The organism is Streptomyces sp. NPDC002790 (genome assembly GCF_040295505.1).
Taxonomy (GTDB): domain Bacteria; phylum Actinomycetota; class Actinomycetes; order Streptomycetales; family Streptomycetaceae; genus Streptomyces.
The window spans coordinates 57,672-115,342 of sequence record NZ_JBEOVM010000008.1; the positions used below are offsets into that span (position 1 = coordinate 57,672).

Genomic DNA, 57,671 nt, shown 5'->3' on the forward strand with positions numbered 1-57,671 from the left:
TGGGCACCCCAGTTGACGCGCCGCGTGCTGCCCGCCAAGCACTGGGTTCCGCGCACCCGCCCCGATCAACTCGCCTCCTGGATCACCGAGTTCGTCACCACGCACGAGGGGCAGGAGGCGGGGGTGCCCGCGCACCGCCCGGCGGCCGACGGGAAGCACGCGGACCGGTTCGCCGGTCAGCTCGTCCTGGTGACCGGTGCGGGCAGCGGCATCGGCCGGGCCACCGCGTTCGCCTTCGCGGAGGCCGGCGCGCGCGTGGTCGCCGTCGACCGGGACGCCGAGAGCGTCGCGCGGACCGCCGAGCTCGCCCGGCTCATCGGCGCCCCCGAGGCTTGGGGCGAGACCGTGGACGTCACCGACGGGCAGGCCATGGAGAAGCTGGCCGAGAAGGTCGCCGCCGAGTACGGCGTGGTCGACGTCCTGGTGAACAACGCGGGGATCGGCCTGTCCGGCTCGTTCTTCGACACCACTCCGGAGGACTGGAAGAAGGTCCTCGACGTCAATCTGTGGGGCGTCATCCACGGTTGCCGCCTGTTCGGCAAGCAGATGGCCGAGCGCGGGCAGGGCGGCCACATCGTGAACACCGCGTCCGCGGCGGCGTACCAGCCCTCGAAGGCGCTCCCCGCGTACTCGACCTCCAAGGCCGCCGTCCTGATGCTCAGCGAGTGCCTGCGCGCCGAGCTGGCCGGGCAGGGCATCGGCGTCTCCGCGATCTGCCCCGGCCTGGTGAACACGAACATCACGGCGACGGCCCGCTTCGCCGGGGTGGACGCCGAGGAGGAGAAGCGCCGCCAGAAGAAGTCCTCGCGCCTGTACGGCCTGCGCAACTACCCGCCGGAGAAGGTCGCCGCGGCGATCCTGGGCGCCGTCGTGCACGACAAGGCGGTCGTCCCGGTCACCCCGGAGGCCCGCGGCGCCCACCTCATGTCCCGCTTCACCCCCAAGGCCCTGCGCGCGGTCGCCCGGATGGAGCCACCGCTGTGAGTACCGGCGGCACGGAGCAGCCGGTCGCCGAGTACCGGATCGAGGACCTGGCCCGCCACAGCGGCGCCACGGTCCGCACGATCCGCGCCTATCAGGACCGCGGGCTGCTGCCCCGGCCCGAGCGCCGCGGGCGGGCCAACGTGTACACGGACACGCACCTGTCCAGGCTGCGGCAGATCGCCGACCTGCTGGACCGTGGCTACACCCTGGCGTCCATCAAGGAACTGCTTGAGGCCTGGGACGCGGGGCGCGGCCTGGGCGGCGTGCTGGGTCTGGTCGCGGAGGTGGACGGCCCGTGGACGGACGAGCGGGCGGGGCGCATCACGCGCGCGGAGCTGGACGAGAGGTTCGGCGGCGAACCCGACGACGCCGCCGTGCGGGACGCGCTCGAACTCGGCGTACTGGAGCGCGCGCCGGGGACGGAGGACGAGTTCCTCGTTCCGAGCCCTCAAGAGCTGGCGGTCGCCGTCGAGTTGCACGCGGCAGGCGTCCCACTGTCCGCAATTTCCGGTCATCTACGGGAGTTGAGGGGGCAGGTCGAACATATAGCGGCGCGCTTCCTGGAGTTCACCACCGAGCATGTCTTCGCCCGCTATCTCGGTCCGCAACCGCCGACGGATGCGGAAGCGGCCGAAGCGGCCTCGCTCGTGCGGCGGCTCCGCCCGCTCGCACAACAATCGGTGGACGCCGAACTCGCCCGAGCAATGCGGACGTTCGCCAACCGGCACCTCCATCACCACCTCGCCGAAGGGCCGGCGGCCGAGGTGGCGGATGAGCAGCAAACTGTGGCGATACCCGTGGAGACAATGCGGGTCGTGCGCAGGCTTGTTGCTCCGGAGGACGTTTCCGCGTTCATCGCGGCGGCGGCCGAACGTGAGGTACAGACAAGGACATTGGATGCATTGACATCAAACCCCAGCAATACTCCCATAGTTGACCAAAAGGACTCCCTGGCTTGAGAGTTGTCCACAGAATCGCCAACTGGCCTGTGGATAACTCGACTTGGCTGTGGATCAAACATCCGGGCCAAAATTTCTGGATTGACTCCAAGAGAATCCAAGAGGATCCGAGAGAACCTGAGGGAAACCACGAGAGTCCGAGAGGCGGTCGCAAGGAGACCGGGAGAGCCCCGGGCGAGTTGTGAGGGAAATCCGCATACGCTCACAGGCATGAACGAGAACGCTCCCGCCACGACCGCTCGTCCGCTGCGCCTGAGCACCGTGATCCTGCCCTACCGCCGCTGGCACGAGGGCGCTCGCGAGGCATGGCTGCGCGCCGAGGAGCTGGGCTTCCACACCGCGTACACGTACGACCACCTGTCCTGGCGCGTGCCGTTCCGGGACGGGCCGTGGTTCGGGGCGGTCCCGACGCTGACGGCCGCGGCCACCGCCACCGAGCGGATCCGCCTGGGCACGCTCGTGACCTCGCCGAACTTCCGGCACCCCGTCACCCTCGCCAAGGAACTGCTCTCGCTCGACGACATCTCCGGTGGCCGGATCACCCTCGGTATCGGCGCGGGCGGCACGGGCTTCGACGCGAGCGCCCTCGCGCACAGCGGGCAGGAGCCGTGGACGCCTCGGGAGCGCGCCGACCGTTTCGCGGAGTTCGTCCCGCTGCTCGACCGGCTGCTCACCGAGGACACGGTCTCGTACGACGGGACGTTCTACTCGGCGGGCGGCGACGTCGGCGCCCAGAACATCCCGGGCTGCGTGCAGCGCCCCCGGCTGCCGTTCGCCGTGGCCGCGACGGGCCCGCGCGGCCTGAAGCTCGCAGCGCGGCACGGGCAGGCGTGGGTGACCACCGGCGACCCGAAGCTGTACGCGACGGGCACCCCGGAGGAATCGATTCAGGCCATTCGCGGGCAGGTATCGAAACTGGCCTCCGCGTGCGAGGCCATCGGCCGCGACGCGGACGAACTGGACAAGGTCCTGCTCACCGGATTCACCCCGGACCGGTCCCGCCCCCTCACCTCCGTCGACGCCTTCGTGGACTTCGCGGGCAGGCACCGGGAGCTGGGCTTCACCGAGCTCGTCCTGCACTGGCCGATCCCGGACACCGATTTCGCGGCCGACCAGAAGACCTTCGAAGCGATCGCCACGCAGGTCCTGGCCCAACTCGACTGAATCGCACTCCGTCACGCCGGAATCCGGGTGGGGCGCATGAGCCAGGCGCGTACTCATCTGTGCGCCCCGCAGCACGCCCGTGCACGCATATGCGCGACCATGGGTCGGTGACCTCACCGACTCCCGGGCCCCGGACTCCGGCCCCCTCCGCCCCCACGCCCCGGCTGATCGCCACCGACCTCGACGGAACGTTGCTGCACGACGACAAGACCGTTTCGCCGCGTACGGTCGCCGCGCTCGCCGCCGCGGAGGAGGCCGGCATCGAGGTCTTTTTCGTGACGGGCCGCCCGGCCCGCTGGATGGATGTCGTCAGCGACCATGTGCACGGCCACGGCCTGGCGATCTGCGGGAACGGCGCCGCCGTCGTGGACCTGCACGGCGGGGCGGGCGAGCACCGCTTCGTCAAGATCCGCGAACTGACGGTCACGGACACGCTCGACGTCGTCCACATGCTGCGCGCGACCGCCCCCGGCACAACCTTCGCCGTCGAGCGCACCGGCGGCCTGCACCACGAGCCGGGGTACCCGCCGCTGCACCTGGACCCCGGCGAATGCGTGGCTCCCGCCGAGAAACTCCTCGCCCCGGATTTCGACGTCGCGGACCAGCCGGTGCTCAAGCTCCTCGCGTACCACCCCGAGCTCGACCCCGACGCCTTCCTGTCGCTGGCCCGCGCGGGGGTGGGCGACCGGGCGGCCATCACACGGTCTAGCCCGAGCGCGCTCCTGGAGATCAGCGGCCCCGGCGTCTCCAAGGCGAGCACGCTCGCCATGTGCTGCGCGGAGCGCGGCATCGCGCCCACCGAGGTCGTCGCCGTAGGGGACATGCCGAACGACATGGAGATGCTCGCCTGGGCGGGCACGTCCTACGCGATGGGGAACGCGCACCCCGAGGTGCTGGCCTCGGCGACCGGCCGCACCGCGACCAACAACGAGGACGGCGTGGCCCGCGTCATCGAGGACATCCTGGCCGCGCACGCCCCCGCCCGGTAGCTCCACGACGCCTACAGCTTCACGTGGCGCTCGGCGAACCACTTCACCGGATCCACCCCGGAGCCCAGATACGGCGTGAGCCGCACCTCGAAGTGGAGGTGCGGCCCCGTCGAGTTGCCGGTGGTGCCCGACTGGCCGACCCACTGCCCCGCGCGGAGCTTCTGCCCCTGGTCGACGGTGACCGCGGCGAGGTGCGCGTACTGCGTGCAGTAGCCGCCGGGATGGCGCACGATGACCTCGATGCCGAAGGCGCCGCCGCAGGACACGCTCACCACGCGGCCCGCGCCCGCCGCCCGTACCGGCGTCCCGATGTCGACCGCGAAGTCCTGCCCGGTGTGCCGGTGCGACCAGCGCTCGCCCGCGCTGTCGAAGCCCGCGGACAGCTGGTACTTCTCCACAGGAGGCAGCCACGCACGCGTGGTTGAGTTTTTCGGCTCCTTGAGGCGCACGGCGCCCCGGCACTTCCCCGCGGCGACCGACGAGTCCGCCTGGCCCTGGAGCTGCCAACGCGCCGCTTCGAGCTTGCTTTCGATGCTCTTCTTAAGGATGGCGAGCCGCGCGTTGCGCTCCTTCAGTGAGTGCCACGCGTCCGCCGCCCTGCGCTGTCCGTCCGCGAGCCTGCGCTCGGCGCGCCGACTCTTGTCCACGGCGTTGTTGAGGGCCAGATCGGCCTGCCAGACCGCCCGTTGACCGTGCATCAGTTTCTCGGGATTCCCGGCCAGCAGCATCTGCGCCGTGAGAGGGATGTCGCCGCCGCTGCGGTACTGGGCGCGGGCGATCCGGCCGAGGTCGTCGTGGAGCGCGGAGATCTGCCGCCGCTCGCGCACGAGCAGCCGCTCCATCGTGCGTACCTCCGCCTTCTGTACGAAGGCGGCTTTACGGCCCGCTTCGTAGCGCTGCGTCGCCGTGGACGCCTCCTCGAAAAGGCGCGCGACGTCCGCGCTCGCCTCGGGGCCCTCCGCGCCCCGGGACACCGTGGGCGGGCCGAGGGCCACGAGGGCGCACAGCAGCACCGGGAGGACGAGCGATGTGCGGGTTCGGCGCGGTCCATGACGCATGCATCGGATCGTCGACCGCCGCACGCCGGGCTTCCTGTGGGGCTGGTACGGCCGAGGGAACGGGTGCCCCGTACGGCGCAGGAACGTACCGCCAAACCGGGGCGCCGCCGACGGCCTCAGGGGGGCTCACCTCAGGAGGAGGCACGCCTCAGTGGGGCGCCTCCCACACCACCGTCGTACCGTCCCCGTCGAGCCCCGGCCCGTGCCAACTGGCGCCACCGAGCGATTCGGCCCGCTTCTGAAGGTTCTTCAGGCCGCTGCGCCGCCCGCCCTGCTTGATGCCCACGCCGTCGTCCGCGACTGTGAGGCGGACGCCCGGCCGCCCGTCGGGGAGGAACACGGTGGCGTCCACCACGACGTCTATGCGATCGGCCTCCGCGTGCCGGAACGCGTTCGAGAGGGCCTCCCGCAGCGCCGCGATGAGGTGCTTGCCCGTGAGCTCGCCGACGACCGTGTCGACGGGCCCGAGGAAGCGGTGCGAGGGCTTGAACCCGAGCGGCACGGCGGCCGTATTGATCTCCCGGAGCACCTTGGTGCGCAGGCTCGACGGCGCCTCGGCCGGCCCTTGCTGAAGCGCGAAGATCGCGGTGCGGATCTCCTGGATGGTGGTGTCGAGCTCGTCGACCGCCTTGCCGACGCCGGTCTGCACTTCGGGCACCACGGAGCGGCGCTGGGCGGTCTCCAGCATCATCCCGGTGGCGAAGAGGCGCTGGATGACGAGGTCGTGCAGGTCGCGCGCGATCCGGTCGCGGTCCTCCAGGACGGCGAGACGCTCCCGGTCGCGCTGCGCGTCGGCCGAGACCAGGGCGAGCGCCGCCTGCGACGCGAACTGGGTGGCCAGGATGCGCTCCGCCTCGGTGAAAGGACGCCCCCCACGCGCGCGGGTCATCACCAACGTCCCCAGGACCCGCCCGCCGCTCTGGAGGGGCAGCATCATGGACGGCCCGTAGTCCTGCGCGAGGCCGGTCAGCATCCGGGGATCGGTGGCCGCGTCGTCGACGAACACGGCCTGGCCGTCGAGCAGTTCGGAGATGACCTCGCTCTCCGACGGCACGATCACGCCGAGCGCGGCGGAGGGCCCGTCCGCGTCGACGGCGACGATCTCCATGCCGCCCTCCTCTGCGGGCAGCAGCACTATGCCGGCCGCCGAGTCCGAGAGGTGCCGGGACTGTTCGGCGACCACCTGGAGCGCGTCGTCGGCGTCGCCGCCCGAGAGGAGCGCGGTGGTCACCGCCACCGAGCCGTCGATCCACCGCTCGCGCTGCTTGGCCGCTTCGTAGAGGCGCGCGTTGCCGATGGCGATGCCCGCCTCCGTGGCGAGCACCCGGACCATGTTCAGGTCGTCGTCGTTGAACTCGCCGCCACCGTGCTTCTCCGTGAGGTACAGATTTCCGAAGATCTCGCCCTGTACGCGGATGGGGAGGCCGAGAAACGTGTGCATCGGCGGATGGTGCGCGGGAAAGCCACAGGAGCGCGGGTCGTCCGCGAGGTTCGCGAGGCGCAGCGTCACGGGGTCGTGGATGAGCGCGCCGAGCAGCCCCCTGTGCCCGTCGGGCAGCCGCCCGATGCGCCGCGCGGTCTCCTCGTCGACTCCGGAGTAGACGAAATCCGAGAGCGCGGTGCCGTCCTCGGCGACGACGCCGATCGCGGCGTACTTGGCGTCGGTCAGTTCGGCGGCCGTCTCGCAGATCCGGTCGAGCGTGGTGTGCAGCTCGAGGCCTGTGCCCACGGAACGCATCGCTTCCAGGAGCTGCGGCAACCGGGCGGTCAGCTCGGCCGACAGACCGTGGAGGCCGCGTGTCGCCTGAGTCGCCGCCTCCAGGGACGCCGCGGCGGGCTCTGCGGGAGGAGGGACGCCGGGGTCCGTGGGAGCTGCCATGCGACGAGCCTAATTAGTGCCGATTGGCGAGGAAAGTCGGGATCCGGATGGGCGGAGGGGCCCAGGCGGTTCCTCAGCTTCCCGCGCCGGCCAGCGCCTCCGCCGCGCCCTCCCGGCGCCGCAGCTCCCGGAGCGGGCCGTCGACCGCGACGAGCTCGGCGTACGGGCCGCGCTGGGCGACCCGGCCCCCGTCGAGCACGAGCACCTCGTCCACGGCCTCAAGACCGGCGAGCCTGTGCGTGATCAACACCGTCGTCCGCCCCCGCGTGGCATCCAGGAGATCCGCGGTGAGCGCGTCCGCCGTCTCCAGATCGAGGTGTTCGGCGGGCTCGTCGAGCACGAGGACGGGGAAGTCGGCGAGCAGCGCGCGGGCGAGCGCGAGCCGCTGCCGCTGGCCGCCCGAGAGACGTGCGGCGTGCTCACCCACCAGGGTGTCGAGCCCGTCCGGCAGCGCCTGCGCCCACTCCCGAAGACGTACGCGGCCGAGTACCGCCCACAGCTCGTCCTCGCTGGCGCCCTTCTTGGCAAGCAACAGGTTCTCGCGGAGGCTGCTGTCGAAGAGGTGCGCATCCTGGGCGCACAGCCCGACGACGCGCCGGACCTCGTCGCCGTCGAGAGCCACCGCCTCGACACCGCCGAGCGTGTACGTCCCGGCGTCCGCGTCGAGGAAGCGCAGCAACACCTGGGCGAGAGTGGTCTTGCCGGACCCCGACGGCCCGACGACGGCGACGCGGCGGCCGCGCTCCAGCGTCAGATCGAGGCCGGCGAGCGCGTCCCGCTCCTGGCCCTCGTAGCGGGCGCTGAGGCCGCGCACGGCGAGCGGGAAGGGGTCCTGCGGCGCTTGTGCGGGCCGCTCGGGCTCCCGTACGGGTTCCGGCGCGTCCAGGACCTCATACACCCGCTCAGCGCTCTTGTGGACGCGCTGGCGGTGCTGCACGGCGAGCGGCAGGCCGAGCACCGCCTCGAACGCGGCGAGCGGGGTCAGGACGACGACCGCGAGGGACACCCCGTGGAGCTGTCCGGTGCGTACGCCCTGGATGCCGACGAGCGCGGCCGCCGCCACGGTCAGGCCGGTGATCAGCGCGGTCAGTCCGTCGCCGAGCGCGGTCGCGGTGGCGGCGCGGGAGGCGATCCGCGTCAGCACGGAGTCGGCCTCCGCGGCCTCCTGCGTACGTCGTGGCAGCGCGCCGGAGACCGTCAGTTCGGCGGTACCGGTGAGCAGTTCGGTGGCTTTCGTGGCGAGCTCCCCCCGCGCGGGGGCCAGCCTCCGCTCCGCACGCCGGGACACCGCGCCCGCCAACAGCGGCACTCCGACCCCGGCGAGCAGCAGCCCCACGGTGAGCACGGCGCCGGCGGCGGGCAACAGCCACGCGGTGAACGCCACCGACCCCACGCCCACCAGCGCGGCGGCCGACGCGGGCAACAGCCAGCGCAGCCAGTAGTCCTGAAGGGCGTCGACATCGGCGACGAGCCGGGAGAGCAGGTCGCCGCGCCGCGTCGTACGCAGCCCCGCCGGGGCGAGCCGCTCCAGGCGCCGGTACACGGCGACCCGGGTGTCGGCCAGCATCCGCAGCACCGCGTCGTGCGACACGAGCCGCTCCAGGTACCGGAAGATCGCCCGCCCGATGCCGAACGCGCGCGTGGCCGTGACCGCGACCATCAGGTACAGCACCGGCGGCATCTGCGAGGCGCGCGAGATCAGCCAGCCGGACGTCGCCATCAGGCCGACCGCGCTGCCGAGCGCGAGCGCGCCGAGCAGCAGGGCGAGGATGAGCCGGGAGTGGCGCGGCCTGGCGGCGGCGCGCAGCCGTGCGAGCACATGACGCCGGTCCACAGGCGCGTCGCCGCTCACCTCCACCGGAGCGGCTTCGACGGCACCGGCGAGGGCCTGCGCGGACGGGCTGCCCTGCGCGGCGCCACGCAGCTGCGCCGGCACCGCGCCAGGTGCCTCGATCCGTACGACCCGGTCCGCGACGGCGAGCAGGGCGGGACGGTGCACGACGAGCAGCACGGTCCGCCCCACGGCGAGCCTGCGCACGGCGTCGACGATGCCCGCCTCGGTCTCCCCGTCGAGCGCGGCCGTGGGCTCGTCGAGCAGCACGAACGGCCGGTCCGCGAGGAAGGCCCGTGCGAGCGCGAGCCGCTGGCGCTGCCCGGCGGAGAGCCCGGCGCCGTCCTCCCCGAGCACGCTCGCCACGCCCTCGGACAGCGCCTCGACGAACTCCAGCGCCCCGGCCTCCCGCAGCGCGGCGAGCACCGCGGCGTCATCGGCCCCGGGCCGCGCGAGCCGTACGTTGTCCGCGATCGAACCGGCGTACAGCTGCGGCCGCTGCGGAACCCACGCCACGCGCGCGTGCCACGCCTCGCGCGACATCTCGGCGAGGTCGACACCGCCGACGACGATCCGCCCACTACAGGGGCGTACAAAACCCAACAGGGCGCCGACCAGCGTCGACTTGCCCGCGCCACTAGGACCGACAAGGGCTACCGTCTCGCCCTCGGCGACCTTGAAGGAGACATCGGAGACCGCCTCCGAAGACCGCCCTTCGTAGCGAACAGAAACGCTTTCAAACCCGATTCCACCGGCCGAAGGGACACCCCGCGTGCCGTCCTCGGGCAGCGGTGACTCCAGAACCGCGAAGATCTCCTCCGCCGCGGCGAGCCCCTCGGCCGCCGCGTGGTACTGCGCGCCCACCTGCCGAAGCGGCAGATACGCCTCGGGCGCGAGCACCAGAATCACGAGCCCGATGTACAGATCCATCTCACCGTGCACGAGCCGCATGCCGATGGTCACGGCGACGAGCGCCACCGAGAGCGTGGCCAGCAACTCCAGCGCGAACGACGAGAGGAAGGCGATCCGCAGGGTGCGCATCGTCGCCCTGCGGTACTCGCCGGTGATCTTGCGGATGGACTCGGCCTGGGCCTTGGCACGACCGAACACCTTCAGGGTCGGCAGGCCCGCGACGACGTCCAAAAAGTGGCCCGAAAGGCGGGAGAGCAGCCGCCACTGGCGGTCCATCCGGGACTGGGTCGCCCAGCCGATCAGCATCATGAAGATCGGGATGAGGGGCAACGTGCCGACGATGATCGCCGCCGACACCCAGTCCTCGGTGACGACGCGGGCGAGCACCGCCACCGGGACCACCACCGCGAGCCCCAACTGCGGCAGATAGCGGGAGAAGTAGTCGTCGAGGGCGTCCACCCCGCGCGTCGCGAGCGCCACGAGCGACCCGGTGCGCTGCCCGCTCAACCACCCCGGACCGAGCCGCGAGGCCCGCTCCAACAGCCGCCTGCGCAGCTCCGACTTGACCGCCGCACTCGCCCGGTGCGCGGCCAGCTCGGTCAGCCAGGCCACGAGCCCACGCCCTGCCGCGACCGCCGTCAACAGCAGCAGCGGCGTGCGCAGTTCGGCCACGTCGAGGCCGTGCTGGAACGCGCCCACCACGACCTCGGCGATGAGCATCGCCTGCGCGATGACCAGGCCCGCCCCGGCGGCGCCCAGCACCACCACCGCGATCAGGAAGAGGCGAGAGGCCCGGCCGTACCGGAACAGACGCTGGTCGATCGGTTTCACGTGAAACACACCCTCACGTAGACGGGTTGAAGGAGCTCACTGCGCCCCTGAAGACGCTCAGTGCGCCTCGGCAGGCATGTGATTCGTGCCGAGCCGCTTGCGGAAGACCCAGTAGGTCCAGCCCTGGTAGAGCAGAACCAGCGGCGTCATGATCCCGGCGACCCAGGTCATCACCTTCAGCGTGTACGGACCCGAGGACGTGTTGTCGATCGTCAGGTTCCACGCCTCGTTGAGCGAGGACGGCATGACGTTCGGCGCCAGGGACAGGAAGATCACCGCCACCACCGCCGCGATCGCGATCCCGTTGAAGCTGAAGGCCCAGCCCTCGCGCCCCTTGGCGTTCATCACGAGCGTCCCGAGCAGCCCGATGACCGCCACGGCGAACGCCACCGCGGTCCACACCGTTCCGCGCTCGACCTGGATCCAGGCGAGGAACCCGCCGCCAAGGAGCACGGTGGCCACACCGGCCTTCGTCGCGAGCGCACGCGCCCGTCCCCGGATGTCGCCCTGCGTCTTCAAAGCCGTGAACACGGCGCCGTGCAGCGTGCACACGGCGGTGAAGGCAAGGCCGCCGAGCAGTCCCCACCAGGTCAGCAGGTCGCCGAACGAACCGGCGAAATCCTGATGGGAGTTGATCGGCACACCGTGCACCATGTCGGCGAACATCACGCCCCACAGGAACGGCAGCAGCAGCGAGGTGACGAAGAGCACCAGCTCCCAGTTGCGCTGCCAGCTCTCCTCCGGCCGCTTGTGCCGGTACTCGAAGGACAGCACCCGCACGATCAACAGCAGCAGCGCGAGCACGAGCAGCATGTAGAAGGCGCTGAAGAACGTCGCGTACCAGACGGGGAACGCGGCGAACATCGCGCCGGCCGCGGTGAGCAGCCAGACCTCGTTGCCGTCCCACACCGGCCCGATGATGTTGATCAGCACGCGCCGCTCGGTCCTGTCGCGCGCGAGAAGCCGCGTCAGGATGCCCACCCCGAAGTCGAAGCCTTCGAGGAAGAAGTAGCCGGTCCACAGAACGGCGATCAGAAGGAACCAGAAGTCGTTGAGGCCCATGGCGTTTCTCCTCTCAGTACGCGAAGGTCATTGGCTTGTCGGCGTCGTCGTCATCGGAGTCGTCCCCCGAAGGACCACGCAGCTTCGGGTCCTTGGTGGGCGGTTCCTCGTCCGTGTCGGGACCCTTGACGGCGTACTTCTTCATCAGCCGTACGTTGATCCAGAACAGCACCGCGTACAGCAGGGTCAGAGCGGTCAGCGAGATCGCCATCTCGGTCTGACTGACGCCGGGGGAGACCGAGTCCGCGGTCTTGAACAGGCCGAAGACGGCCCAGGGCTGGCGGCCCATCTCGGTGAAGATCCAGCCGATGGAGTTGGCGATGAAGGGGAAAATCAGCGAGGCCATGCCGACCCGCCAGCCCCACTTGGTGACGGTCGGGCCGAGTTCCTTCTTGTTGGTGAGCATCAGCTTGGGGATTTCGTCCTCACCCCTTCGATGCTCGGGCAGCAGCCATCGCCTCTTGCGGGTCAGCCAGAATCCGGCGCCCGCGGCGACGGCGGCGGTGAGCCCGATGCCGATCATCAGGCGGAAGCCCCAGAAGGTGACGAAGATGTTGGGGACGTAGTCCTCGGGCTGGCCGCCGTACTTCTCGGCCTCGGCCTTGGCGGTCTCGTGGATGCCGGGGACACAGCTGGTGAAGTTGTCGTCGGCCAGGAAGGAGAGCAGGCCCGGAAGCTCTATCTCGGCGGAGTTGTGGCCCTTGTTCACGTTGCCGATGGCGAAGATGGAGAACGGCGCGGGGCATTCGGTGTCCCAGAGCGCCTCGGCCGAGGCCATCTTCATCGGCTGCTGCTTGAACATCACCTTGGCCAGCTGGTCGCCGGAGAGGGCGACCAGGACGCCCGCGATCATCGCGGTGACCAGGCCGATCCGGAGCGAGCTGCGCAGCGTGACGATCCGCTTCCGGTCGACCTGCTCACCGGCGTCCTTCTGCTTCTTGATCTTCCAGAGCAGGAAGCTGGCGATGCCGATCATGAAGGCTCCGCCGGTCAGGAAGGCGGAGGAGACCGTGTGCGAGAACTGGACGACCGCGGTGTTCTGGAAGAGCACGTGCCAGATGTCGTTGAGACGGGCCACGCCCGTCTTGCTGTCGATCTCGTAGCCGACCGGGTGCTGCATCCAGGAGTTGGCCGCCAGGATGAAGTAGGCCGAGGCGAGCGTGCCGATCGACACCATCCACATGCAGGCGCAGTGGATCTTCTTCGGCAGCTTGTCCCAGCCGAAGATCCACAGCCCGATGAAGGTGGACTCGAAGAAGAAGGCGATCAGCGCCTCCATCGCGAGCGGGGCGCCGAAGACGTCCCCGACGAACTTCGAGTAGTCCGACCAGTTCATGCCGAACTGGAACTCCTGCACGAGACCGGTGGCGACACCGATCGCGATATTGATCAGGAAAAGCTTCCCCCAGAACTTCGTGGCGTGGAAGTACTTCTCCTTGCCCGTGCGCACCCATGCCGTCTCCAGGCCCGCCGTGAGCGCGGCAAGAGAGATCGTCAGCGGGACGAACAGGAAGTGGTAGACGGTGGTGATGCCGAACTGCCATCGCGCCAGGGTCTCCGGTGCGAGGGCGATCGTTGTCGGGTCCACTGCGTCTTCTCCTTACCTCGCCGTGGTCACAGCGGCAGCTTGCCCCTTTAATCCCACAAATCCCGGGAGGAACCGGGACACGCTTGTGAACGCGTTCACATTCACAAGCATTATGTCGTACTGGTTGTCGGCATACGAAGGGGGGTCCCCCGTTATTTCGGGAGACCCCTGTCACTACGATCCACGCGCCAACGCGCGGTGCTCTACAGCTCCTTGCGGAACTCCTCGGCCGTCCGCAGGAAGATGTCGTTGGCCTCGGTCTCCGCGACCGTGGTCCGCACACCCTCACCCGCGAACGGCCGCACGACCACGCCCGCCCGCTCACAGGCCGCCGCGAAGTCCGTCGTCTTCTCCCCCAGGCGCAGCCACACGAAGTTGGCCTGCGTCTCGGGCACCGTCCAGCCCTGCGCCCGCAGCCCCTCGACGACCCGCGTGCGCTCGGTCACCAACGAGCCGACCCGGCCGAGCAGCTCGTCCTCGGCGCGCAGCGAGGCGACCGCCGCGTCCTGCGCGAGCTGGCTCACACCGAAGGGCACCGCCGTCTTGCGCAGCGCCGCGGCGACCGGATCGTGCGCGATGGCGAAACCCACGCGGAGCCCCGCGAGTCCGTACGCCTTCGAGAAGGTCCGCAGCACCGCCACGTTCGGCCGGTCCCGGTAGACCTCGACGCCGTCCGGCACCTCGGGATCGCGGATGAACTCGCGGTACGCCTCGTCGAGGACCACCAGGACATCGGAGGGCACCCGGTCGAGGAACCGTTCCAGCTCGGCCCGGCGGATGGCATTGCCCGTGGGGTTGTTGGGGTTGCAGACGAAGATGAGGCGCGTGCGGTCGGTGATCGCGTCGACCATGGCGTCCAGGTCGTGGTCCTCGCTCGCCGTGAGCGGCACCTGCACCGACTTCGCGCCGCTGATCTGCGTGATGATCGGGTACGCCTCGAAGGACCGCCACGGGTAGATGACCTCGTCGCCCGGCCCCGCGGTCGCCTGGAGCAGCTGCTGCGCGACACCGACCGAGCCGGTCCCCGTGGCCAGATGCGCGAGGGGCACACCGAAACGGTCGGAAAGCTCGTTCATCAGGCCGGTGCACGCCATGTCCGGGTAGCGGTTGAAGGTCCCGGCGGCCGCGATCGTCTGCTCCATCACTCCGGGCAGCGGAGGATACGGGTTCTCGTTGGAGGACAGCTTGTACGCCACTGGCCCCCCGGCAGCGGCCGGCTTGCCGGGCTTGTAGGCAGGGATCCCCGCCAGCTCCGCACGCAGCTTGGGGTTGATCTCGCTCACCGCAGTCCTCCTTGTGGGCACCGTTCCAATACTGCTCACCTTAAGAGGATTCGCCACGCTCCCCAACGGCCCGGGTCCCGCCCCTCCCCAAGGCGCGCGGAGAGGGGGGAGCGCTCCTCGCCCTGGCGCGCGCCGGTGGCTCGCGCCGTGGCGCGCATCACCCGTGAAGGTGAGTTGAGACCTACTCGCAACATCGCCGACTTGGCAGGCCCATGCGTGACGACAAGCGAAGTGCCATAGTGGAACCCTTCAACTCCCTTTTATTTAAAGGTTGATGATGGGTAATCACCTTGCAGAAACGTGCCTGTCAACGCCTGCATATGCACCCCCACCATGCAGCCGAATGAGCCCTACTATCGGCTCGCCATGACAGCAGCAGGGAAGCACCAGGTGAGCCGGGCAGAGACGCCCCGCAAGGGCACCCGGCCGAGCCGGGCAGGTATCAGAGATGTTGCCGCAGCCGCCGGGGTCTCGATCACGACTGTGTCCGATGCGCTCAACGGTAAGGGCCGGCTCCCGGACGCCACCCGAAGCCACGTCCGCGAGGTCGCCGAACGGTTGGGCTATCGCCCCTCCGCGGCCGCTCGCACGCTCCGTACCGGGAAATCGGGCCTCATCGGCCTGACCGTGACGACGTACGGGGATGAACCTTTCACCTTCACAGAATTCGCGTACTTCGCCGAGATGGCGCGCGCCGCCACCTCCGCCGCGCTCGCCCGCGGGTACGCCCTCGTCATCCTGCCCGCCACCTCACGCCATGACGTCTGGTCGAACGTCGCACTCGACGGCACCGTCGTCATCGACCCCTCCGACCACGATCCGGTCGTCACCGAGCTGGTCCGTCAGGGCCTGCCCGTCGTCTCCGACGGACGTCCCGCGGGCACCCTGCCCGTGACCGCCTGGGTCGACAACGACCACGAGGCCGCCGTGCTCGGCATCCTCGACCACCTGGCCGAGTCCGGCGCCCGCCGCATCGGCCTGCTGACCGGCACCACCACCGACACGTACACGCACCTCTCCACCTCGGCGTATCTGCGCTGGTGCGAGCGCATCGGACAGGAACCGGTCTACGAGTCGTACCCCGCGCACGACCCGTGCGCGGGCGCCGTCGCAGCCGACCGGCTGCTCGCCCGGCCCGACCGCCCCGACGCGGTCTACGGCCTCTTCGATCCCAACGGCACCGATCTGCTCGCGGCCGCGCGCCGCTACGGGCTACGCGTCCCGGACGATCTGCTGCTGGTGTGCTGCAGCGAGTCGACCGTCTACGCGAATACGGAACCGCCCATCACCACCCTCTCGCTCAAACCGCGGCGGATCGGGACGTCCGTCGTGCAGCTCCTCATCGACGCCATCGAGGGGCTCGACTCCGACCAGCCGGTCGAGCAGGTGATGCCGACGGAACTCATCGTGCGGACCTCGTCCCACCGACGCCCACACCGCACCACGGTCAGCCCTCCCCGCTCTCCGGGACAGGGCTGACCGCCCCCGACCGCCCCCTCCATCTGCTCCACCGAAGAGAAAAGTCCACACCAATTCGGGAGAAATGCACGGCGATCAGCCGCCCGTCACCGATTCACCACCCCTGGTGCATCACACAGCGCGAGCCGCATTCCTATGATGGGCGCACGACACCGCGGGCCGCTGCGACCAGGCAGTCCGATACGGTGCACAGGCGGCGCAATGGTGGTGGAGGGGTCGATGACTCAGGGGGCCGGTCTGGGATCCGCAGCGGACACGGAGACGCTGCGCGACTTCCGTGTTCCCGCGTACGTCCATGACGTACCGGCGAACGTGCAGCCGACGGACCCCGACGTCGCCCCGCCCGGCGCCGAGAATCCCGAGGATCATCCCGTCGGTTACACGCCGACCGAGCGCGATCTGCCGGTCATCGACCAGGGCGACACCGTCCGGATCGAGGCGGCGCAGCCCGCGCCCACGGGGGACGAGGGCCTCGGCCCGCTGTACGTCGTCGGCGATGTGCACGGCTACCTCGACGAGCTGCTCGCCGCGCTCCGCGAGCAGGGCCTGATCGACGCGGAGGGCGAGTGGGCGGCGGGCACCGCGCGCCTGTGGTTCCTCGGAGACTTCACCGACCGCGGGCCCGACGGGATCGGCGTCATCGACCTCGTCATGCGGCTGTCCGCGGAGGCGGCGGCAGCGGGCGGCTACTGCAAGGCGCTCATGGGCAACCACGAGCTGCTGCTGCTCGGCGCGAAGCGGTTCGGCGACACGCCCGTGAACTCGGGCGCGGGCACCGCCACGTTCCAGGCGGCCTGGTTGCTCAACGGCGGGCAGAAGGCCGACATGGACCGCCTCCAGGACGTGCACCTGCAGTGGATGTCCCGGCTCGACGCGATCGAGATCGAGGACGACCACCTGCTCACGCACTCGGACACCACCGCGTATCTCGACTACGGCGATTCCATCGAGGCCGTCAACGACACGGTGCGCGAGACCCTCACGCGCAATGACGCGGACGAGTGCTGGGACCTGTTCCGCAAGTTCACCAAGCGGTTCGCGTTCAAGGACGAGGAGTCGGGACCCGGCGCGGTGCGGCAGCTCCTCGACGCCTTTGGCGGCTCGCGCATCGTGCACGGCCACAGCCCGATCCCGTATCTGCTCGGCGAGGTCGGTGGTGAGGACGGCGACAGCGAGGCCGGCAGGCCCCCCGTCGAGGGCCCGCATGTGTACGCGAACGGCCTGGCCATCGCCATGGACGGCGGCGTAACCATGGCCGGAAAACTGCTCGTCCAGCAACTCCCCATGGATATCTGAGACTTCGCGGGGCAGACGCGAAAGCGGAGGATCCGACCGGCCGCCCGGCCAATTTCCGGAAACCCCCTGTCACCGCGTGCCGTGACAGCTCTACCATCGGCTTATCCGTAGCAGGCTCCCCTCCGTTTCTGCCCGACGGCTCGCACCCATGCGGGCCACCAAGCCCTACGGAGCATCGGGGGATGCACATGAACAGCGCTCCGCATTTGCTGAACGAGGACCGTCCAGAGTTCGAGCGGCTCCTCGATGACGCGCTGCGTACCGCACCGAATCGGCCTGAACTCGCCGCAGTGGGCCGGCGGCTCAACCCCGAACAGCTGCGCACCATGGCGCTCGGCGCCGCCGCCCTGATCAACACGGCGGCCGCCGACGAGTACCAGCGCTACGTCAAGGTCCGCGAGGAACTGCGCTCCACGCCGCGGCTCCTGCGTCCGCTACGCGAAGGAGGCAACTCCAGCGGGGAGAGCACGGGTCCGGGCGTCGCCGCGGTCGCCGTCGTGCTCGTCCCGGTCCTGGCCGGGACCGCGGCCCTGATCTTCCTGATCGTCGGCTACGTCCTGAGCATGCTCAACCCGGTTCCGGGCTTCGCCAGGACCCTGCGCACCTTCGGCTGGGTCTTCGGCGCGATCACCGCGGCGAGCATCCTCGTCGCGGCCGTCTGCCTGCTGATCGCGGCGCTGCGCAATGGCTCGACGTCGCTCCAGGCGAGCGCGCACGGCGAGGCGAGCGAGGAAGTGAAGCAGGCCAGGGAGGCCTGGCGCGTCGCGCTCCTGGACCGGGGCATCCTGCCGTTCCTGCGGGACGCCCTGGCGGATCCCTCGGCGGGCGGCGGCTCGCACCTCGGGGGCCGCGGCGGCTCCGGCGGGCGCATGCCGCAACTCGGCTACAACAGGCCGGGGTTCAGCAGCCCCGACGGCGGCGGCACGGCCACGGGCCAGCGCGCCGGCTATTCGAGCCCGGACTTCTCCAGCCCGGACTTCGGCGGCCCGGACCACCAGCCGGACTGACCCTCCGGTGGCCGCCTGGCCGCGACGGACACTGGGCCCCTCGCGCACGAGGGGCCCCACCGTCACGCGGTCATGCCGTCACGGCTTCACGCGGTCAGTCGGCGATCGGCAGATACACGCGGTTGCCGGCCTGCGCGAACTCCTTCGACTTCTGCTCCATGCCCTCCTCGATCTCCGAGGACGTGCTGCCGTGCTCGCGCCGGATGTCCTGCGAGATCTTCATCGAGCAGAACTTCGGCCCGCACATCGAGCAGAAGTGCGCCGTCTTCGCGGGCTCCGCCGGCAGCGTCTCGTCGTGGAACTCCCGCGCCGTGTCCGGGTCGAGGGCCAGGTTGAACTGGTCCTCCCACCGGAACTCGAACCGTGCGTCGGAGAGCGCGTCGTCCCAGGCCTGCGCGTCCGGGTGGCCCTTGGCGAGGTCCGCCGCATGCGCCGCGATCTTGTACGTGATGACGCCGGTCTTCACGTCGTCCCGGTTGGGCAGGCCCAGGTGCTCCTTCGGTGTGACGTAGCAGAGCATCGCCGTGCCCCACCAGGCGATCATCGCGGCGCCGATCCCGGACGTGATGTGGTCGTACGCCGGGGCGACATCGGTGGTCAGCGGGCCGAGCGTGTAGAACGGCGCCTCCTCGCAGATCTCCTGCTGGAGGTCGATGTTCTCCTTGATCTTGTGCATCGGGACGTGACCCGGGCCCTCGATCATCGTCTGCACATGGTGGCGCTTGGCGATGGAGTTCAGCTCACCGAGCGTCCGCAGCTCCGCGAACTGCGCCTCGTCGTTGGCGTCCGCGATGCAGCCGGGACGCAGGCCGTCGCCGAGCGAGTACGTGACGTCGTACGCCGCGAGGATCTCGCAGAGCTCCTCGAAGTGCTCGTAGAGGAAGCTCTCCCTGTGGTGCGCGAGGCACCACGCGGCCATGATCGAGCCACCGCGGGAGACGATGCCGGTCTTGCGGTCGGCGGTCATCGGGACGAACGGGAGGCGGACGCCCGCGTGGACCGTCATGTAGTCCACGCCCTGCTCGGCCTGCTCGATGACCGTGTCCTTGTAGATCTCCCAGGTCAGTTCCTCGGCCCTGCCGTCGACCTTTTCGAGCGCCTGGTAGAGCGGCACGGTGCCGATCGGGACGGGGGAGTTGCGCAGCACCCATTCACGCGTGGTGTGGATGTTGCGGCCGGTGGAGAGGTCCATGACCGTGTCGGCGCCCCACTTGCTCGCCCAGGTCATCTTGTCCACCTCCTCCTCGATGGAGCTCGTCACGGCCGAGTTGCCGATATTGGCGTTGACCTTCACCAGGAAACGCTTGCCGATGATCATCGGCTCGATCTCCGGGTGGTTGACGTTCGCGGGCAGCACGGCCCGGCCCGCCGCGATCTCCTCACGCACGACCTCCGGCGCGACGTTCTCCCGGATGGCCACGTACTCCATCTCCGGGGTGATCTCCCCCCGGCGTGCGTACGCGAGCTGGGTCACGGCCCGTCCGTCCCGGCCGCGGCGCGGCTGGCGCGGGCGGCCGGGGAAGACGGCGTCGAGATTCTTCAGCCCCCCGCCGCGCGGCGACGTGTGCTTGATGCCGTCGTCCTCGGGACGGGCGGGGCGACCCGCGTACTCCTCGGTGTCGCCGCGGGCGATGATCCAGTTCTCCCGCAGCGGCGCGAGACCGCGGCGGACATCGGTGTCGACGGTCGGGTCGGTGTACGGACCTGAGGTGTCGTACAACGTCACCGACTGCCCATTGGTGAGGTGCACTTGACGGACCGGCACCTGGAGGTCGGGGCGCGAGCCCCTGATGTACCCCTTGTGCCAGCCGATGGACTGGCCGGCCTCCGCGGTCGAGCTGGAGGCAGGCGTGTGCGCGTCCGTTGTGGTCATGAGACCTACTCCCTACGCCGGCATTACCCGGTAACAGGTTCAGCGGTCGACGCAGCGATATCCGTCCCCTGGTCGCGCAACTCCACGCTGTTTCACGTGAAACGCGCTGGGACGAAGGTCAGCGCCCTCTCAGCCCGGTGCTCCGAGCTCCCGCGATGGCAAAAGCGCCTCCACGCTAACGTGGCGTACGCCGCGTTGAACAGAGGGCCCCCTCCGTTCTTGCGATGATCTGGCGGTGACCACCAGCCAGCAGCCCCCAGCTCCGCCGTCCCACCCGCCGCATGGGCACTCCCACAGCCACGGTCCAGCGGCGCCTGTCTCGCGGCACCTGCGCAAAGTGATCGCGGCCGTCCTGATCCCGTTCTCGGTCGCGGTCGTGGTGGGTCTCGCGGTGCTCTGGCCGGGCGGCGCACCGCCGCACGAGCGCAGCGGTGTCGGCTTCGACCGGCAGACGCAGCAGGCCACGGTCACCCGGGTCGCACAGGTCGACTGCTCGTCCGTGCACGCCCAGGGGCAGAGCCCGACCGGGGACGCCACAGCGCAGCAGGGCACCACAGGCAAGCAGAATCCTGGTGGCACCTGTGAAAACGCGACGATCCGGATCGACGGCGGCAAGGACAAGGGCCGCACGTTCACCGAGGTCGTACAGCCGGATTCACCGCGGCAGTTGCACGAGGGCCAGAAGGTGATCGCCGCCTACGCGCCGGACGCGCCCAAGGACCTGCAGTACTCGGTCACCGATGTGAACCGCAAGGTTCCGATGGTCCTGCTGGCCGGAATCTTCGCCCTGGCCGTGGTCGTGGTGGGCCGGATGCGCGGCGTCATGGCCCTCGTCGCGCTCGCGGTCAGTTTTCTGGTGCTGACGCTCTTCATCCTCCCCGCGATTCTGCAGGGGTCGAACCCCCTGGTCGTCGCGGTGGTCGGAGCCAGCGCGATCATGCTGATCGCGCTCTACATGTGTCACGGCCTGACGGCCAGAACCTCCGTCGCCGTGCTCGGCACCCTCGTCTCTCTGCTGCTGATCGGCCTGTTGGGTTCGCTGTTCATCGGCTGGGCGGCCCTGACGGGCAATACCGACGACAACACGGGGCTGATCCACGGCCTGTACCCGGACATCGACATGAGCGGTCTACTGCTCGCCGGCGTCATCATCGGTTCGCTCGGCGTGCTCGACGATGTGACGGTCACACAGACCTCTGCCGTGTGGGAGCTGCACGAGGCGAACCCGACGCTGGGCCGACGCGCCCTGTACCGGGCGGCGATCCGCATCGGCCGCGACCACATCGCGTCCGTCGTCAACACGCTCGTCCTGGCTTACGCGGGGGCGGCGCTGCCGCTGCTGCTGCTCTTCTCCATCGCGCAGAGCAGCGTCGCCGACGTGGCCAACAGTGAGCTGGTGGCCGAGGAGATCGTGCGTACGCTGGTCGGCTCGATCGGCCTCGTCGCCTCGGTGCCGGTGACCACCGCACTGGCCGCGCTCGTGGTCTCCGCCGACCGCCCGGAGACACGGGAGCCCGCGAAGGACGCTCCCGCTCCTGGACGCGGTGGCCGAGGCCGGCGGCGTAAACGCTGAAAGGCGCGGAACTGCTCGGGTGCACCGCGCTGCTGAAGCGTTACCTCTGATCCGGTGTCGTGCGAGCCGCTGGGGAGTCAGCCCGCACTCTGCTCCTCGGCGAGGATCCGGTCGAGAGCCTCGTCGAGGTCGGACTCGAAGTCCACGCCCGACTCCTCGTGGCCCAGCGGGACGAGCTTGTCCGTCCGGTCGAGGAACGCGATGAGCGGTGCGACCCCGGCCCGGAACAGGGCCTGATCCGCACCGACCTGGAGTCTGATGTGCACCTCTCCCGGCATCTCGCCGACGGCGCCACCCACCAGCTCCACCGGTGTGACCTGTACATCCCCTTCGCCGCTGGCCCCGTTGACCCCGTCGACGAGGAGTTCCCGGCCGAACGCCCAGGTCACGGGCGCGTCTCCGGGGAGATGGAAGGTCAGCCGCACGGCGTAGGGATCGGTGGACTCGTACCGGAGCTCCACCGGAATGCGGAACGAGAGCTCCTCGGAGACGAGGAAGCTCATCATGACCTCTGCTTGGACTGCTTGTACCGACTCGCGCATCGCCTACCCCGTCAACTTGCCGTCGATTGGCCAGGAAACTACCTCCCTGCCACTGCTGGCATCTTGCTCAACGTACACACGGGATCACAAGGAGTGAGTTTTCAAATGCTGATAGAGAAGGCGAGTGTTCCTACAAGCTTGCCGATCTCGTGCTGCAACTGCCGTGCTGTGGGCAGCAGTTGCTCCGCCTGATGGGAAGGGAGAGAAATGGCCAAAGTTGCCGCGGCCGACCCGATCGTCAGCGGAAACGCGGCGCAGGCCGCACCCAGCGCGTACTCCTGACGCTCGACGAGCGGTTCCATGCGGCCCACCCGGTTCAACTTCCGTAGCAACGCACGGTCGTCCCGGACCGAATACGGAGTGATGGGCTGCACGGGGTAGCGGTCGAGATGGTCCTTGCGGGCCCCCTCGTCGAGCTGGGAGAGCAGACACTGGCCGATGGCGTGGGCATGGCCGGTCTCCCGGAAGTCGGCCCACTCCTCGACGGCCGGATTGGACGAGGAGTCGGCGACGGCGACGAGCTCGATCTCGCCGTCCCGGTAGACCGCGAAATAGACCGGGACGCCGATGGTGTCGCGCCAGTGCCGGAGCGCGTCGGTGATCATGCCGCGACGATTCTGCTGTGCTCCGCTGCTGCTCAAACGCTCGGCGGCGGCACCGAATACGAAGACGCCGTTCTCCCGGCGGAGATATCCCTCATGGGCCAGCGTGCGCAGCAGGTGGTACGCGGTGGGAAGGGCGAGGCCGGCTTCCCGCGCGAGTTGCTTGGCCGGCGCCCCGTCGTCATGGGAAGCGACCGCCTCGAGCAGTCGCATGGCCCGCTGTACGGAGCCGATGAGTGTCTGCGGGGCGGCGGCGGGTGCGGTATCGACCGTGGCCAAGGTTCACTCCCGATGCGCGTGGGGAACCCCCGCGTGTTCGAGGCTCGCAGGGGGCTAAAGCCATCGAATTCCGGACTCTAACCCTTGGCCACCGATTGGCGCCCGCCGCGCAAGGAAACTTCCCCCGGTCGTGCGAAAGGTCGCGCGACGCAACGACCGGGACCCGCACACAAGTGCGTGCGGCCTCAGTGCGGCCTCACCAGTCGCGGCTCCGCGACGACGAACCGACCAGGAACTTCCGCACTACGTAGATGAGTCCACCCACCAGAGCGGCGAACACGAGCACCTTGAACAGCAGGCCGATCACAAAGCCGACGACGCTCGCGATCAGACCGCCGAACACGACGATGGCGATGACCGGCACCGCGACCCACTTCACCCACCACGGCATGTCCGCGAATATCTCTCGCACTGCCATCGCTCCTTCGTTGTCTCTTCGATACTGCTGCTTCGATTACTGCTGCTTCGAGCTTCTGCTGCCTCGAGCTTCTGCTTCGATGTTGGCACGTCGCAGGCCCGCGCGGGCCTGTCCGATCCCTTGTCCTCCCCTGACCCGACCCTTAGGGAACCCCGAGGTGCGGCCCGCCCGTGAGGCCGACCCCCTCAGCCCTCCGGAGGCGAGAAGACGACGAGGACGCGCAGGTCCTCGCTGATGTGGTGGAACTTGTGCGCGACACCGGCCGGCACGTACACCACGCTGCCCCGGGCGACCTGAGTGGTCTCCATGCCGACGGTGATCGAACCGTGCCCGCTGACCACCAGGTAGACCTCGTCCTGGTTGTGCGGCTGCTGCGGGTCCTGCGTGCCCGCGTCGAGTGCGTACAGCCCGACCGACATATTGCGCTCCCGCAGGAACTGCAGATACGCCCCGTCGTTGGCGGCCCTCTCCGCCTCGAGCTCATCCAACCGGAACGACTTCATCGCCCTCTCCACCCCTGTCACCAGTCACGTCTGCCACGATCAGACACATGATGAATTTCCTAGTCAAGACGCTCGCCAACGCGGGAGCCCTGGCCGTCGCGGTCTGGGTGCTCGACAAGATCACCCTCACCGGCGACAGCACCGGCAAGAAGATCGGCACGCTGGTCCTCGTCGCCCTCATCTTCGGCCTGGTCAATGTGATCGTGAAGCCGATCGTAAAGCTCCTGACCTTCCCGCTGTTCATCCTCACGCTCGGCCTGATCACGCTGATCGTGAACGCCCTGATGCTGCTGCTGACGTCGTGGCTGGCCGACCAGGTGGACCTGAGCTTCCACGTCGACGGCCTCTGGACCGCGATCCTCGGCGGCCTGATCGTGTCGATCGTCTCCTGGGCGCTGAACGTCGTACTGCCCGACGGCAAGGACTGAGAGCGTCAGAGGATGACCTACCGCGTCTGTTTCGTCTGCACCGGCAACATCTGCCGCTCGCCCATGGCCGAGCACGTCTTCCGCGCCCGCGTCGAGGAGGCGGGGCTCGACGGCCTCGTCGAGGTCGACAGCGCGGGCACCGACGGCTGGCACGAGGGCGACGGCGCCGACCCGCGCACCGTCCGCGTCCTCACCGAGAACGGCTACGGCTCCGAGCACACGGCCCGCCGGTTCCACCGCGACTGGTTCGCCCGCCTCGACCTGGTCGTCGCACTCGACCACGGCCATCTGCGGACACTGCGCCGCCTGGCGTCGACACCCGAGGACGCCGAGAAGGTGCGGCTGCTGCGTTCCTACGATGCCGGGGCCGCCGCCTCGGACCTGGAAGTCCCCGATCCGTACTACGGCGATCTGGGAGGCTTCGAGGAGTGCCTGAAGCTGGTCGAGGCGGCCTCCGACGGCCTTCTCGTATCCGTACGCGAAGCAGTGGAGGGACGGGTCGCATGACGGAGCGCTCAGCACTGGAGCCGGGAGACGGCACGCGGGCGGTCCGGGCGGGTCTGCCCGAACCGGTCAAGAACGAACCGACCCTGCCGGGGCCGGTGTTCGCCGCACACTTCCACTTGCCCGGCGATGTGTCGGGGCCCTATGCGTACGGCCGCGACGAGAACCCGACGTGGACGCATCTCGAGCGCGCCATCAACGAGTTGGAGGCTCCGGGGCGCTCCGGTGTGGAGACGCTGGCCTTCGCCTCCGGCATGGCGGCGATCTCCGCGGTCCTCTTCTCGCAGCTCCGCGCCGGTGACGCGGTGGTCCTGCCGGCCGACGGCTACCAGGTCTTCCCGCTCGTCCGCGAGCAACTCACGGCGTACGGAATCGAGGTGCGGACCGCACCGACCGGCGGTGACGCGCAGCTCGACGTGCTCGACGGGGCGCGCCTGCTGTGGCTGGAGACGCCGTCCAACCCCGGCCTCGACGTCTGCGACATCCGGCGCCTCGCCGACGCCGCCCACGCGCACGGGGCGCTCGTCGCGGTGGACAACACGCTCGCGACGCCGCTCGGGCAGCGCCCGTTGGAGCTCGGCGCGGACTTCGCGGTGGCCAGCGGCACCAAGCAGCTCACGGGTCACGGCGATGTCCTGCTCGGCTACGTCGCGTGCGCCGACGCCGAGTTGGTCGCCTCGGTGAAACGCTGGCGCAAGATCGTCGGGGCGATTCCGGGGCCGATGGAGGCCTGGCTCGCGCACCGGTCCCTCGCCACGCTCGAGCTGCGCGCCGAGCGGCAGAGCGCCAACGCACTGGCCGTGGCGCACGCCCTACTGGCACGCGCGGACGTCTCCAGGGTGCGCCATCCCGGTCTGCCCGACGATCCGTCCCACCGCGTCGCCGCAGGTCAGATGCGGCGCTTCGGCTGTGTGGTCGCCTTCGAGCTGCCCTCGCGCGTCCGGGCCGAGCGGTTCCTGGAAGCCCTGACCCTGGTGGACGACGCGACGAGCTTCGGCGGCGTACGGTCCACTGCCGAGCGGCGCGGGCGCTGGGGCGGGGATGCCGTCACCGAGGGCTTCATCCGCTTCTCAGCGGGCGCCGAGAACACCGAGGACCTGGTGGCGGACGTGCTGCGGGCGCTGGACGAGGCCCACGACGGGTGAGTTCACCACGCGGCCGGAACGGGCCCTAGGGTCCTTCTGACGGACCAGGCTGGATGCGGGAGGCCTCTCCATTCGGCTCCGCGAGCGGGGGCTGGTGCGTGCAGCTGCAAGGCGGAGGAGGGCGACAACGCGGAGCGTTGGCAACCGACGACAACGCAGCAGATGTGCGCACCAGGGCCCGCGACCCCAGCAAGATCCGTCAGAAGGGCCCTAGTACCGCGCTACGTACAACGGACGGTCCGAGCCTCCCCCCTCGTGGCTCGGACCGTCCCGGTTCTTGCGCGCGAAGAACCGCGCGCACAAGGCTAGTTGACTCTGTGTCAGTGTCCAATCACTGTAGCGACAGAGACCTATCGACTTATTTATAGTTGGGCGCGGCCGGGGGGTTGGGGAGGGAGACGTGCCGCGATGGATCTCGCCTTACTGCGCACCTTTGTGACGGTGCACCGCGCCGGTTCGTTCACCCGTGCCGCCGCTCTGCTCGGGCTGTCCCAACCGGCGGTCACCTCCCAGATCCGCACGCTGGAGCGGCAGCTGGGGCGCCCGCTCTTCCTGCGCCAGGCGCGCGGCGTGACGGCCACGACGATCGGCGACGAGCTGGCCCACAAGGCGGCTCCGCATCTCGACGCCCTCGTGGAGATAGCCGAAGCCGGGCTCGACGAGGAGTCCGCCGGGCGCACCCTGCACCTGGCCGGGCCCCCGGAGTTCACCGCGGAGCGCGCCCTGCCCGCGCTGACAGCCCTGCCCCGAGACAACGGGCAGAGCATCGCGTTGCGGGCGAGCTTCGGTACGGCCGAGGAAACCCTGGAAGGGCTGGCTGCGGGGCATCACGATCTGGCCATCGCGACGGCCCATCCACGCGGCGCCCTGCTCACGGCGACTCCGCTCTGCGACGAGGAGCACGTGCTGGCCGCCGCCCCCCGTTTGGCCGCCCGGATCGGCCCCGGCATGCTGCACCGCGACGCGGCGCCGTCCCTGGAGAAGTTCCCAGTGGTCGAGGTGCACGAGTCGTTGCCCCTGGTCAGCCGCTACTGGGCCGCCGTCTTCGACTCCCGGCCCGCCGTGTCCGCCACGGTCGTCGTGCCCGATCTGCGCGCCGTACTCGCCTGTGTGATCGCGGGTGCCGGACTCGCGGTCCTGCCGCGCTATCTGTGCGAGGAGAACTTGGAGCGTGGGCAGATCGTCGCCCTGCTCGACCCGCCCGTACCGCCACTGCGTACGTATTTCCTGGTGGTGCGCACCGGCACACTCGCCATGCCACACATCGCGCGGGCGCATGAGTGGCTGCTGCGCGCTGCCGTCGACTGGTCGTGAGCGGGCGCCGAGCGATGCGGGATGTTTCACGTGGAACCAGCCGGGCCACATTTCTCCCATGACCGTCCGACCCGTGGTCAAGCGCACCGCACGCGCCGTCCTGCTGGATGGCGACGACCTGATCCTGATCAAGCGGACCAAGCCCGGCGTCGATCCGTACTGGGTAACTCCCGGTGGCGGGGTCGAGCCGGAGGACACGACCGTCGTGGACGCCCTCCATCGCGAGGTGCACGAGGAACTCGGCGCCAAGATCATCGACGTGGTGCCCTGCTTCGTGGACACCGTCGAGCACATCGGCGAGGACGGCGGCGCGACCGGCGTGAAGGTCCAGCACTTCTTCGTCTGCCGACTGGAGTCGATGGACACCGACGAGCGGCACGGGCCCGAGATCGAGGACCCGTGCGGCGACTACGAGATCGTGCGGGTGCCGTTCACCCGCGTCGGCATCGCCTCGGTCCATCTGGTGCCGCTCTCGCTGCGTCACTACCTGGACGGCAACATCGAGGGGGTCCGTGCGATGCACGCACCCGATCTGGGCTGACACCTCGCTGTAGGAGGCATGTCGCGGTCTCAGTCCACCGCCGCGACCAGGTCCTCGACCGAATCGTGCCGGATGCGGCTGCCGGGGATACCGATGCGCCGCAAGGTGTCGATGCTGCTGCGGATCATGCCGGGCGGCCCGGAGAGATACGCGTCGTACTCGTTCCAGGGGCCGTACTCCCGTACCGCGTCCGGCAGCTGGAGGTGGGCCTGCTGGTCGACGATGGGGCGCACCGAGAGCCATGTGTGGCTCTGCGAGAGGCGCAGCATCGTGTCGATGTCGTACAGGTCGTGATTGGTGCGGGCGCCGTAGAACACCTCGACCGAGCGCTGGTGCCCGTGTTCGGCCACGTCCTCGACGAGCGCCTTGATGGGCGCGATGCCGGTGCCACCACCCAGGCAGAGCAGCCCGCTGTCCGTGGTGTGGTCGACGGTCATGGAGCCGGCGGGCGGGCCGAGGCGCAGCACGTCGCCGGGGCGGGCCCGGTGCACGAGGGCATTGGAGACCCAGCCCGCCGGGACCGCCTTCACGTGGAACGAGAGCAGCCCGTCCGAGCGGGGCGCTGACGCGAACGAGTAGTGCCGCCAGATCCGCGGCCACCAGGGTGTCTCCAGCGTCGTGTACTGACCGGCCAGGAACGGGTAGGGCTGATCGGGCCGTACGGTCACCACCGCGACATCGGGAGTGCGCAGGTCGTGCGACACGACCTCGGCCAGCCACCAGGCCGGTGCCCTCAGCTCGTCCTCGGCCGCCGCGTCGATCATGACCTGGGAGATCGTCGTGTACGTGCGGACCCAGGCGGCCTCGGTCTCCGCGTTCCACGTTGTGGTGGCGTACTGGGTGAGCGCGGCGATCAGGCACTCGCCGACGGCCGGGTAGTGGTCGGCCTGCGTGCCGTACTTTCGGTGCCCGCGGCCCAGATTCTTCAGGTACGCCACGAGGACGTCCTTGTTGTCGATGTGCTCGGCGGCGGTCAGCAGCGCCTTGAGGAGCCGGTCGCGCTGGGTGTCCATCGCCGCAGGGAAGAGCGGGCGCAGTTCGGGGTGCCGCACGAAGAGCAGCGCGTAGAAGTACGACGTGACTCTGTCCGCGACGGGGCCGATCTCCTCCATGGTGCGGCGGATGAGGATCGCGTCGGGGGAGGCATGGGGAGCGGTGCGTGCAGAGGCGGCCGTGGGGCCGGGTGCCTCTGCGGCGCGCGGCGGGGCGGGCGCTTGCGTCTGCTGTGTCGGCTGCGGCTGCTGCACGGCCGGTGCCTGGCGCGGCTCCGGTATTCGGTGCTCCTCCTGCGTCGCCTCCTGGCCGGAACCGGTGGTGGGCGGCTGCGGGGCCGGGGCCGTGCGCGGCGTGAACCAGCCCCCACCGTCCGAACCGGAATCGGCCGACGGCGTAGTGGTCGGAGCGTCCATGCTGTGCCTCGCCTCGAACATATTTCGGTCGGTCAACGTACTCCCGAGCTGTTCCGCACCCGGAAACGATGGGCTTTCCCCCGCGTGCCTCGACGACAATGCAGTCCACATTGAACACTGCATTCCGGACGGCTACTGACAAGTAAGGTGAGAGTGTGACATTGTCCGCAGTCCTCTCACCGCAGCCTGCCATCCGGTGTCATTGCCCAGAACGCAAAGCGGAAAGTGCAGGTCTTCGATCTCTCCGTCCCGTTAGGCTGCGTGGGCCTGCGCGCACCACGGGCTTCCCCTCGGCCTTCTTCGGCCACCCGGCGCGATCCGGACCCGACGATACCGGCCGCCTCGAAGTCGACAACCCCCTACCGGCATAACTGCGGATTAAGCGAACTCCGGCCACTTCGTAAATTCCTCAATTACCGGCCTCGGCGCGCCAATTCGCGCGTCCCGCGCCGTCGAGCGCGGGCGAGAGCCGCCCCCGGCGCCATGTTTCACGTGAAACTCCCGGCGCGGCCGAAAGCGCCGGGTCACTCTTCACAAAGCGGTGGACGCCGCGGGGCGAAGTCGGACAGCCTGACCTGCGTGTCGACACCTTCCCCCTCCAGCCAGCCCATCCGCCGCCTCACCCCGCGCGATGTCCTCGCTTGCGCCGACCTGTCCGAGAACCGGGGCTGGCCCCGTGAGGAACACAAGTGGCGGCTACTGCTCTCCGCCGGTACCGGCTACGGCATCGACGACCCCGACGGCGGTCTCGTCAGCGCGTGCGTAGTGACCGAGTACGGACCCCGCGAGCGGCCCGAACTCGGAGCGATCGGCATGGTTCTGGTCGCCGAGCAGCATGCACGGCAGGGCATCGGCAGGCGCCTGATGCGCCACGTCGTCGAGCGGGCGGGCACGACCCCGCTCACACTCCACGCGACGCCGTACGGGCGGCCGCTCTACGAGGAGTTGGGCTTCAAGGTCACAGGGCGGGCCGAAATGGTGCGCGGCCGCTTCGCCGCGGGCGGGTCCCTGCCTGTTGTCTCCACCCGCGCGGCCACAGCAGAGGACCTCCCCGCCATCCTCCGCCTGGACGCTGAGGTCTTCGGCCCGGACCGTACGCAGGTCATCACGCGACTTCCGGCCTTCGCGGACCAGTTGCGGGTGGCGGTGGACGAGGGGCCCAGTGGCGGGCTCATCGGCTTCGCGGCCGCCTGGCCCAACGAGGACACCCACGTCATCGGCCCGCTCATCGCCCGCGACACCGCGACGGCACAGGCCCTCGTGGCCTCGCTCGCGGCGGGCACGGACCGGCCGCTGCGCACCGACATCGACGTGCGCCACGAAGAGCTGCTGGCGTGGCTCAAGGAAAGTGGCCTCGATGCCGTCAGCCTCAACGCGGTGATGAGCTACGGGTCTTCAGGTCTGCCAGGCGACTGGACCCGCCGCTTCGCACCGCTGACCGTGGCCGCGGGCTGAGCAAGCGTCCGCCCCAAGTACCGCTGTGTTGCGGTGACTCGGGGCGGATGCGGCACGCACGTCCAGCTGTTACGCGAGGGCCTCCACGGCCGCGGTGGCGAAGCCGTGGTCCTGCTCGGGGGCGCCGCCACCGACACCGATGGCACCAATGAGCCGTCCGTCGCGGTGGACCGGCAGGCCGCCGGCGATGAACAGCAACGGCCGGTCCAGCGCGGTGGGCAGGGTGTGGAAGGGGCCCTCGGGCTTGACCAGGTCGACGAGGTCGGCGGTGGGGGCGTTCAGCTGGAGCGCGGTGTACGCCTTGCGCGTGCTGGTCTCGCCGGAGATGAGGACGGCGCGGTCGTCGCGGCGGAAGGCCAGGAGGTGCCCGCCCGCGTCGAGGACGGTGACGCTGACGGTGACTCCGGCCGCCTCGGCCGCGAGGTGAGCGGCGGCGACCAGGGTCTCGGCGTCCTGCGTGCTGAGTGGGGTGACGGCGGTGGTGCTCATGAGGTGATGCTCCTTGCGGGATGGTGCTGAGGGGGCTGTGGGGCGAGGGCGACATCGGGCCCCGCCTCCCGGGGCGTGGATCAGTGGCGGGCCGGCTCGGTACGCGGCTGCTCGGTGGCCGCGACGATCAGGCTCGGGGCGGACGTGCGGCGCTCGAGGGCCGCGGACAGCACGGCCAGGACGAGGGCTGCCGCGGCGAGCACGGCACCGACCCAGTTCGGGGAGGTATAGCCGAGGCCCGCGGCGATCACCATGCCGCCGAGCCAGGCGGAGAGGGCGTTGCCGAGGTTGAAGGCGCCGATGTTGACGGCCGAGGCGAGGGTCGGGGCGCCGGACGCCTGGTCGAGGACGCGCTTCTGCAGCGGTGGCACGGTCGCGAAGCCGAACGCGCCGATCAACACGATGGAGATCGCGGACAGCACCTGGTTGTGCGCGGTGACCGTGAACAGAGCGAGCACGAGGGCGAGCGCGCCAAGCGACACGTACAGCATGGGCATCAGGGCGCGGTCGGCAAACTTTCCGCCGACGAGGTTGCCGGCGACCATGCCGAGGCCGAAGAGGACCATGAGCCAGGTGACGGAGCCGTCCGCGAAGCCCGCGACGTGCGTCATCATCGGCGCGATGTAGGTGATGGCCGCGAAGACCCCGCCGAAGCCGAGCACGGTCATCGCCATGGCGAGCACGACCTGCACGTTCTTGAACGCGGCCAGCTCGTGACGCAGCCGCACACCTTCCGGCTTGGGCAGGTCGGGCACGAGCTTGGCGATGCCGACGAGGCCGATGACACCGAGTCCGGCGACGACCGTGAACGTCACGCGCCAGCCGACCGACTGGCCGATGTACGTGCCGAGCGGGACACCGACGACGTTCGCGACGGTCAGGCCCGTAAACATCATGGCGATCGCTCCGGCCTTCTTCTCCGGTGCCACCAGCTCGGCCGCGACGACCGAGCCGATGCCGAAGAACGCACCGTGGGCGAGCGAGGCGACCACGCGGCCGATCAGCATGACGGCGAAGACGGGCGCGACGGCGGAGAGCAGGTTGCCGACGATGAAGAAGCCGAGCAGCAGCATCAGCATCCGCTTGCGCGGGATGCGCGTGCCCAGGGCGGTCATCAGCGGGGCGCCGAACATCACGCCGAGCGCGTAGCCGGTCACCAGAAAGCCGGCCGTGGGGATGGAGACGCCGAAGTCACCCGCGACCTCTGGGAGCAATCCCATGATCACGAATTCCGTGGTTCCGATACCGAAGGCCCCGATCGCGAGGGCGAGAAGCGCGAGAGGCATGGAGGGACCCCTTCCAGACTGTTGCGGGTGCGCTTTACGAGACCTCACAATAATTGCAGACGCTGGTTAATTGCAAACGCGGGCTACCCCGGTCATCGACTACCCTGGGCTGAGCCGCTCCGGGACGGAGGAATCACGAACCATGACCGCCACAGACCCCGCACTGACCGCCCTTTCTCAGGGCTGGTGCGCGCTTTCGCTGTTGCACGGGCAAATCGAGTCCCACATCGAGCGCGCACTGCAGGCCCGACACGGGCTGAGCGTGCGCGAGTATTCGCTGCTTGACGTCCTCGGCCGTCAGCACGACGGGGAGGGCGGCCACCTCCAGATGAAGCAGGTGGCCGACGCCGTCGTCCTGAGCCAGAGCGCGACCACGCGCCTCGTCACGCGGCTCGAGGAACGCGGCCTGCTCGCCCGCTATCTGTGCCCGACCGACCGTCGGGGCATCTACACGAACGTCTCCGAAGCCGGGTTCAAGCTCCTCGAAGAGGCCCGCCCCACGAACTCCACGGCGCTGCGGGAAGCCCTCGACGCCGCGGCCGAGAACCCGGACCTCGTTCCTCTGGTCAAAGCGGTCGAGGGGCTGCACGCCGTCGCCTGACCGGGGCCGAACACAGTCGGCGGAAGGCCCCGCATAGGCTGCGGTCCATGGGAGATCTTGAGATCAGGCCCGCCGCGGCCGAGGACATTCCGGAGATTGTCGCCATGCTGGCGGACGACCCGCTGGGCGCCCAGCGGGAGTCCCCGGAGGACCTGACGCCGTATCTCACCGCGCACGCACGCCTGACGGCCGACGCGAACCAGCACCTCGTCGTCGCCGCGCGCGGGGGCCACGTCGTCGGCACACTGCAACTCAGCATCATCCCCGGGCTCTCCCGGAAGGGCTCCACCCGCTCGATCATCGAGGCCGTCCGCATCCACGCGGACGAGCGTGGCAGCGGCCTCGGCACGCAGCTCATCGAGTGGGCCGTCGACGAGTCCCGGCGCCAGGGCTGCCAGTTGGTACAGCTGACCTCCGATGCCACGCGTACCGATGCCCATCGCTTCTATGAGCGACTGGGCTTTGTGGGCTCGCACATGGGATTCAAGCTGCAGCTGTGACGGAGGAGTCGCGCGGTCGGCGTTTCACGGTCGGCTGTTTCACGTGAAACAGCCGACCGACAGAGCTGGGTGTCACCGCGGAATGCCCCGCCACCCCTCCGGATCCACTCCACCAGGAACCGGCCCGTCCGCCGGGTACGGCTCCCGCGTGAAGACGAAGGAACCGAGGTCCAGGTGGCTCACCGCCCCGTCGTCCCGCCGGACGGCCCGGAGCAGCTCTCCGGCGTAGTAGCCATCCAGCCCGGTCCAGGTGCCGTCTCCGTTCGACCGGAACCGGGAGCGTCGTCCGCCCCCGGCCGCCGGACCCATCTCCACACCGCCGTCGGCCGCCAAGCGCAGCACCACGGCCTGTGTCCCCCAATACCAGGGCCCCACCAGCTCCAGTTCGGACGCCTCTACTTCGGGGAGCGGCCGCCACGGCTCGGGCAAGCTCGGCTCGGCCTCGGCGACGATCGCCATCAGTTCGGCGGCCAGCGTCCCCGCGGGCACCCCCGTCGTGCAGTTGGCGAGGGCCACCGCCACGAGCCCCTCCTCCTCGCACAACCACAGCCCCGCCACGAACCCCGGCAGCGAGCCCGTGTGCCCGGCCAGGGTGCGTCCTCCGCCCCGCACCACCTGCATGCCGAGCCCGTACGAGGATCCCCAGTCGCCCGGCACCGTCGGCGCGGCGGGAGTCCGCAGCTCCCGGACGGAGTCCGCACTCAGCACCCGGTCGTCTCCGCCCATGAGGAAGGAGGCAAAGACGGCCAAATCCCGCGTGGTGGACCACAGTTGACCAGCAGGGGCCATCAAGCCCAGGTCCTCGCTCGGCTCCGGCAGCAGCACATCCGCGTACGGGTGCACGGCCCAGCCCCCGGCGTGCGGCTGCTGTGGCTGGACGCTGGTGCGGGTCAGACCCAGCGGTTCGAGAATCTCGTCGCGCAGGGCCTTCTCCCAGGACACCCCGCGCACCGCCTCGACCAGGGCGCCCAGCAGCGTATAGCCGGGATTGGAGTAGTGGTGGCGGCGGCCGACGGGGTGCCGGAAAGGCTGCTCGCCGAGGACGTCCGCGAGGGTCGGGCGCCGGCTCGCGGGGCTCCGCTCCCACCATTCCCCCGGCGTCTCGGCCGCCAACCCGCCGGTGTGGGCGAGCAGTTCGGCGACGGTGACCGTGCCGGCACCGGTGTCGGGCAGATACTTCTCCAGCGGGTCCGCCAGATCGAGCAGCCCTTCATCGCGCAGTCGCAGCACCAGTACGGCCGTGAATGTCTTGGTGATCGAACCGATCCGGTACTGCACGTGCTCGTCCGGCCCGTGCCCGTCCACCGAGGTACGCGATCCGGTCCACACCAATTCGCCGTCCCGCGCGACCGCGGCCACGAGTGAGGGCGCCCGCCCTTCGCTCTGGGCCACGGCGATGCGGTGCAAGAGGGCGCGACGCGTGGTGGGCAACAACACTTCCGGGGATGTCGTCATGGGCCCAGTCCATCCTGACCGACGACCGGCGTCGAGCGGTTTTCACCGGAGGCTGATCTGTGCCGCCGACCGTCTCCTGGTCAGGTCTGCGCCATGTCCACGAAGCGCGAGTAGTGGCCCTGGAAGGCGACGGTGATCGTGGCCGTCGGACCGTTACGGTGCTTGCCGACGATGATGTCCGCCTCGCCCGCGCGCGGCGACTCCTTCTCGTACGCGTCCTCACGGTGCAGAAGGATGACCATGTCCGCGTCCTGCTCGATGGAGCCGGACTCACGCAGGTCGGACACCATCGGCTTCTTGTCCGTCCGCTGCTCGGGGCCACGGTTCAGCTGGGACAGCGCGATCACCGGCAGCTCCAGCTCCTTGGCCAGCAGCTTCAGGTTTCGGGACATGTCCGAGACCTCCTGCTGTCGGCTCTCGGAGCGCTTCGAGCCACCGGCCTGCATCAGCTGCAGATAGTCGATGATCACGAGCTTGATGTCGTTGCGCTGCTTGAGCCGGCGGCACTTCGCGCGGATCTCCATCATCGACAGGTTCGGGGAGTCGTCGATGTACAGCGGCGCGGCCGAGACCTCGGGCATCCGGCGCGCGAGCCTCGTCCAGTCCTCGTCCGTCATCGTGCCGGAGCGCATGTGGTGCAGGGCCACTCGCGCCTCGGCCGACAGCAGGCGCATCGCGATCTCGTTGCGCCCCATTTCGAGGGAGAAGATGACGCTCGGCAGGTTGTTCTTGATCGACGCGGCGCGCGCGAAGTCCAGCGCCAGCGTGGACTTACCCATGGCGGGGCGGGCCGCGATGACGATCATCTGGCCCGGGTGCAGACCGTTGGTGAGCGAGTCGAAGTCGGTGAAGCCGGTCGGCACACCGGTCATCTCGCCGCTGCGCGAACCGATCGCCTCGATCTCGTCGAGCGCGCCCTCCATGATGTCGCCGAGCGGGAGGTAGTCCTCGCTGGTGCGCTGCTCGGTGACCGCGTAGACCTCGGCCTGCGCCCTGTTGACGATCTCGTCGACGTCGTCGTCGCCCGCGTATCCCATCTGCGTGATCCGCGTGCCCGCCTCGACGAGACGGCGCAGTACGGCGCGCTCGTGGACGATCTCCGCGTAGTATTCGGCGTTCGCCGCCGTCGGGACCGTCTGCACGAGGGTGTGCAGATACGATGCGCCACCGACCTTGTTGATCTCGCCGCGCTTGGTCAGTTCCGCGGCGATGGTGATCGGGTCGGCGGGCTCGCCCTTGGCGTAGACGTCGAGGATCGCCTGAAAGATCGTTTCGTGGGCCGGCTTGTAGAAGTCCGCCCCCTTGATGACCTCCACGACGTCGGCGATCGCGTCCTTCGACAGGAGCATGCCACCGAGCACGGACTGCTCGGCGTCCAGATCCTGCGGCGGAACGCGCTCGAAGGTGGCAGGGCCCTCGTCCCAGCCGCCACCACCCTCGCTGCCCCGCTCGTGCTGGTCGCCCTGGCCTCGGCCGGCACCCCGGAACGGCCGGGAAGCGGGCAGACGATCGCTGGGACCGTCGTCGGCCCAGGGGTCGTCCAATGGCTCGGAGATACTCACCGGGCCGCCTCCTCCCGTCCGCCGAGCGGACCTCGCCGTACCCCTCATTCCTACGGCACGACACTGACAAATCAGAGGCCCAACTCCGCTTATGACGCGTCGGAATTGTGAGGTTTCCGAGGTCGCGGGACACGGTGGGCGCCGCACCACGGTAGGCCTGTGGGCACCGTCAGCCAATCTGGTTATCCACAGGCCATGTGGATGACCGGCCCCTCGCTGTGGAGAACCTGGCAAAACCTGTGCACGACACGGTGGACAGGCCTGTGAACAAGCCCTCAGGCTATTCCATACATAGGGCCTGACCTGCTGTTTTCCCATCCACCGGCTGTGCAGAAGAAAAACTTTCCCAGTCGGCCCAAGATCTCCGTCGGCCCCGCCCCGCGACACGCGGAAGACTGTCGTAAGTAAGGGTCATTCACGGATTGCATCTCTTACCTGTGGAAGATTAGATTGGTGCCCATGACACAGGCTCCCGCGACGCCCAAAGCCGCCCGACGGCGGCACGACCGAGAGATCGTCGCTCTCGCCGTTCCCGCCTTTGGCGCACTCGTCGCTGAGCCTCTTTTCCTCATGGCCGACAGCGCCATCGTCGGCCATCTCGGCACCTCGCAGCTCGCGGGACTCGCCGTCGCCTCGGCCCTGCTGCAGACCGCGGTCAGCATCTTCGTCTTCCTCGCCTACGCGACCACCGCGGCGGTTGCGCGACGTGTCGGCTCCGGTGATCTGAAGTCCGCCATCCAGCAAGGTATGGACGGCATCTGGCTCGCCCTGTTCCTCGGGGCCGTGGTCGTCGCGGTCGCCCTGCCCGCGGCCCCGGCGCTGGTCGAACTCTTCGGCGCCTCCGACACCGCGACGCCCTACGCGATCACCTACCTGCGCATCTCCTCGCTCGGCATTCCCCCGATGCTCATCGTCCTCGCCGCCACCGGCGTGCTGCGCGGGCTGCAGAACACCAAGACCCCTCTGTATGTGGCGGTCGCCGGCTTCATCGCCAACGCGGGGCTCAACGTCGCGCTCGTCTACGGTGCCGGCCTGGGCATCGCGGGTTCGGCCTGGGGCACCGTCATCGCCCAGGTCGGAATGGCCGCCGTCTACCTCGTCGTCGTGATCCGTGGCGCCCGCCGCCACGGAGCTTCACTGCGTCCGGACGCGGCCGGCATCAGGGCCTGCGCCCAGGCGGGCGCTCCACTTCTCGTCCGTACGATCTCGCTCCGGGCGATCCTGATGATCGCGACGGCCGTCGCGGCCCGGCTCGGCGATGCCGATGTGGCCGCTCACCAGATCATCCTGTCCCTGTGGAGCCTGACCGCCTTCGCCCTCGACGCCATCGCCATCGCCGGCCAGGCGATCATCGGCCGCTATCTCGGAGCGGATGACGCTCCAGGCGCGCGGGCCGTCTGCCGCCGGATGGTGGAGTGGGGGATCGCAGCGGGGGTCGTCCTGGGCGTACTGATCGTCTTTGCCAGGCCACTGTTCGTCCCGCTGTTCACGAGCGATCAGCTCGTACAGGACGCCGCCCTGCCCGCGCTCATCGTCGTCGCGCTGTCCCAGCCCGTATGCGGAATCGTCTACGTCCTCGACGGCGTCCTCATGGGCGCGGGCGACGGGCCCTATCTTGCCTGGGCCATGCTGGTCACGTTTGCCGTCTTCACGCCGGTGGCGCTCCTGGTCCCCGTGTTCGGCGGTGGTCTCACGGCAGTGTGGGGAGCGATGGCGCTGATGATGACGGTGCGCATGATCACGCTCTGGATCCGCTACCGCTCGGGACGCTGGGCCGTGACGGGCGCGACACGCTGACTCCGAGCGGGCTGTTTCACGTGAAACCGTGCCAGCGAACCCGTTTCACGTGAAACGCAGACAGCAAGCATGTGGGGCCGCACCCCGAAGGGTGCGGCCCCACATTCGCTTCAGCGCTGCTCAGGGCAGTGCTCAGGCAGAGACGACCTCGATGTTGACCTTGGCGGCAACCTCGGGGTGCAGACGCACGGAGGCCTCGTGGCCACCGAGCGACTTGATCGGCGAGCCCAGCTCGACACGACGCTTGTCGACCTTCGGGCCACCGGCAGCCTCGATCGCCGAAGCGACGTCAGCCGGGGTGACGGAACCGAAGAGACGACCGGCGTCGCCGGAGCGGACGGCCAGACGGACCGCGGTGCCCTCGAGCTTGGCCTTGATCTCGTTGGCCTGCTCGATGGTGGCGATCTCGTGGATCTTGCGGGCGCGGCGGATCTGCGCCACGTCCTGCTCGCCACCCTTGGTCCAGCGGATCGCAAAGTTCCGCGGGATCAGGTAGTTACGGGCGTACCCGTCCTTGACGTCGACGACCTCGCCGGCGGTGCCGAGGCCAGAGACCTCGTGGGTCAGGATGATCTTCATGTTTCGGTCACCCTTTCCTTATCGCGCGGTGGACGTGTAGGGCAGCAGCGCCATCTCACGGCTGTTCTTGACGGCCGTGGCGACGTCACGCTGGTGCTGCGTGCAGTTGCCGGTCACGCGGCGGGCACGGATCTTGCCGCGGTCGGAAATGAACTTCCGCAGCATGTTCGTGTCCTTGTAGTCCACGTACGTGACCTTGTCCTTGCAGAACGCGCAGACCTTCTTCTTAGGCTTGCGCACAGGCGGCTTCGCCATGGTGTTTCTCCTGTGTGATCAAGAAGTGTGGGGTGCGAACCCAGCCCTGTCAGGGAGTGATCCCTAGAAGGGGGGCTCGTCCGAGTAGCCGCCGCCGGAGCCGCCGGAGCTTCCGCCCCAGCCGCCACCGCCGCCGCCTTGCTGGCCGCCGCCGGCTGGCGCACCGGTCGCCCAGGGGTCGTTGGCCGGGGCTCCGCCCTGGCCACCTCCCTGGCCGCCCTGCTGACCGCCGGGGCCGCCGCCCCAGCCGCCACCGCCGCCGCCCTGCTGGCCGCCGCCGAATCCGCCGCCGCCACCCTGGCCACCACGACCGGGGGTCTTGGTGACCTTGGCGGTGGCGTAGCGCAGCGAGGGGCCGATCTCGTCGACCTCGAGCTCCACGACCGTCCGCTTCTCGCCCTGCTGGGTCTCGTACGAACGCTGCCGCAGTCGTCCCTGAGCGACGACGCGCATGCCGCGCGTCAGCGACTCGGCGACGTTTTCCGCGGCCTGACGCCAGATCGACGCGCGGAGGAACAGCGCATCGCCGTCCTTCCACTCATTGGTCTGGCGGTCGAACGTCCGGGGCGTCGACGCGATCGTGAAGTTCGCGACGGCCGCACCGGACGGGGTGAAGCGCAGCTCGGGGTCGTCGGTCAGGTTTCCGACGACGGTGATAACGGTCTCGCCTGCCATGGGGGAACCTCTCGGCGGGTTTGCTGCTGGCTGCTTGCTGCTACTCGGATCCCGAGTACCGCTGAACTAGGAAGTTCAGTGGGTCTCGGGACGGAGGACCTTGGTCCGGAGGACCGACTCGTTCAGGTTCATCTGGCGGTCGAGCTCCTTGACGACCGCAGGCTCAGCCTGCAGGTCGATGACCGAGTAGATGCCCTCGGGCTTCTTCTTGATCTCGTACGAGAGCCGACGACGGCCCCAGGTGTCGACCTTCTCCACCTTGCCGTCGCCCTCACGGACAACAGACATGAAGTTCTCGATCAGGGGGGCGACAGCGCGCTCCTCCAGATCGGGGTCGAGGATGACCATCACCTCGTAGTGACGCATGTAGAACCCACCTCCTTTGGACTCAGCGGCCACGGTCGTTCCGTGGCAGGAGGGTTGTTATGCGTGAGCAACGGTATCGGCCACCACTGACAATCGGGTCCGACGAGCGGATCCGCGCTGATCAGAGGAGTGCCCCCTGGTCGGGGGCATGAACAGACACCGGTGCAGACCGTACAGACTACCCGCACCTCTGCTTCCGGTTGAAATCCGGCAGCCAATGGCCGCAATCTGTACACATCGGGTGTGTACGGCGCTACAGTGCGCCGCTTCCGCAGGAGGTGCCCCATGGCACAAGTAATGCGTCCGAACAGCACCGCTTCCTCATCCCTTTTTGCCACGGACGGCAGGCCCCATCCGCTGCCGGACACCCTGCTCGGGGTGACCGTGGTGCTCGGAGCGATCGCGATCATCACGTCGATCTGGCCCGGGCTTCATCTCCTCAGCTCCTGGGCAGGGCTCGTCGGCATCCTGACCGGGGCCTACGGCCAGTTCGTCTCCGAGACGACCCGGGAACGATTCGGGCTGATCCTGGGCCTGGGAGCGTCAGCCGTCGGCTTCTTCATCGGCATGGCACACGGAGGTCTCTTCGGCGGGCTCCTCGGCTGAGACCGCCCCCTCGGAAGCTGCCGCGGGGCCGCCTTCACCACCGACCTCCCATACGGCCGGTCGGGGCGCTCACAGGGCGCAGTAGGCTTCGGCGCGAGAGCCGGAGCCCCTGTACCCATGGGGACACACCAGCCCGAGGAGCGCCCCGAATGAGCCTGACCCTGAGGACCATCAGCCGAGAGCAGCATCTGGCGTACATCCAGAGCCTGCCGTCGGCCAGCCACATGCAGGTCCCCGCATGGGCAGACGTAAAGGCGGAATGGCGCTCCGAGCACCTGGGCTGGTTCGACGAGCGCACCGGCGAAATGGTCGGTGCGGGCCTGGTGCTGTACCGCCAGCTCCCCAAGATCAAGCGCTATCTCGCGTATCTGCCCGAGGGCCCGGTCATCAACTGGTACGCGCCGAACCTCGAAGAGTGGCTGCGCCCGATGCTCGCGCATCTGAAGCAGCAGGGCGCCTTCTCCGTGAAGATGGGCCCGCCGGTCATCATTCGCCGCTGGGACGCGCCTTCCATCAAGAAGGGCATACAGGACGCGGATGTGAAGCGCCTGCGCGACATCGAGGCGGACCACATCGAGCCGCGCGCCTTCGAGGTCGCCGACAAGCTCCGCCGCATGGGCTGGCAGCAGGGCGAGGACGGCGGCGCCGGCTTCGGCGACGTACAGCCGCGCTATGTCTTCCAGGTGCCGCTCGCGAACCGCTCCCTCGAAGAGGTGCACAAGCAGTTCAACCAGCTGTGGCGACGCAACATCAAGAAGGCCGAGAAGGCCGGCGTCGAGGTCGTCCAGGGCGGCTACCAGGACCTCGCCGAGTGGCAGCGCCTGTACGAGATCACGGCCACCCGCGACCACTTCCGGCCGCGCCCGCTGTCGTACTTCCAGCGCATGTGGACGGCCCTCAACACCGAGGACCCCAACCGGATGCGGCTCTACTTCGCGCGGCACAACGGCGTGAACCTCGCGGCGGCCACCATGCTCGTCGTGGGCGGGCACGTCTGGTACTCCTACGGCGCTTCCGACAACATCGGCCGCGAGGTGCGCCCGTCCAATGCCATGCAGTGGCGGATGCTGCGCGACGCCTACGCGCTCGGCGCCACCGTCTACGACCTGCGCGGCATCTCCGACTCGCTGGACGAGACCGATCACCTCTTCGGCCTGATCCAGTTCAAGGTCGGTACGGGCGGCCAGGCGGCCGAATATCTGGGCGAGTGGGACTTCCCGCTCAACAAGCTGCTGCACAAGGCGCTCGACATCTACATGTCGCGGCGCTGAGCGCCCGGCACAATCTGACCTAGCTCCGCACTCTCCACGAAAGGTTCCGGGACCGGCCATGGCGCTCACGCTCTACGTCGACACCGCGCGCTGGCGGGCACACCACAAGCAGGTGCTCGAGCAGTTTCCGGGGCTCGTCCCCGTCTGCAAGGGCAACGGATACGGCTTCGGTCACGAACGGCTGGCGGAGGAAGCGACTCGTTTCGGTACCGACGTCCTTGCCGTCGGCACCACGTACGAGGCCGCCCGGATCAAGGACTGCTTCAGCGGTGACCTGCTGGTCCTGACGCCGTTCCGGCGCGGCGAGGAGCCGGTTCCGCTGCCCGACCGCGTCATCCGCTCCGTCTCCTCCGTCGACGGCGTGCACGGCCTCGTCGGCGCCCGCGTCGTCATCGAGGTCATGTCCTCGATGAAGCGGCACGGCGTCACCGAGCAAGACCTGCCGCAGCTCGCGCACGCCATACAGGACGTGCGCCTCGAGGGCTTCGCGATCCACCTGCCTCTCGACCGCACCGACGGCACGGACGCCGTCGAGGAGGTCATCGGCTGGATGGACCGGCTGCGCGCGGCCCGCCTTCCGCTGCACACCATGTTCGTCAGCCACCTGAAGGCAGACGAACTGGCGCGTCTGCAGCAGCAGTTCCCGCAGACGCGCTTCCGTGCGCGCATCGGTACGCGGCTGTGGCTGGGCGACCACGAAGCGACCGAGTACCGCGGCGCCGTCCTCGACGTCACGCGCGTGACGAAGGGCGACCGGTTCGGCTACCGCCAGCAGAAGGCCCCCTCCGACGGCTGGCTGGTGGTCGTGGCGGGCGGTACGTCGCACGGTGTGGGCCTGGAGGCCCCGAAGGCCGTGCACGGCGTCATGCCGCGCGCCAAGGGCGTCGCACGGGCCGGTCTGGCGACGGTGAACCGGAACCTGGCGCCGTTCGTCTGGGCGGGCAAGCAGCGTTGGTTCGCCGAGCCGCCGCACATGCAGGTGTCGATCCTGTTCGTGCCGTCCGACGCCCCCGAGCCGCAGGTCGGCGAGGAACTGGTGGCCCATCTTCGGCACACCACCACGCAGTTCGACCGGATCGTGGATCGCTGACCACTGAACGCGCCTCTACGTAGGACATACGAAAGCGGGTCGGGCCCATGAGGTGCCCGACCCGCTTTTCGTGCCTCCAGCGAGGGTGTTCGCTCAGAGCGAACTCCCCGGCGTTCGACCCCAGTCGACCGCCGCCGGTTCCTCCGAGGTACGGGCGGCGTGCCGGTGCCGCCGCGGGCGAGCCGCCTGCCCCAGTACGAAGACGTCCTTGGCGCCGTCCAGCACACCGCCCGTGGGGTCGTCCTCCCCGGAGCGTCGCACCACGTCCCGCTCGGGCAGCCAGATGTCCCGCACGATGACCGCGCAGAGGTAGAGCGTGCCCAACAGGTGCGCCGCGACGACCAGTTGATATCCGTCCTCGGGTAGCCCCTGATGCTTGTCCCCGCTCGTCGTGTACGCGAGGTACAGCCAGATCCCCAGGAAGTACGCGACCTCGCACGCCTGCCAGACCAGGAAGTCCCGCCACTTGGGGCGCGCCAGCGCGGCGAGCGGGATCAGCCACAGGACGTACTGCGGTGAGTAGACCTTGTTGGTGAGGATGAAGGCCGCGACCACCAGGAACGCGAGCTGTGAGAAGCGCGGTCGCCGGGGCGCGGTGAGTGTCAGCGCCGCGACGCCCAGACAAGCGAACACCATCAGCGTCGTGGCCAGGGTGTTGACGACGTTGGTGTCGAGGGGCGTGTCCCGGTGCTGGGAAATGATCAGCCAGAAGGAGCCGAAGTCGACTCCGCGCTCCTGGCTGAACGTGTAGAACTTCGACCAGCCCTCGGGCGCCAGCATCATCACCGGCAGGTTCACGGCCAGCCACGAGACGGCGGCGCCAAGGGTCGCCCTGCCGAACTCCCGCCACCGGCCGGCCCGCCAGCACAGCACGAAGAGCGGTCCGAGCAGCAGCACGGGGTACAGCTTGGCGGCCGTCGCAAGGCCGAGCAGCACGCCGAAGGCGAAGGCCCTGCTCCGCGACCACATCAGCATCGCGGCCGCTGTGAGCGCCACCGCGAAGAGGTCCCAGTTGATGGTGGCGGTCAGCGCGAAGGCGGGCGCCAGTGCGACCAGCAGGCCGTCCCAGGGGCGCCTGCGATGGGTGCGGGTGACGCACACGGCGATCACCGCCGCGCAGATCATCATTATCCCGGCGTTGACCATCCAGTACACCTGCTCCTGGTGCTGAATGGAGCCGCTGCCCGGCGTCAGCCACGCGGCGACCTCCATGAACACACCGGTGAGCACCGGGTATTCGAGGTAGTCCATGTCGCCGGAGAGCTTGTCGAAGTACGGCACGAGGCCATCGGCGAATCCGCGTCCCTGGTACAGGTGCGGGATGTCCGAGTAACAGGCGTGTGTGTACTGGGAGCTGGTGCCGTAGAACCAGGCGCCGTCGTAGCAGGGGAACTTCTGGACCATGCCGAGCGCGAACATGCCGAGCATGACGAGTGCGATCACCCGTGCGGGCGTCCACCACGAGATCCCGAGCAGGGCCCGTCGCCCGATGGGCCCGCCGATGAACCCGCTGCCAACGGCGGCGACCTCGTCCTCTCTGGTCGGCCGTACCTGCTCCGGATCCGGATCCCCTTCCGGCTGCTGCGGATTCGCGCTCGTCGTCTCTGCACTGGGCATGCGGCACATCCTGCCGTACGAGGCTGAGAACGGGGCGAGGGCCGCCACACCCGGTGGGTGTGACGGCCCTCGCTTGCCGTGGAACACGCAGAGTTTCACGTGAAACACGGTGCGTTGAAGCCGGTTCGGCTACTGGTTCGGGCCTCCGAAGATGCCGCCACCGTTTCCATTGCCCGGGCCTCCGGTGTCGTCGGTACTCCCGTCGCTCGGCGTCGACGACGCTCCGCCGTCGGTCGCGCCTCCGGTGTCCGTACCCCCGGTGGCGCCACCGTCCTCGTTCTTGCAGGCCCAGTCCCAGTCGCTGCACGTCTCCGAGGGCGACGGGGACGGCGGCGCAGTCTCGCTGGTCGACGGGGACGGCGAGGCGGTCTCCGACGGGGTCACCGTGGCCGACGGGGTCGGCGTGGGGCTCGGGGTCGCGCCCACGAGCTCCCCGATGGGCTCCGGCACCGGGAACGGCTCGTTCGGCTGGCCCTTCAGAGCCTGCGTCATGTAGTCGTGCCAGATCTCGGACGGGAACGACGCACCGTGGATCTTCTCCTGACCACCGGTGCCGTACATCTCAAGGAACTTGCGGTTGTGGGACTTCTCGTTGTCGTCCATCCGGTACATCGTGATCGCGGTGGACAACTGCTTGGTGTAGCCGACGAACCAGGCCGACTTGTTGCCGTCGGTGGTACCGGTCTTGCCGGCCACGTCGCGGCCCGGCAGCCGCGCCGCCGTACCGGTGCCCTTGTCGACGACGGTCTTGAGAACGTCGGTCACGTTGTCGGCGACCTTCGTGTCGAAGGCGCGCACGGGCTTGGCCTCGTGCCGGAAGACGTTCTCGCCCTCACGGTCGACGGATGTCACCGAGTACGGGTCGTTCTGCTGACCACTGGTCGCGAACGTGCCATAGGCGCCCGCCATACGGATCGCACTCGGGTCGGACGTACCGAGGGAGAACGAGGGGTAGTTGGAGTCGGCGAAGCTGTCGTCCAGGATGCCGGCCCGCTTCGCGGCGCCGCGCACCTTGTCCAGACCCACGTCCATGCCCAGCTGCACATAGGCCGAGTTCACGGACTCGCGCATGGCCTCGCGTAGATCGATCTGGTAGCTCGGCTTGTTGTACGACTGCTTACCGTCGTTGGTCTGGTTCCACTGCTTGCCCTTCTCATTCGTCCAGATGTCCCCCTTCCAGTCCTTGATCTTGAGCCCGTTCTTGCCGCTGTACAGACTCTTGGGGGAGACGATCGTGCGCTGGCTCGCGTCCTGGACCTCGGGCCCCTGCGGGTTCCTGACTCCGTCCCTGAAGGCAGCCGCGAGGACGAAGGGCTTGAAGGTCGAGCCGACCTGGGCGCCGGTGACATCAGCGTTGTTGGTGAAGTGCTTCGTGGCGTCCTCACCGCCGTAGATCGCCTCGATCGCGCCGGTCTTGGGGCTGACGGAGGCTCCACCGAACTGGACATGCCGGTCCACGTACTTCCCGTTGACCTTGCGGTTCTTCTGGAGGTTCTCCTTGCGAACCTTCTTCACGGCGTCCTCGAGCTTCTTCACCTTGTTCTTGTTGAACGTGGTGTGGATCTCGTAGCCGCCCTTCTGCAGGTCGTCCTCGGTGATCTCGCCATTGCTGTTCTTGACGGCATTCGACTTGGCGAGGTCGACGAGATAGCCGGTCTGACCGCCGAGCTGGGCGTTGGCGCGCGGGCTCGCCAGCTTGGGGAAACTCTTGAACTGGGCTCGCCGGCTCTGGCTCAGATGCCCGTCCTTGACCTCTTCGCCGAGGATCCACGACCAACGCTTCGTGGCGCGCGCCTGGTTCTTCTGCGGCGTCGCGTTGACCGGGTCGATGCCGGGCGCTCCCGCCGGGTCGTAGTACGTCGAGCCCTTGAGCACAGACGCGAGGAACGCGGTCTGGCTCGCGTCGAGCTTCGTGGCGTCCTCACCGAAGTAGGTGCGGGCTGCGGCCTGGATGCCGTAGGCGCCGCGCCCGTAGTACGCCGAGTTCAGATAGCCGGCCATGACATCGTCCTTGTCGACGGTCCGACCGACCTTTATGGAGACGAACAACTCCTTGAACTTACGGGTCACCGTCTGGGACTGGTCGTCCAGCATCGCGTTCTTCACGTACTGCTGGGTGATGGTCGAGCCGCCCTGCGTCTCGCCGCCCTTGGCCATGTTGAACACGGCACGGGCGATACCCATCGGGTCGACGCCCTTGTCCGTCTCGAACGTCTTGTTCTCCGCCGACATGACGGCGTAGCGCATGGACTTCGGGATGTCCTCGTACTTGATGATCTGCCGGTTGGTCTCGCCACCGGTGGCGACCATCTGCGATCCGTCGGACCAGTAGTAGACGTTGTTCTGCGCCGTCGCAGTCTTGGCCGGGTCGGGCACACCCACCAGCGCGTACGCGATGCCGGCCGCGACCATCATGCTGCCGAACAAGCCGACGCACATGCCGGTCACCAGGCGCCAGGAGGGCACCCAGCGGCGCCAGCCGTGCTTGTACGCGCGCGGGTAGTCGACGAACCTCTTCTTCTCCGGGCCACCGTGCCCCGCACCGTACGGGCCGCCAGGACCGCCTCCACCGGGGCCGCCACCACCGCGGCGGCCACCGCCACCGCCACCGGCGCCATCGGCTGACCTGCGCCGACCGCCGCGCTGGGCCGCCTTACGGGCTTCGGCACGTCCGCCCCAGGGGCGTTCCGCCTCCGGGCTCCCATACGGGCCCGTTGAGCTCGGGGGGTCGTGGGAAGCGGCGGGCGAGGGGGAGCCTCCACGCGGTGCCGCGCGGCGGCCCGATGGTGCTCCGGATGCTCCGCGACGGGCCGCGGCGCGCCCACCGCCCTGCGGCTGCGGCGGTTTGCGACGGTGCTCGCTCATCGAACGACTACTCCTCGGGCAGGCGCGAGGTCGCGCGCCTGGAAACGGCGTCGGGTTTCCGGTCCCCCCGGAGTACGGATGCGCCCCTCTCGGCACTCACCCGCACTACACCAGGGACAACGACGCTCACGTGCGTCACTCGGTTCCCGGTGGTCTGCATGGCGGACAGACTACGCACCGTCAAAACCCTCCTAGGGCCGAACTTCACCCCAAATCAGGCAACTCGATTCCTACGAATCGGTGATGTGACGCCGTTCACCGTGATCGCACTTGCCGCAGCCGAGGAGCAGTTCTATCGTCTAGATGTATCGAGTCGATACATCAGCTCGGCATAAAGAGTCGATACAAGGGCCCGCGGCAGGGAGGAGACGACGATGAGCCGACGTTCCGGCATCCTCGAGTTCGCCGTACTCGGTCTGCTCCGCGAGTCCCCGATGCACGGCTACGAGCTGCGCAAGCGACTCAACACTTCACTCGGAATATTCCGCGCCTTCAGCTACGGGACGCTGTACCCCTGCCTCAAGACACTGGTCGCCAACGGCTGGTTGATCGAGGAACCGGGTCCAGGACCCGACGACACCCCTGCGGCTCCACTCGCGGGGCGTCGCGCCAAGATCGTCTATCGGTTGACGGCAGAAGGTAAGGAGCACTTCGAGGACCTGCTCTCGCAGACCGGCCCCGATGCATACGAGGACGAGCACTTCGCCGCGCGTTTTGCCTTCTTCGGGCAGACGTCGCGGGACGTGCGCATGCGCGTCCTCGAGGGCCGTCGCAGCCGTCTGGAGGAGCGCCTCGAAAAGATGCGCATCTCCTTCGCCCGCACCCGCGAGCGCCTGGACGACTACACGCTCGAGCTGCAGCGGCACGGCATGGAGTCCGTGGAGCGCGAAGTGCGCTGGTTGAACGAGCTCATCGAGAGCGAGCGCGCGGGCCGTGACCAACGACGGTCACGACCGGGGGACGCGGCTCAGCAGGACACATCTGGAGAGACGGGCGGCCTGCCCCGGCATCGGGACAGCACCCGGCCGGATCCGTCCGACGACACCGCCACGTGAAGCCCGGTCAGGGCTTCACCGAGTACACACAGGGAGCAACCGGAATGGGTTCGGTTCGCGTAGCCATCGTCGGCGTGGGCAACTGCGCCGCCTCGCTGGTGCAGGGCGTCGAGTTCTACAGGGACGCCGACCCGGAGACCAAGGTCCCGGGCCTGATGCACGTGCAGTTCGGCGACTACCACGTCGGTGACGTCGAGTTCGTCGCCGCGTTCGACGTCGACGCGAAGAAGGTCGGTCTGGACCTCTCGGACGCCATCGGCGCCTCCGAGAACAACACCATCAAGATCGCCGACGTGCCGAACAAGGGCATCGAGGTCCAGCGTGGCCACACGCTGGACGGCCTGGGCCGCTACTACCGCGAGACGATCGAGGAGTCCCCCGAGGCCCCGGTCGACGTCGTCCAGGTCCTCAAGGACAAGCAGGTCGACGTTCTCGTCTGCTACCTGCCCGTCGGCTCCGACGACGCGGCGAAGTTCTACGCCCAGTGCGCCATCGACGCCAAGGTCGCGTTCGTCAACGCCCTCCCGGTCTTCATCGCCGGCACCAAGGAGTGGGCGGACAAGTTCACCGAGGCCGGCGTCCCGATCGTCGGTGACGACATCAAGTCGCAGGTCGGCGCGACCATCACGCACCGCGTGATGGCGAAGCTCTTCGAAGACCGCGGTGTCCGCCTCGAGCGCACGATGCAGCTCAACGTCGGCGGCAACATGGACTTCAAGAACATGCTGGAGCGCGACCGCCTCGAGTCGAAGAAGATCTCGAAGACGCAGGCCGTCACCTCGCAGATCCGCGACCGCGAGCTGGGCAAGGACAACGTCCACATTGGCCCGTCCGACTACGTCGCGTGGCTCGACGACCGCAAGTGGGCGTACGTCCGCCTCGAGGGCCGCGCCTTCGGTGAGGTCCCGCTGAACCTGGAGTACAAGCTCGAGGTCTGGGACTCCCCGAACTCCGCGGGTGTCATCATCGACGCCGTGCGCGCCGCGAAGATCGCCAAGGACCGCGGCATCGGCGGCCCGATCCTCTCCGCGTCCTCGTACTTCATGAAGTCCCCGCCGGTGCAGTACTTCGACGACGAGGCCTACGAGAACGTCGAGAAGTTCATCAAGGGTGAGGTCGAGCGCTGACCTTGTCCTGAAGGGCGGTCCGGGTGTTCCACGTGAAACACCCACCTCCTGAAGGCTGTTGAGGCCCCCGGTTCGCACACATGGTGCGCGCCGGGGGCCCGCCTCGTATGTGAGGCTGTGCCCCATGTCTGTCGTCCGTGACCTGCGCGTACTGCTGCGCCTGCGCGATTTTCGGCGTCTGTTGACGCTACGGCTGCTCTCCCAGGGCGCGGACGGCGTGTATCAGGTGGCACTCGCCACCTACGTGGTGTTCTCCCCGGAGAAGCAGACCTCGCCCGCCGCGATCGCGTCGGCCATGGCCGTGCTGCTGCTCCCGTACTCCCTTGTGGGCCCGTTCGCCGGCGTCCTCCTCGACCGTTGGCGACGTCGTCAGGTTTTCCTCTACGGCAACCTGCTGCGGGTACTGCTCGCCTCCGTCACGGCCGCACTCATGCTGAGCCACACTCCGGACTGGCTCTTCTACGCGTCCGCGCTGTGCGTCACCGCGGTCAACCGCTTCGTTCTGTCCGGGCTCTCGGCCGCACTGCCCCGTGTCGTGGACTCGGAGCGCCTCGTCATGGCCAACTCCGTCTCACCGACCGCGGGGACCCTCGCGGCCACGCTGGGCGGCGGCCTCGCCTTCGGCGTGCGCCTGATCGCCGCCGACTCGGATGCTGCAGTGGTCCTCATCGGGGCGTTGCTCTACCTGTGTGCCGCGCTCGCATCCCTGCGCATGGGTGTTCAACTCCTCGGCCCCGATCCGGAGTTGGTCCAGCCACGGCTGGGGGCGGCAGTGACCGGCACCGCCCGGGACCTCGCCGCCGGCGTCCGGCACCTTGTCTCGCGCCCACCCGCCGCGCGCGCCCTTGCCGCGATGACGGTGATGCGGTTCTGCTACGGCGCCCTACTCGTCATGGTGCTCATGCTGTGCCGGTACGCGTGGTCATCCACGGAGTCCGAAGGCCTGGCCCTGCTCGGCCTCGCCATGGGCGTCTCGGGGGCAGGCTTCTTCGTCGCGGCGGCCATCACCCCCGCAGCTGTGGGCCGGTTCGGCACGGCCGGGTGGATCGTCCTCTGCGCCAGCACCGCTTCCGTACTGGAACTCGCCCTGGGACTCACCTTCAAACCCGCGCCGATCGTGGTGGCTGCGTTCGTTCTGGGCCTGACCACACAAGCAGCGAAGATCGCCACCGACACGGTCGTGCAGTCCTCCATCGAGGACGGCTTCCGTGGCCGGATCTTCTCCATCTACGACGTACTGGTCAACGTCTCCTTCGTCGGTGCGGCCGCGGTGGCGGCACTGATGCTGCCGCCGGACGGCCGCTCGGTCCCCCTCGTGGTCCTGGTTTCGATCCTCTACGGAGCGACCGCTCTGACGCTGTGCGGGCGGCGGCGTTTCACGTGAAACGGAGCGTCTCCAGATATGCGTCGGGCTCTGTTTCACGTGAAACAGAGCCCGACGCATTCCATCCGTCTCAGTCCTGAGAGCAGTCGGCCCACCATTCCTTGAGCGCCGACACCGCCGCGTCGTCATCCATCGGCCCGTTCTCAAGGCGCAGCTCCAGCAGGAACTTGTACGCCTGCCCGATCACCGGGCCCGGGCTGACGCCGAGGATCTCCATGATCTGGTTACCGTCGAGGTCCGGCCGGATCGAGTCCAGCTCCTCCTGCTCCTGAAGCCGCTCAATGCGCTCCTCAAGGCCGTCGTACGCACGCGAAAGCGCGTTGGCCTTCCGCTTGTTGCGCGTCGTGCAGTCGGAACGGGTGAGCTTGTGCAGCCGGCCGAGGAGCGGCCCCGCATCCCGTACGTACCGACGTACAGCGGAATCCGTCCACTCGCCGGTGCCGTAGCCGTGGAAGCGCAGGTGCAGCTCGACGAGGCGTGAGACGTCCTTCACCAGGTCATTGGAGTACTTGAGCGCGGTCATTCGCTTCTTCGTCATCTTGGCGCCGACCACCTCGTGGTGGTGGAAGGAGACGCGGCCGTCCTTCTCGAAGCGACGAGTGCGCGGCTTCCCGATGTCGTGGAGCAGCGCCGCGAGACGCAGCGTCAGATCGGGGCCTTCGGTCTCCAACGCCATCGCCTGCTCGAGCACGATCAGCGTGTGGTCGTAGACGTCCTTGTGCCTGTGGTGCTCATCACGCTCCAGACGCAGCGCGGGCAGTTCGGGCAGTACGGAATCGGCCAGACCGGTCTCGACGAGCAGCGTCAGGCCCTTGCGCGGGTGCGCGGAGAGGATCAGCTTGTTGAGCTCGTCACGCACTCGCTCCGCGGAGACGATCTCGATGCGGCCTGCCATGGCCGTCATGGCCTCGACGACCTCAGGAGCGACTTCGAAGTCGAGCTGAGCGGCGAAGCGGGCGGCCCGCATCATCCGCAGCGGGTCGTCGGAGAAGGAGTCCTCCGGAGTGCCGGGCGTGCGCAGCACCCGCTCGGACAGGTCCCTGATGCCGCCGTGCGGGTCGATGAACTCCTTCTCAGGGAGCGCCACAGCCATCGCGTTGACGGTGAAGTCCCGGCGGACCAGGTCCTCTTCGATGGAGTCGCCGTACGACACCTCGGGCTTGCGGGAGGTTCGGTCGTACGCCTCGGAGCGGTACGTCGTGACCTCGACCTGGTAGCCGTCCTTATGACAGCCGACCGTGCCGAACGCGATCCCGACCTCCCACACCGCATCGGCCCATGGACGAACGATCTTCAATACGTCCTCGGGACGGGCATCAGTGGTGAAGTCCAGATCGTTGCCGAGTCGGCCGAGCAGTGCGTCCCGCACCGAACCACCGACCAGGGCGAGAGAGAACCCGGCCTCCTGAAATCGGCGGGCGAGGTCGTCTGCGACAGGCGAGACCCGCAGCAGCTCACTGACCGCGCGGTGCTGCACCTGGCTCAGGGTGCTGGGGGTGTCTTCGTTGGCGTTCGGCACAACAGGACAGGGTACGTGGCCCGGACGGCCCGGGCCGAAACCGTTCGCCGGGCCCGCGACAGGAGCACACCCGCGGCCCCCTACTCTTGCCCCCACGATCATGCCGGGCAGACCGTGGCACTCAGCCACAGCGCTCCTCGTTACCATGCGTGGACACATCTGCGACCACCGACGAGGACGAGGGACGGACGACCACGTGGCCGAGGCGGCAGACTTCCCAACGGTGAGTCCCTCACCTGCCCGGCGACTGCTGCGGCGCACCGGGGCCCTGTTCGCGGCTGCGCCGCTCCTGGCGTCGCTGCCGCTGTTGCCTGCCGCGACCCCGGCCACCGCCGCATCGAGCGCGACAGGGACCAGCACGGTCGAGGTGGCCGTGAACTCCCTCTCGCCCAGCGCGCCGACGGACGGTGACACCGTGACAGTCAGCGGCACGGTGATGAACAAGGGCAAGCAGGTGGTCACAGGCGCCCACGCGGGCCTGCGGGTCGGCACGTCCTACAGCGGCCGCACGGCCGTGGACGAGGCCGCGAAGAACGGCACGGGCGGCGCCGCGGACGGCAACGAGATTTCCCGCAAGTACGGCAAGAAGTTCTCCAAGCTGGCGCCCGGCGTCGCTCAGGACTTCACGCTGTCCGTCCCCGTCAAGGCGCTGCATCTCGGCGCCGACGGCGTCTACCAGCTCAGCGTCGCCCTGATGGGACAGACCGCTGCGCAGCCTTACCAGCAGACGCTCGGCATCCAGCGGACCTTCCTGCCCTGGCAGCCGGGCGAGACCGACACGAGCACGAAGACGACGGCTCTGTGGCCGCTGATCTCCGATTCCCACCTCACTGCCGAGACGGGCGCGGACGAACAGCAGACGCCGGTCTTTGACGACAACGACCTGGCGAAGCAGATCGGTCCCGGCGGCCGCCTCCAGCAGATGCTGGCCCTCGGCAGCGAGCTCGACGTGACGTGGGTGATCGACCCCGACCTGCTGGCGTCGGTCGACGCCATGACGGAGCCGTACAAGGTCAAGGGCCCCGACGGGAAGCTCAGGGCGGGCAAGAACCAGGCGCACGCCAAGCAGTGGCTGAGCGACCTGGAGACCGCCGTGCAGGGGCAGAAGGTGGTCACGCTTCCGTTCGCCGACCCCGACCTCGCGTCGCTCGCACACACCGGCACGAAGGTCACCGGCTCCCTGGCCCAACTCAAGGACGCCACCGACGCCGCAACCCTGACCGTGCAGACGATCCTGCACACCAGGCCGGACACGTCGTACGCATGGCCCGCGGAAGGCGCCGTCGACCGGGACATCGTCAAGGTCGCCACGTCCGCGGGCGCCGACAAGATCATCGCGCGCAGCGACCACTTCCCGGAGACCGGAGGGCTGGCGTACACGCCGTCCGCCGCCCGTCCGATCGGCGGCGGCGCCTCGGCCGTGGTCGCCGACGGCCGGCTGTCGACCGCTTTCCAGGGCGACATGACAGGCGCCGAGAACTCCACGCTCGCCGTGCAGCAGTTCCTCGCGCAGTCCCTGATGCTGAACATGCAGACGAACAAGCAGCGCAGCGTCGTCGTGGCCCCACAGCGCATGCCCACCACGAGCCAGGCCCAGACCATGGCCAAGGCGCTGCACGCGCTGCAGGACGGCACCTGGTCGCAGCCCCAGACCTTGTCGGCCGCCGCGAAGGCGAAGCCCGACCCCGCCGCCACCACACGTGTCCCGCACGCGTACCCCTCGTCGCTGCGCAAGCAGGAGCTGCCGCAGTCGGCCTTCGACCAGATCCAGGCGACCCAGCGCGATCTCGAGAACTTCGGCGTCGTCCTCACCGATCAGTCCCGCGTGGTGACACCTTTCGGCCGCGCGATGGACCGGGAGATGTCCACGTCGTGGCGTGCGGACCCGGGAACTTCGGGAACCTTCCGCGACGCCGTCTCCTCGTACCTGTCGGGCCTCACCGAACAGGTGGCGCTGATCGACAAGTCCGAAGTGAAGCTGTCCGGGCGCAGCGCGACGATCCCGGTGTCGGTGCAGAACAACCTGTGGCAGGACGTCGACCATCTGACGCTGCGTCTCACCTCGGGCAACGGCACCCGCCTCAAGATCGGCGGCGACAACTTCCAGAACCAGGAAGTCAAGATCGCCAGCGGGCACAGCCAGTCCGTGAAGTTCACGACCACGGCCAAGGCGACGGGCCCGATCTGGGTGCACGCCCAGCTGTACACCCAGGACGGCGAGCCCTACGGCGAACCGCTCGCCTTCAAGGTCGACGTCACTGAGGTCACCCCGACCGTGATGCTCGTCATCGCCGGCGGCGTCCTGCTGCTCGTCCTCGCCGGATACCGGATGTACCAGCAGCGCAAGCGTGCCGTCGCCGCGCAGCCCGACGGGGACGCCCCCGAGGGCGACTCCGCGGCCGCCGACGACGACAAGGGCGACGAGCCGGACGACGCCGCACGGGGAGACGTTCCGCAGCAGCCGAGTGACCCGACGGCTGACACCGCTCCGGAAAGCACGGCCCCGTCGGGCACGGGTGAGAGAGTGGACCGTTGAGCGATGTCGGGGCCGCTGGGCCGGGGACGATGAGGTGGGGTAACCATGAACGCGCCGTACGACGGTGAGCGTGGCCACGGCTCGGGCGGCTCTGCCTCGGGCGATGGTCGGCCGTACGCCGGTTCACCGCAGCCCGAGGGGCAGGTGCCGCCGCCGCAGCCTGCTCCCGACGCGTATCCGCAGGACGCGTACCTTCAGGACGCGTACGAGCAGGATCCGTACCGGGCGCACGACCTGACCGCCCAGGACCCGGTGACCGAGGCGTTGTACGACCGCGCCGCACACCCTCCACCGCCTCCGGGCACGCAGCAGGCGCAGCAGCCCTTGTACGCGCCGCCGCCCGCGCAGCAGTACCAGCCCGACCCCCGTGTGTGGGCGCAGACGCCCGCGCCGGAGCCGGCGGGTCCCACCCAGCATCTCCCGTACGGCGACGACGCCCGTACGACGCAGTTCGTGGGCGTCGACGACCTGGTGACGCACTCCGCCGAGGAGAGCCACGAACCGGACGCCTTCGCGCACCTGTACCGCGACCAGCAGCCCGGCCACAGCGGAGGCCGCCCGCCGGCCGAGCCCGTCGACAACCCGACCACGCAACTCGGTCCTCCGCAGCCCCCGCCGCCACCGGCCGCCACCCCCGCGCCGGCGCCCGCGGCGCAGAAGGGCGGCCGCGCCTCCAACATCCTGAAGTCGAGCGCGGTGATGGCGGCGGGCACGCTCGTCTCCCGCCTCACCGGCTTCGTCCGCACCATGGTGATCACCGCGGCGCTGGGCGCCGGACTTCTCGGTGACACCTGGTCCGTCGCGTACACGCTGCCGACGATGATCTACATCCTCACCGTCGGCGGCGGCCTGAACTCGGTGTTCGTACCGCAGCTGGTGCGCGCCATGAAGGATGACGAGGACGGCGGCGAGGCCTTCGCCAACCGCCTGCTCACGTTGGTCATGGTGGCGCTCGCAGCCATCACGGCGGTCGTCGTCTTCGCCGCGCCCCTGCTGATCCATCTGATGTCGAACACGGTCGCCGGTAACGAGGACGCCAACAGCGTCGGCGTCGCCTTCGCCCGCTACTGCCTGCCCACGATCTTCTTCATGGGCATCCACGTGGTGATGGGCCAGATCCTGAACGCCCGCGGGAAGTTCGGCGCGATGATGTGGACTCCGGTCCTCAACAACATCGTCATGATCTTCACGTTCGGCACGTTCATCTGGGTCTACGGGACCGCGGCCGAATCGCAGATGGGCGTCACGACCATCCCGGACGAGGGCATCCGCCTCCTCGGCATCGGCACCCTGCTCGGCCTCGTCGTGCAGTCCCTCGCGATGCTCCCGTACCTGCGCGAGACCGGCTTCCGCTTCCGTCTGCGCTTCGACTGGAAGGGCCACGGCCTCGGCAAGGCCGTGAAGCTCGCCAAGTGGACCGTCCTGTTCGTCCTCGCCAACCAGGCGGGCGTCCTGGTCGTCACCCAGCTCGCCACGGCGGCCGGCAAGGCGTCCGGCAAGGCCGGCGCCGGCATCATGGCCTACTCGAACGCCCAGCTCATCTGGGGCATGCCGCAGGCCATCATCACCGTCTCCGTCATGGCCGCCCTGCTGCCGCGCATCTCACGCTCCGCCCACGACGGCGACCCGGGTGCGGTCCGGGACGACATCTCCTCCGGCCTGCGCACCTCGGCCGTGGCGATCGTCCCGATCTCGTTCATGTTCGTGGCGCTCGGCGTCCCGATGTGCACCCTGCTCTTCGGCTCCAGCGGCACAGAGGCCGCCCAGTCCATGGGCTACATCCTCATGGCGTTCGGTATCGGCCTCATTCCGTACTCCGTGCAGTACGTCGTGCTGCGCGGTTTCTACGCCTACGAGGACACCCGCACGCCCTTCTACAACACGGTCATCGTCGCCGCGGTCAACGCCGCCACAGCGGGCATCTGCTACCTGATCCTGCCCGCTCAGTGGGCCGTCGTCGGCATGGCACTCTCCTACGGCATCGCGTACGCGATCGGCGTCGGTGTGGCCTGGCGGCGGCTGCGCAACCGGCTCGGCGGCGACCTGGACGGCGCGCACGTCGTCCGTACCTACGCCCGGCTCTGCCTCGCGGCGCTGCCGGCGACGATCGTCGGCGGTGGACTCGGGT

General features: G+C 69.0%; 48 protein-coding genes (2 of these 48 cut by a window edge). 25 read left to right on the plus strand and 23 right to left on the minus strand.

Annotated features, from left to right (window positions below; all coding sequences use genetic code 11):
* The 4 genes from ABT004_RS07090 to ABT004_RS07105 all read left to right on the plus strand — a co-directional run.
* Positions 1-984, plus strand: partial view of an SDR family oxidoreductase gene (locus ABT004_RS07090; RefSeq protein WP_351332286.1) — the 3' portion only. It extends 795 nt beyond the left edge of the window; the window shows 984 of its 1,779 coding nt (coding positions 796-1,779); its start codon lies beyond the left edge, outside the window; its stop codon occupies positions 982-984.
* Positions 981-1,943, plus strand: coding sequence for a MerR family transcriptional regulator (locus tag ABT004_RS07095; protein ID WP_351332118.1), 963 nt, complete (start codon positions 981-983; stop codon positions 1,941-1,943). The genes ABT004_RS07090 and ABT004_RS07095 overlap by 4 nt, the downstream gene beginning before the upstream one ends.
* Positions 1,944-2,153: 210 nt before the next feature.
* Positions 2,154-3,107, plus strand: coding sequence for an LLM class flavin-dependent oxidoreductase (locus tag ABT004_RS07100; protein WP_351332121.1), 954 nt, complete (start codon positions 2,154-2,156; stop codon positions 3,105-3,107).
* Positions 3,108-3,196: 89 nt separating this feature from the next.
* A complete protein-coding gene (locus tag ABT004_RS07105; protein WP_351332124.1) occupies positions 3,197-4,096 on the plus strand; it encodes an HAD-IIB family hydrolase in 900 nt (299 codons plus the stop codon).
* Positions 4,097-4,107: 11 nt separating this feature from the next.
* On the opposite strand, the gene ABT004_RS07110 is transcribed toward ABT004_RS07105, so the two are convergent.
* The 6 genes from ABT004_RS07110 to hisC form a co-directional block, all read right to left on the minus strand.
* On the minus strand, positions 4,108-5,154 hold the full coding sequence (locus tag ABT004_RS07110) for a M23 family metallopeptidase (RefSeq protein WP_351332127.1): 1,047 nt from the start codon (positions 5,152-5,154) through the stop codon (positions 4,108-4,110).
* A 148-nt stretch (positions 5,155-5,302) separates the two neighbouring features.
* A complete protein-coding gene (locus tag ABT004_RS07115) occupies positions 5,303-7,033 on the minus strand; it encodes a GAF domain-containing sensor histidine kinase (RefSeq protein WP_351332130.1) in 1,731 nt (576 codons plus the stop codon).
* Positions 7,034-7,106: 73 nt separating this feature from the next.
* Positions 7,107-10,607 (minus strand): thiol reductant ABC exporter subunit CydD, encoded by a 3,501-nt coding sequence (cydD, locus tag ABT004_RS07120; protein WP_351332132.1) that lies wholly within the window; start codon positions 10,605-10,607, stop codon positions 7,107-7,109.
* Between the two features lie 57 nt (positions 10,608-10,664).
* Complete coding sequence (gene cydB, locus ABT004_RS07125; protein ID WP_351332134.1) at positions 10,665-11,669, minus strand: cytochrome d ubiquinol oxidase subunit II; 1,005 nt, start codon at positions 11,667-11,669, stop codon at positions 10,665-10,667.
* A gap of 13 nt (positions 11,670-11,682) precedes the next feature.
* Positions 11,683-13,257 carry a cytochrome ubiquinol oxidase subunit I gene (locus ABT004_RS07130; RefSeq protein WP_351332136.1) on the minus strand — a complete coding sequence of 525 codons (1,575 nt, stop codon included), beginning with the start codon at positions 13,255-13,257 and terminating at the stop codon, positions 11,683-11,685.
* Between the two features lie 203 nt (positions 13,258-13,460).
* Positions 13,461-14,540, minus strand: a complete 1,080-nt coding sequence (gene hisC, locus ABT004_RS07135) for a histidinol-phosphate transaminase (RefSeq protein WP_351332139.1) — start codon at positions 14,538-14,540, stop codon at positions 13,461-13,463.
* A 366-nt stretch (positions 14,541-14,906) separates the two neighbouring features.
* On the opposite strand from hisC, the gene ABT004_RS07140 reads away from it, so the two are divergent.
* From ABT004_RS07140 to ABT004_RS07150, 3 genes are all read left to right on the plus strand, one after another.
* Positions 14,907-16,019, plus strand: a complete 1,113-nt coding sequence (locus tag ABT004_RS07140; RefSeq protein WP_351332142.1) for a LacI family DNA-binding transcriptional regulator — start codon at positions 14,907-14,909, stop codon at positions 16,017-16,019.
* Positions 16,020-16,238: 219 nt separating this feature from the next.
* Positions 16,239-17,315 (plus strand): metallophosphoesterase, encoded by a 1,077-nt coding sequence (locus tag ABT004_RS07145; protein WP_351332145.1) that lies wholly within the window; start codon positions 16,239-16,241, stop codon positions 17,313-17,315.
* 182 nt (positions 17,316-17,497) lie between these two features.
* Positions 17,498-18,322, plus strand: a complete 825-nt coding sequence (locus ABT004_RS07150; protein WP_351332148.1) for a hypothetical protein — start codon at positions 17,498-17,500, stop codon at positions 18,320-18,322.
* A gap of 94 nt (positions 18,323-18,416) precedes the next feature.
* On the opposite strand, the gene thiC is transcribed toward ABT004_RS07150, so the two are convergent.
* Complete coding sequence (gene thiC, locus ABT004_RS07155) at positions 18,417-20,195, minus strand: phosphomethylpyrimidine synthase ThiC (RefSeq protein WP_351332150.1); 1,779 nt, start codon at positions 20,193-20,195, stop codon at positions 18,417-18,419.
* A 235-nt stretch (positions 20,196-20,430) separates the two neighbouring features.
* Between thiC and ABT004_RS07160 the strand changes: the two genes are divergently transcribed.
* Positions 20,431-21,768: a YibE/F family protein gene (locus tag ABT004_RS07160; RefSeq protein ID WP_351332153.1), complete on the plus strand. Its 1,338-nt coding sequence runs from the start codon at positions 20,431-20,433 to the stop codon at positions 21,766-21,768.
* Positions 21,769-21,845: 77 nt separating this feature from the next.
* Here the strand turns inward: ABT004_RS07160 and ABT004_RS07165 are convergent, their stop codons facing one another.
* The 4 genes from ABT004_RS07165 to ABT004_RS07180 form a co-directional block, all read right to left on the minus strand.
* The gene (locus ABT004_RS07165; protein WP_351332156.1) at positions 21,846-22,310 is read right to left on the minus strand and encodes an SsgA family sporulation/cell division regulator; all 465 of its coding nucleotides are present in this window, start codon (positions 22,308-22,310) and stop codon (positions 21,846-21,848) included.
* Between the two features lie 101 nt (positions 22,311-22,411).
* Entirely contained in the window at positions 22,412-23,191 is a 780-nt protein-coding gene (locus tag ABT004_RS07170) for an IclR family transcriptional regulator (protein WP_351332159.1), read from the minus strand.
* Positions 23,192-23,387: 196 nt separating this feature from the next.
* Complete coding sequence (locus tag ABT004_RS07175) at positions 23,388-23,603, minus strand: DUF5326 family protein (protein WP_351332288.1); 216 nt, start codon at positions 23,601-23,603, stop codon at positions 23,388-23,390.
* 191 nt (positions 23,604-23,794) lie between these two features.
* Entirely contained in the window at positions 23,795-24,112 is a 318-nt protein-coding gene (locus ABT004_RS07180) for a cupin domain-containing protein (protein WP_351332162.1), read from the minus strand.
* Between the two features lie 47 nt (positions 24,113-24,159).
* Between ABT004_RS07180 and ABT004_RS07185 the strand changes: the two genes are divergently transcribed.
* The 5 genes from ABT004_RS07185 (at position 24,160) to ABT004_RS07205 (ending at position 28,044) form a co-directional block, all read left to right on the plus strand.
* On the plus strand, positions 24,160-24,540 hold the full coding sequence (locus ABT004_RS07185) for a phage holin family protein (protein ID WP_351332165.1): 381 nt from the start codon (positions 24,160-24,162) through the stop codon (positions 24,538-24,540).
* Positions 24,541-24,552: 12 nt separating this feature from the next.
* Entirely contained in the window at positions 24,553-25,047 is a 495-nt protein-coding gene (locus ABT004_RS07190) for a low molecular weight protein-tyrosine-phosphatase (RefSeq protein ID WP_351332168.1), read from the plus strand.
* A complete protein-coding gene (locus ABT004_RS07195) occupies positions 25,044-26,189 on the plus strand; it encodes a cystathionine gamma-lyase (RefSeq protein WP_351332171.1) in 1,146 nt (381 codons plus the stop codon). The genes ABT004_RS07190 and ABT004_RS07195 overlap by 4 nt, the downstream gene beginning before the upstream one ends.
* 408 nt (positions 26,190-26,597) lie before the next feature.
* On the plus strand, positions 26,598-27,503 hold the full coding sequence (locus ABT004_RS07200) for a LysR family transcriptional regulator (protein WP_351332174.1): 906 nt from the start codon (positions 26,598-26,600) through the stop codon (positions 27,501-27,503).
* Positions 27,504-27,561: 58 nt separating this feature from the next.
* Positions 27,562-28,044, plus strand: a complete 483-nt coding sequence (locus ABT004_RS07205) for an NUDIX domain-containing protein (RefSeq protein WP_351332177.1) — start codon at positions 27,562-27,564, stop codon at positions 28,042-28,044.
* A 29-nt stretch (positions 28,045-28,073) separates the two neighbouring features.
* Here the strand turns inward: ABT004_RS07205 and ABT004_RS07210 are convergent, their stop codons facing one another.
* Complete coding sequence (locus tag ABT004_RS07210; protein WP_351332180.1) at positions 28,074-29,474, minus strand: globin domain-containing protein; 1,401 nt, start codon at positions 29,472-29,474, stop codon at positions 28,074-28,076.
* Between the two features lie 558 nt (positions 29,475-30,032).
* Between ABT004_RS07210 and ABT004_RS07215 the strand changes: the two genes are divergently transcribed.
* Positions 30,033-30,908 (plus strand): GNAT family N-acetyltransferase, encoded by an 876-nt coding sequence (locus ABT004_RS07215; protein WP_351332182.1) that lies wholly within the window; start codon positions 30,033-30,035, stop codon positions 30,906-30,908.
* A 69-nt stretch (positions 30,909-30,977) separates the two neighbouring features.
* Here ABT004_RS07215 and ABT004_RS07220 read toward each other — a convergent pair whose 3' ends face one another.
* Positions 30,978-31,397: a GlcG/HbpS family heme-binding protein gene (locus ABT004_RS07220; RefSeq protein ID WP_351332185.1), complete on the minus strand. Its 420-nt coding sequence runs from the start codon at positions 31,395-31,397 to the stop codon at positions 30,978-30,980.
* An 80-nt stretch (positions 31,398-31,477) separates the two neighbouring features.
* Positions 31,478-32,683, minus strand: coding sequence for an MFS transporter (locus ABT004_RS07225; protein WP_351332188.1), 1,206 nt, complete (start codon positions 32,681-32,683; stop codon positions 31,478-31,480).
* A gap of 142 nt (positions 32,684-32,825) precedes the next feature.
* On the opposite strand from ABT004_RS07225, the gene ABT004_RS07230 reads away from it, so the two are divergent.
* The gene (locus tag ABT004_RS07230; protein WP_351332191.1) at positions 32,826-33,284 is read left to right on the plus strand and encodes a MarR family winged helix-turn-helix transcriptional regulator; all 459 of its coding nucleotides are present in this window, start codon (positions 32,826-32,828) and stop codon (positions 33,282-33,284) included.
* 47 nt (positions 33,285-33,331) lie between these two features.
* Positions 33,332-33,784: a GNAT family N-acetyltransferase gene (locus ABT004_RS07235; RefSeq protein ID WP_351332194.1), complete on the plus strand. Its 453-nt coding sequence runs from the start codon at positions 33,332-33,334 to the stop codon at positions 33,782-33,784.
* Between the two features lie 72 nt (positions 33,785-33,856).
* Here the strand turns inward: ABT004_RS07235 and ABT004_RS07240 are convergent, their stop codons facing one another.
* On the minus strand, positions 33,857-35,239 hold the full coding sequence (locus ABT004_RS07240; protein WP_351332197.1) for a serine hydrolase domain-containing protein: 1,383 nt from the start codon (positions 35,237-35,239) through the stop codon (positions 33,857-33,859).
* Positions 35,240-35,319: 80 nt separating this feature from the next.
* Complete coding sequence (gene dnaB / locus ABT004_RS07245; RefSeq protein WP_351332200.1) at positions 35,320-36,801, minus strand: replicative DNA helicase; 1,482 nt, start codon at positions 36,799-36,801, stop codon at positions 35,320-35,322.
* Positions 36,802-37,260: 459 nt separating this feature from the next.
* Between dnaB and ABT004_RS07250 the strand changes: the two genes are divergently transcribed.
* Positions 37,261-38,598: an MATE family efflux transporter gene (locus ABT004_RS07250; RefSeq protein ID WP_351332203.1), complete on the plus strand. Its 1,338-nt coding sequence runs from the start codon at positions 37,261-37,263 to the stop codon at positions 38,596-38,598.
* 132 nt (positions 38,599-38,730) lie between these two features.
* Here the strand turns inward: ABT004_RS07250 and rplI are convergent, their stop codons facing one another.
* From rplI to rpsF, 4 genes are all read right to left on the minus strand, one after another.
* Positions 38,731-39,177, minus strand: a complete 447-nt coding sequence (gene rplI, locus ABT004_RS07255) for a 50S ribosomal protein L9 (protein ID WP_351332206.1) — start codon at positions 39,175-39,177, stop codon at positions 38,731-38,733.
* A gap of 18 nt (positions 39,178-39,195) precedes the next feature.
* On the minus strand, positions 39,196-39,432 hold the full coding sequence (gene rpsR / locus ABT004_RS07260) for a 30S ribosomal protein S18 (RefSeq protein WP_003949403.1): 237 nt from the start codon (positions 39,430-39,432) through the stop codon (positions 39,196-39,198).
* 63 nt (positions 39,433-39,495) lie between these two features.
* The gene (locus ABT004_RS07265; RefSeq protein WP_266712018.1) at positions 39,496-40,107 is read right to left on the minus strand and encodes a single-stranded DNA-binding protein; all 612 of its coding nucleotides are present in this window, start codon (positions 40,105-40,107) and stop codon (positions 39,496-39,498) included.
* A 75-nt stretch (positions 40,108-40,182) separates the two neighbouring features.
* Complete coding sequence (gene rpsF, locus ABT004_RS07270) at positions 40,183-40,473, minus strand: 30S ribosomal protein S6 (RefSeq protein ID WP_326018524.1); 291 nt, start codon at positions 40,471-40,473, stop codon at positions 40,183-40,185.
* A 285-nt stretch (positions 40,474-40,758) separates the two neighbouring features.
* Here rpsF and ABT004_RS07275 point away from each other — a divergent pair, with 285 nt between their 5' ends.
* From ABT004_RS07275 to ABT004_RS07285, 3 genes are all read left to right on the plus strand, one after another.
* On the plus strand, positions 40,759-41,079 hold the full coding sequence (locus ABT004_RS07275) for a hypothetical protein (protein WP_351332210.1): 321 nt from the start codon (positions 40,759-40,761) through the stop codon (positions 41,077-41,079).
* A gap of 149 nt (positions 41,080-41,228) precedes the next feature.
* Positions 41,229-42,350: a peptidoglycan bridge formation glycyltransferase FemX gene (femX, locus tag ABT004_RS07280; RefSeq protein ID WP_351332213.1), complete on the plus strand. Its 1,122-nt coding sequence runs from the start codon at positions 41,229-41,231 to the stop codon at positions 42,348-42,350.
* Positions 42,351-42,408: 58 nt separating this feature from the next.
* A complete protein-coding gene (locus tag ABT004_RS07285; protein WP_351332215.1) occupies positions 42,409-43,440 on the plus strand; it encodes an alanine racemase in 1,032 nt (343 codons plus the stop codon).
* A 93-nt stretch (positions 43,441-43,533) separates the two neighbouring features.
* Here the strand turns inward: ABT004_RS07285 and ABT004_RS07290 are convergent, their stop codons facing one another.
* A complete protein-coding gene (locus ABT004_RS07290) occupies positions 43,534-45,057 on the minus strand; it encodes a glycosyltransferase family 87 protein (protein ID WP_351332218.1) in 1,524 nt (507 codons plus the stop codon).
* 129 nt (positions 45,058-45,186) lie between these two features.
* Entirely contained in the window at positions 45,187-47,922 is a 2,736-nt protein-coding gene (locus tag ABT004_RS07295) for a transglycosylase domain-containing protein (RefSeq protein WP_351332220.1), read from the minus strand.
* Between the two features lie 374 nt (positions 47,923-48,296).
* Between ABT004_RS07295 and ABT004_RS07300 the strand changes: the two genes are divergently transcribed.
* From ABT004_RS07300 to ABT004_RS07310, 3 genes are all read left to right on the plus strand, one after another.
* Positions 48,297-48,977 (plus strand): PadR family transcriptional regulator, encoded by a 681-nt coding sequence (locus ABT004_RS07300; RefSeq protein WP_351332222.1) that lies wholly within the window; start codon positions 48,297-48,299, stop codon positions 48,975-48,977.
* Positions 48,978-49,021: 44 nt separating this feature from the next.
* Complete coding sequence (locus tag ABT004_RS07305; RefSeq protein WP_351332225.1) at positions 49,022-50,104, plus strand: inositol-3-phosphate synthase; 1,083 nt, start codon at positions 49,022-49,024, stop codon at positions 50,102-50,104.
* 124 nt (positions 50,105-50,228) lie between these two features.
* On the plus strand, positions 50,229-51,488 hold the full coding sequence (locus ABT004_RS07310; RefSeq protein ID WP_351332228.1) for an MFS transporter: 1,260 nt from the start codon (positions 50,229-50,231) through the stop codon (positions 51,486-51,488).
* A gap of 70 nt (positions 51,489-51,558) precedes the next feature.
* Here ABT004_RS07310 and ABT004_RS07315 read toward each other — a convergent pair whose 3' ends face one another.
* Positions 51,559-53,007 (minus strand): CCA tRNA nucleotidyltransferase, encoded by a 1,449-nt coding sequence (locus tag ABT004_RS07315; protein ID WP_351332230.1) that lies wholly within the window; start codon positions 53,005-53,007, stop codon positions 51,559-51,561.
* A 196-nt stretch (positions 53,008-53,203) separates the two neighbouring features.
* On the opposite strand from ABT004_RS07315, the gene ABT004_RS07320 reads away from it, so the two are divergent.
* On the plus strand, positions 53,204-55,543 hold the full coding sequence (locus ABT004_RS07320) for a DUF6049 family protein (protein WP_351332233.1): 2,340 nt from the start codon (positions 53,204-53,206) through the stop codon (positions 55,541-55,543).
* Positions 55,544-55,588: 45 nt separating this feature from the next.
* Positions 55,589-57,671 carry the 5' portion of a murein biosynthesis integral membrane protein MurJ gene (gene murJ / locus ABT004_RS07325; RefSeq protein ID WP_351332235.1) on the plus strand. Its footprint extends 164 nt past the window's final position, so only the first 2,083 of its 2,247 coding nucleotides appear in the window; the start codon lies at positions 55,589-55,591; its stop codon lies beyond the right edge, outside the window.

Excerpts from the sequence above, each read along its gene's own strand:
- rpsR (WP_003949403.1), bottom strand. The coding sequence starts at position 39,432 with ATGGCGAAGCCGCCTGTGCGCAAGCCTAAGAAGAAGGTCTGCGCGTTC.
- thiC (WP_351332150.1), bottom strand. The coding sequence starts at position 20,195 with ATGACCACAACGGACGCGCACACGCCTGCCTCCAGCTCGACCGCGGAG.
- ABT004_RS07305 (WP_351332225.1), top strand. The coding sequence starts at position 49,022 with ATGGGTTCGGTTCGCGTAGCCATCGTCGGCGTGGGCAACTGCGCCGCC.
- ABT004_RS07150 (WP_351332148.1), top strand. The coding sequence starts at position 17,498 with ATGCACATGAACAGCGCTCCGCATTTGCTGAACGAGGACCGTCCAGAG.
- rpsF (WP_326018524.1), bottom strand. The coding sequence starts at position 40,473 with ATGCGTCACTACGAGGTGATGGTCATCCTCGACCCCGATCTGGAGGAG.
- ABT004_RS07235 (WP_351332194.1), top strand. The coding sequence starts at position 33,332 with ATGGGAGATCTTGAGATCAGGCCCGCCGCGGCCGAGGACATTCCGGAG.
- ABT004_RS07310 (WP_351332228.1), top strand. The coding sequence starts at position 50,229 with ATGTCTGTCGTCCGTGACCTGCGCGTACTGCTGCGCCTGCGCGATTTT.
- ABT004_RS07230 (WP_351332191.1), top strand. The coding sequence starts at position 32,826 with ATGACCGCCACAGACCCCGCACTGACCGCCCTTTCTCAGGGCTGGTGC.
- ABT004_RS07115 (WP_351332130.1), bottom strand. The coding sequence starts at position 7,033 with ATGGCAGCTCCCACGGACCCCGGCGTCCCTCCTCCCGCAGAGCCCGCC.
- ABT004_RS07295 (WP_351332220.1), bottom strand. The coding sequence starts at position 47,922 with ATGAGCGAGCACCGTCGCAAACCGCCGCAGCCGCAGGGCGGTGGGCGC.
- ABT004_RS07265 (WP_266712018.1), bottom strand. The coding sequence starts at position 40,107 with ATGGCAGGCGAGACCGTTATCACCGTCGTCGGAAACCTGACCGACGAC.
- ABT004_RS07140 (WP_351332142.1), top strand. The coding sequence starts at position 14,907 with ATGACAGCAGCAGGGAAGCACCAGGTGAGCCGGGCAGAGACGCCCCGC.
- femX (WP_351332213.1), top strand. The coding sequence starts at position 41,229 with ATGAGCCTGACCCTGAGGACCATCAGCCGAGAGCAGCATCTGGCGTAC.
- ABT004_RS07180 (WP_351332162.1), bottom strand. The coding sequence starts at position 24,112 with ATGAAGTCGTTCCGGTTGGATGAGCTCGAGGCGGAGAGGGCCGCCAAC.
- ABT004_RS07145 (WP_351332145.1), top strand. The coding sequence starts at position 16,239 with ATGACTCAGGGGGCCGGTCTGGGATCCGCAGCGGACACGGAGACGCTG.
- ABT004_RS07240 (WP_351332197.1), bottom strand. The coding sequence starts at position 35,239 with ATGACGACATCCCCGGAAGTGTTGTTGCCCACCACGCGTCGCGCCCTC.
- ABT004_RS07205 (WP_351332177.1), top strand. The coding sequence starts at position 27,562 with ATGACCGTCCGACCCGTGGTCAAGCGCACCGCACGCGCCGTCCTGCTG.
- ABT004_RS07165 (WP_351332156.1), bottom strand. The coding sequence starts at position 22,310 with ATGCGCGAGTCGGTACAAGCAGTCCAAGCAGAGGTCATGATGAGCTTC.
- ABT004_RS07290 (WP_351332218.1), bottom strand. The coding sequence starts at position 45,057 with ATGCCCAGTGCAGAGACGACGAGCGCGAATCCGCAGCAGCCGGAAGGG.
- ABT004_RS07300 (WP_351332222.1), top strand. The coding sequence starts at position 48,297 with ATGAGCCGACGTTCCGGCATCCTCGAGTTCGCCGTACTCGGTCTGCTC.
- ABT004_RS07220 (WP_351332185.1), bottom strand. The coding sequence starts at position 31,397 with ATGAGCACCACCGCCGTCACCCCACTCAGCACGCAGGACGCCGAGACC.
- rplI (WP_351332206.1), bottom strand. The coding sequence starts at position 39,177 with ATGAAGATCATCCTGACCCACGAGGTCTCTGGCCTCGGCACCGCCGGC.
- ABT004_RS07250 (WP_351332203.1), top strand. The coding sequence starts at position 37,261 with ATGACACAGGCTCCCGCGACGCCCAAAGCCGCCCGACGGCGGCACGAC.
- cydB (WP_351332134.1), bottom strand. The coding sequence starts at position 11,669 with ATGGGCCTCAACGACTTCTGGTTCCTTCTGATCGCCGTTCTGTGGACC.
- ABT004_RS07200 (WP_351332174.1), top strand. The coding sequence starts at position 26,598 with ATGGATCTCGCCTTACTGCGCACCTTTGTGACGGTGCACCGCGCCGGT.
- ABT004_RS07190 (WP_351332168.1), top strand. The coding sequence starts at position 24,553 with ATGACCTACCGCGTCTGTTTCGTCTGCACCGGCAACATCTGCCGCTCG.
- ABT004_RS07110 (WP_351332127.1), bottom strand. The coding sequence starts at position 5,154 with ATGCGTCATGGACCGCGCCGAACCCGCACATCGCTCGTCCTCCCGGTG.
- ABT004_RS07285 (WP_351332215.1), top strand. The coding sequence starts at position 42,409 with ATGGCGCTCACGCTCTACGTCGACACCGCGCGCTGGCGGGCACACCAC.
- ABT004_RS07195 (WP_351332171.1), top strand. The coding sequence starts at position 25,044 with ATGACGGAGCGCTCAGCACTGGAGCCGGGAGACGGCACGCGGGCGGTC.
- ABT004_RS07225 (WP_351332188.1), bottom strand. The coding sequence starts at position 32,683 with ATGCCTCTCGCGCTTCTCGCCCTCGCGATCGGGGCCTTCGGTATCGGA.
- ABT004_RS07105 (WP_351332124.1), top strand. The coding sequence starts at position 3,197 with ATGCGCGACCATGGGTCGGTGACCTCACCGACTCCCGGGCCCCGGACT.
- ABT004_RS07185 (WP_351332165.1), top strand. The coding sequence starts at position 24,160 with ATGATGAATTTCCTAGTCAAGACGCTCGCCAACGCGGGAGCCCTGGCC.
- ABT004_RS07275 (WP_351332210.1), top strand. The coding sequence starts at position 40,759 with ATGGCACAAGTAATGCGTCCGAACAGCACCGCTTCCTCATCCCTTTTT.
- ABT004_RS07100 (WP_351332121.1), top strand. The coding sequence starts at position 2,154 with ATGAACGAGAACGCTCCCGCCACGACCGCTCGTCCGCTGCGCCTGAGC.
- ABT004_RS07210 (WP_351332180.1), bottom strand. The coding sequence starts at position 29,474 with ATGTTCGAGGCGAGGCACAGCATGGACGCTCCGACCACTACGCCGTCG.